This window comes from Vibrio celticus, assembly GCF_024347335.1.
Classification (GTDB): Bacteria; Pseudomonadota; Gammaproteobacteria; order Enterobacterales; family Vibrionaceae; genus Vibrio; species Vibrio celticus.
In genome coordinates this window covers 1,900,458-1,958,128 of the sequence record NZ_AP025463.1, presented here as the reverse complement: position 1 = coordinate 1,958,128, position 57,671 = coordinate 1,900,458, and the positions used below count along the sequence as shown (strand labels likewise).

The 57,671-nt window shown below is 43.1% G+C and carries 45 protein-coding genes, 8 pseudogenes and 1 riboswitch (2 of these 54 cut by a window edge); of the genes and pseudogenes, 27 read left to right on the top strand and 26 right to left on the bottom strand.

What is annotated here, in order from left to right:
- The 10 genes from OCV19_RS09100 to OCV19_RS09055 form a co-directional block, all read left to right on the top strand.
- Positions 1-1,072, top strand: the 3' portion of a protein-coding gene (locus OCV19_RS09100) for an SLC13 family permease (RefSeq protein ID WP_065677533.1). 347 nt of this gene lie to the left of the window's left edge; the window shows 1,072 of its 1,419 coding nt (coding positions 348-1,419); its start codon lies off the left edge, out of view; it ends in the stop codon at positions 1,070-1,072.
- Between the two features lie 6 nt (positions 1,073-1,078).
- On the top strand, positions 1,079-2,434 hold the full coding sequence (locus OCV19_RS09095) for an ATP-binding protein (protein ID WP_065677534.1): 1,356 nt from the start codon (positions 1,079-1,081) through the stop codon (positions 2,432-2,434).
- Positions 2,421-2,894, top strand: a complete 474-nt coding sequence (locus OCV19_RS09090) for a response regulator (protein WP_017070648.1) — start codon at positions 2,421-2,423, stop codon at positions 2,892-2,894. Before OCV19_RS09095 ends, OCV19_RS09090 begins: the two co-directional genes overlap by 14 nt.
- A gap of 431 nt (positions 2,895-3,325) precedes the next feature.
- A complete protein-coding gene (locus OCV19_RS09085; protein ID WP_065677535.1) occupies positions 3,326-3,826 on the top strand; it encodes an opioid growth factor receptor-related protein in 501 nt (166 codons plus the stop codon).
- A gap of 199 nt (positions 3,827-4,025) precedes the next feature.
- On the top strand, positions 4,026-4,466 hold the full coding sequence (locus tag OCV19_RS09080) for a hypothetical protein (protein ID WP_065677536.1): 441 nt from the start codon (positions 4,026-4,028) through the stop codon (positions 4,464-4,466).
- 61 nt (positions 4,467-4,527) lie between these two features.
- Positions 4,528-5,028, top strand: coding sequence for a hypothetical protein (locus OCV19_RS09075; protein WP_065677537.1), 501 nt, complete (start codon positions 4,528-4,530; stop codon positions 5,026-5,028).
- Positions 5,029-5,095: 67 nt separating this feature from the next.
- Entirely contained in the window at positions 5,096-5,545 is a 450-nt protein-coding gene (locus OCV19_RS09070) for a GNAT family N-acetyltransferase (RefSeq protein ID WP_065677538.1), read from the top strand.
- Positions 5,538-5,930 carry a hypothetical protein gene (locus tag OCV19_RS09065; protein WP_065677539.1) on the top strand — a complete coding sequence of 131 codons (393 nt, stop codon included), beginning with the start codon at positions 5,538-5,540 and terminating at the stop codon, positions 5,928-5,930. The genes OCV19_RS09070 and OCV19_RS09065 overlap by 8 nt, the downstream gene beginning before the upstream one ends.
- Before the next feature lie 89 nt (positions 5,931-6,019).
- A complete protein-coding gene (gene cyaB / locus OCV19_RS09060) occupies positions 6,020-6,571 on the top strand; it encodes a class IV adenylate cyclase (RefSeq protein ID WP_065677540.1) in 552 nt (183 codons plus the stop codon).
- Between the two features lie 27 nt (positions 6,572-6,598).
- Positions 6,599-7,081: a tetratricopeptide repeat protein gene (locus OCV19_RS09055; RefSeq protein WP_054542164.1), complete on the top strand. Its 483-nt coding sequence runs from the start codon at positions 6,599-6,601 to the stop codon at positions 7,079-7,081.
- 97 nt (positions 7,082-7,178) lie between these two features.
- Here the strand turns inward: OCV19_RS09055 and OCV19_RS09050 are convergent, their stop codons facing one another.
- Positions 7,179-8,207 carry a methionine synthase gene (locus tag OCV19_RS09050; RefSeq protein ID WP_086738407.1) on the bottom strand — a complete coding sequence of 343 codons (1,029 nt, stop codon included), beginning with the start codon at positions 8,205-8,207 and terminating at the stop codon, positions 7,179-7,181.
- Between the two features lie 45 nt (positions 8,208-8,252).
- Complete coding sequence (locus OCV19_RS09045; protein WP_065677542.1) at positions 8,253-9,230, bottom strand: DUF1852 domain-containing protein; 978 nt, start codon at positions 9,228-9,230, stop codon at positions 8,253-8,255.
- 344 nt (positions 9,231-9,574) lie between these two features.
- On the opposite strand from OCV19_RS09045, the gene OCV19_RS09040 reads away from it, so the two are divergent.
- The 3 genes from OCV19_RS09040 (at position 9,575) to OCV19_RS09030 (ending at position 13,443) form a co-directional block, all read left to right on the top strand.
- The gene (locus tag OCV19_RS09040; RefSeq protein ID WP_065677546.1) at positions 9,575-10,384 is read left to right on the top strand and encodes a sulfite exporter TauE/SafE family protein; all 810 of its coding nucleotides are present in this window, start codon (positions 9,575-9,577) and stop codon (positions 10,382-10,384) included.
- Between the two features lie 226 nt (positions 10,385-10,610).
- The gene (locus OCV19_RS09035; RefSeq protein ID WP_065677543.1) at positions 10,611-11,615 is read left to right on the top strand and encodes a metal-dependent hydrolase; all 1,005 of its coding nucleotides are present in this window, start codon (positions 10,611-10,613) and stop codon (positions 11,613-11,615) included.
- Positions 11,616-11,826: 211 nt separating this feature from the next.
- Positions 11,827-13,443: an endonuclease gene (locus OCV19_RS09030; RefSeq protein ID WP_065677544.1), complete on the top strand. Its 1,617-nt coding sequence runs from the start codon at positions 11,827-11,829 to the stop codon at positions 13,441-13,443.
- 483 nt (positions 13,444-13,926) lie between these two features.
- Here the strand turns inward: OCV19_RS09030 and OCV19_RS24895 are convergent.
- From OCV19_RS24895 to OCV19_RS09010, 3 genes and pseudogenes are all read right to left on the bottom strand, one after another.
- Positions 13,927-14,956: pseudogene (locus OCV19_RS24895) on the bottom strand (IS110 family RNA-guided transposase).
- Between the two features lie 225 nt (positions 14,957-15,181).
- Positions 15,182-15,268 (bottom strand): annotated as a pseudogene (locus tag OCV19_RS09015) (transposase); the annotation flags it as partial.
- Positions 15,269-15,370: 102 nt separating this feature from the next.
- The gene (locus OCV19_RS09010) at positions 15,371-17,722 is read right to left on the bottom strand and encodes a hypothetical protein (protein ID WP_065677397.1); all 2,352 of its coding nucleotides are present in this window, start codon (positions 17,720-17,722) and stop codon (positions 15,371-15,373) included.
- A 348-nt stretch (positions 17,723-18,070) separates the two neighbouring features.
- Here OCV19_RS09010 and OCV19_RS09005 point away from each other — a divergent pair.
- The 3 genes and pseudogenes from OCV19_RS09005 (at position 18,071) to OCV19_RS08995 (ending at position 20,695) form a co-directional block, all read left to right on the top strand.
- Positions 18,071-18,970 (top strand): annotated as a pseudogene (locus OCV19_RS09005) (IS5 family transposase).
- Positions 18,971-19,317: 347 nt separating this feature from the next.
- On the top strand, positions 19,318-20,010 hold the full coding sequence (locus OCV19_RS09000) for a hypothetical protein (protein WP_065677398.1): 693 nt from the start codon (positions 19,318-19,320) through the stop codon (positions 20,008-20,010).
- A gap of 160 nt (positions 20,011-20,170) precedes the next feature.
- On the top strand, positions 20,171-20,695 hold the full coding sequence (locus tag OCV19_RS08995) for a hypothetical protein (RefSeq protein ID WP_065677399.1): 525 nt from the start codon (positions 20,171-20,173) through the stop codon (positions 20,693-20,695).
- Between the two features lie 997 nt (positions 20,696-21,692).
- On the opposite strand, the gene OCV19_RS08990 is transcribed toward OCV19_RS08995, so the two are convergent.
- Complete coding sequence (locus OCV19_RS08990; RefSeq protein WP_261875661.1) at positions 21,693-22,715, bottom strand: DUF4113 domain-containing protein; 1,023 nt, start codon at positions 22,713-22,715, stop codon at positions 21,693-21,695.
- 245 nt (positions 22,716-22,960) lie between these two features.
- Between OCV19_RS08990 and istA the strand changes: the two genes are divergently transcribed.
- The gene (gene istA / locus OCV19_RS08985; protein WP_261875660.1) at positions 22,961-24,472 is read left to right on the top strand and encodes an IS21 family transposase; all 1,512 of its coding nucleotides are present in this window, start codon (positions 22,961-22,963) and stop codon (positions 24,470-24,472) included.
- Positions 24,473-24,482: 10 nt separating this feature from the next.
- A complete protein-coding gene (istB, locus tag OCV19_RS08980; RefSeq protein ID WP_017102174.1) occupies positions 24,483-25,223 on the top strand; it encodes an IS21-like element ISVch3 family helper ATPase IstB in 741 nt (246 codons plus the stop codon).
- Positions 25,224-25,301: 78 nt separating this feature from the next.
- On the opposite strand, the pseudogene OCV19_RS08975 reads toward istB, so the two are convergent.
- The 6 genes and pseudogenes from OCV19_RS08975 to OCV19_RS08955 all read right to left on the bottom strand — a co-directional run.
- Positions 25,302-25,547: pseudogene (locus tag OCV19_RS08975) on the bottom strand (Y-family DNA polymerase); the annotation flags it as partial.
- On the bottom strand, positions 25,547-25,957 hold the full coding sequence (locus OCV19_RS08970; protein ID WP_065677401.1) for a LexA family protein: 411 nt from the start codon (positions 25,955-25,957) through the stop codon (positions 25,547-25,549). The gene OCV19_RS08970 and the pseudogene OCV19_RS08975, both read right to left, overlap by 1 nt.
- A 456-nt stretch (positions 25,958-26,413) precedes the next feature.
- On the bottom strand, positions 26,414-26,731 hold the full coding sequence (locus OCV19_RS08965; RefSeq protein ID WP_065677402.1) for a hypothetical protein: 318 nt from the start codon (positions 26,729-26,731) through the stop codon (positions 26,414-26,416).
- A 704-nt stretch (positions 26,732-27,435) separates the two neighbouring features.
- Positions 27,436-28,083, bottom strand: a complete 648-nt coding sequence (locus OCV19_RS08960; protein WP_083994381.1) for a HEPN domain-containing protein — start codon at positions 28,081-28,083, stop codon at positions 27,436-27,438.
- 655 nt (positions 28,084-28,738) lie between these two features.
- Positions 28,739-29,023, bottom strand: a pseudogene (locus OCV19_RS24890) (carboxypeptidase M32); the annotation flags it as partial.
- A gap of 174 nt (positions 29,024-29,197) precedes the next feature.
- Positions 29,198-30,415: pseudogene (locus OCV19_RS08955) on the bottom strand (carboxypeptidase M32); the annotation flags it as partial.
- Positions 30,416-30,710: 295 nt separating this feature from the next.
- On the opposite strand from OCV19_RS08955, the gene OCV19_RS08950 reads away from it, so the two are divergent.
- Positions 30,711-31,346, top strand: a complete 636-nt coding sequence (locus tag OCV19_RS08950; protein WP_050650625.1) for a LysE family translocator — start codon at positions 30,711-30,713, stop codon at positions 31,344-31,346.
- 145 nt (positions 31,347-31,491) lie between these two features.
- Here OCV19_RS08950 and OCV19_RS08945 read toward each other — a convergent pair whose 3' ends face one another.
- The 5 genes and pseudogenes from OCV19_RS08945 to OCV19_RS08925 all read right to left on the bottom strand — a co-directional run bounded on the left by OCV19_RS08945 (position 31,492) and on the right by OCV19_RS08925 (position 37,888).
- Positions 31,492-32,970: an aerolysin family beta-barrel pore-forming toxin gene (locus OCV19_RS08945; protein WP_065677404.1), complete on the bottom strand. Its 1,479-nt coding sequence runs from the start codon at positions 32,968-32,970 to the stop codon at positions 31,492-31,494.
- A gap of 550 nt (positions 32,971-33,520) precedes the next feature.
- Positions 33,521-33,982, bottom strand: a complete 462-nt coding sequence (locus OCV19_RS08940; RefSeq protein ID WP_048669389.1) for a hypothetical protein — start codon at positions 33,980-33,982, stop codon at positions 33,521-33,523.
- Positions 33,979-34,730 (bottom strand): annotated as a pseudogene (locus OCV19_RS08935) (winged helix-turn-helix domain-containing protein). Before OCV19_RS08935 ends, OCV19_RS08940 begins: the two are co-directional and overlap by 4 nt.
- A gap of 462 nt (positions 34,731-35,192) precedes the next feature.
- Positions 35,193-36,456: pseudogene (locus tag OCV19_RS08930) on the bottom strand (IS4 family transposase).
- Positions 36,457-36,559: 103 nt separating this feature from the next.
- Positions 36,560-37,888, bottom strand: a complete 1,329-nt coding sequence (locus tag OCV19_RS08925; RefSeq protein WP_065677040.1) for an alanine/glycine:cation symporter family protein — start codon at positions 37,886-37,888, stop codon at positions 36,560-36,562.
- Positions 37,889-38,016: 128 nt separating this feature from the next.
- Positions 38,017-38,136, bottom strand: a riboswitch (glycine riboswitch).
- A gap of 608 nt (positions 38,137-38,744) precedes the next feature.
- Here OCV19_RS08925 and OCV19_RS08920 point away from each other — a divergent pair.
- Both OCV19_RS08920 and OCV19_RS08915 read left to right on the top strand, forming a co-directional pair.
- Positions 38,745-39,479: a chromosome partitioning protein ParA gene (locus tag OCV19_RS08920; RefSeq protein ID WP_065677039.1), complete on the top strand. Its 735-nt coding sequence runs from the start codon at positions 38,745-38,747 to the stop codon at positions 39,477-39,479.
- A 325-nt stretch (positions 39,480-39,804) separates the two neighbouring features.
- Positions 39,805-39,981, top strand: a complete 177-nt coding sequence (locus tag OCV19_RS08915; RefSeq protein WP_165886700.1) for a hypothetical protein — start codon at positions 39,805-39,807, stop codon at positions 39,979-39,981.
- 116 nt (positions 39,982-40,097) lie between these two features.
- Here the strand turns inward: OCV19_RS08915 and OCV19_RS08910 are convergent, their stop codons facing one another.
- The 6 genes from OCV19_RS08910 to OCV19_RS08885 all read right to left on the bottom strand — a co-directional run bounded on the left by OCV19_RS08910 (position 40,098) and on the right by OCV19_RS08885 (position 47,564).
- On the bottom strand, positions 40,098-41,639 hold the full coding sequence (locus tag OCV19_RS08910; RefSeq protein ID WP_065677038.1) for an alanine/glycine:cation symporter family protein: 1,542 nt from the start codon (positions 41,637-41,639) through the stop codon (positions 40,098-40,100).
- Between the two features lie 571 nt (positions 41,640-42,210).
- Positions 42,211-43,383 (bottom strand): ABC transporter permease, encoded by a 1,173-nt coding sequence (locus tag OCV19_RS08905; protein WP_065677037.1) that lies wholly within the window; start codon positions 43,381-43,383, stop codon positions 42,211-42,213.
- Positions 43,380-44,699, bottom strand: a complete 1,320-nt coding sequence (locus OCV19_RS08900) for an ABC transporter permease (RefSeq protein ID WP_065677036.1) — start codon at positions 44,697-44,699, stop codon at positions 43,380-43,382. The genes OCV19_RS08905 and OCV19_RS08900 overlap by 4 nt, the downstream gene beginning before the upstream one ends.
- A gap of 7 nt (positions 44,700-44,706) precedes the next feature.
- A complete protein-coding gene (locus OCV19_RS08895; protein ID WP_050633437.1) occupies positions 44,707-45,681 on the bottom strand; it encodes an HlyD family secretion protein in 975 nt (324 codons plus the stop codon).
- A gap of 3 nt (positions 45,682-45,684) precedes the next feature.
- Entirely contained in the window at positions 45,685-47,121 is a 1,437-nt protein-coding gene (locus tag OCV19_RS08890; protein WP_065677035.1) for a TolC family protein, read from the bottom strand.
- 215 nt (positions 47,122-47,336) lie between these two features.
- Positions 47,337-47,564, bottom strand: coding sequence for a hypothetical protein (locus tag OCV19_RS08885; RefSeq protein ID WP_017099084.1), 228 nt, complete (start codon positions 47,562-47,564; stop codon positions 47,337-47,339).
- A gap of 619 nt (positions 47,565-48,183) precedes the next feature.
- Between OCV19_RS08885 and OCV19_RS08880 the strand changes: the two genes are divergently transcribed.
- The 5 genes from OCV19_RS08880 to gnd all read left to right on the top strand — a co-directional run bounded on the left by OCV19_RS08880 (position 48,184) and on the right by gnd (position 54,755).
- Complete coding sequence (locus OCV19_RS08880; protein ID WP_065677034.1) at positions 48,184-49,836, top strand: ATP-binding protein; 1,653 nt, start codon at positions 48,184-48,186, stop codon at positions 49,834-49,836.
- 69 nt (positions 49,837-49,905) lie between these two features.
- Positions 49,906-50,601 (top strand): response regulator, encoded by a 696-nt coding sequence (locus OCV19_RS08875; RefSeq protein ID WP_065677033.1) that lies wholly within the window; start codon positions 49,906-49,908, stop codon positions 50,599-50,601.
- A gap of 442 nt (positions 50,602-51,043) precedes the next feature.
- Positions 51,044-52,546 carry a glucose-6-phosphate dehydrogenase gene (zwf, locus tag OCV19_RS08870; protein WP_017059714.1) on the top strand — a complete coding sequence of 501 codons (1,503 nt, stop codon included), beginning with the start codon at positions 51,044-51,046 and terminating at the stop codon, positions 52,544-52,546.
- Positions 52,543-53,277 carry a 6-phosphogluconolactonase gene (gene pgl, locus OCV19_RS08865; protein ID WP_065677032.1) on the top strand — a complete coding sequence of 245 codons (735 nt, stop codon included), beginning with the start codon at positions 52,543-52,545 and terminating at the stop codon, positions 53,275-53,277. The genes zwf and pgl overlap by 4 nt, the downstream gene beginning before the upstream one ends.
- 29 nt (positions 53,278-53,306) lie before the next feature.
- A complete protein-coding gene (gene gnd, locus OCV19_RS08860; protein ID WP_017059712.1) occupies positions 53,307-54,755 on the top strand; it encodes a decarboxylating NADP(+)-dependent phosphogluconate dehydrogenase in 1,449 nt (482 codons plus the stop codon).
- Between the two features lie 132 nt (positions 54,756-54,887).
- Here gnd and OCV19_RS08855 read toward each other — a convergent pair whose 3' ends face one another.
- Positions 54,888-56,048, bottom strand: coding sequence for an HD-GYP domain-containing protein (locus OCV19_RS08855; RefSeq protein WP_065677031.1), 1,161 nt, complete (start codon positions 56,046-56,048; stop codon positions 54,888-54,890).
- 428 nt (positions 56,049-56,476) lie between these two features.
- Here OCV19_RS08855 and OCV19_RS08850 point away from each other — a divergent pair, with 428 nt between their 5' ends.
- Positions 56,477-56,890, top strand: coding sequence for a VF530 family protein (locus tag OCV19_RS08850; RefSeq protein WP_010438513.1), 414 nt, complete (start codon positions 56,477-56,479; stop codon positions 56,888-56,890).
- 103 nt (positions 56,891-56,993) lie between these two features.
- Here the strand turns inward: OCV19_RS08850 and OCV19_RS08845 are convergent, their stop codons facing one another.
- Both OCV19_RS08845 and OCV19_RS08840 read right to left on the bottom strand, forming a co-directional pair.
- The gene (locus OCV19_RS08845) at positions 56,994-57,185 is read right to left on the bottom strand and encodes a hypothetical protein (protein ID WP_017059711.1); all 192 of its coding nucleotides are present in this window, start codon (positions 57,183-57,185) and stop codon (positions 56,994-56,996) included.
- Between the two features lie 226 nt (positions 57,186-57,411).
- On the bottom strand, positions 57,412-57,671 hold the 3' end of the coding sequence (locus tag OCV19_RS08840) for a sulfite exporter TauE/SafE family protein (RefSeq protein ID WP_065677030.1). It continues 499 nt past the right edge of the window; 260 of the gene's 759 nt are visible here — the last part of the coding sequence; its start codon lies off the right edge, out of view — the gene reads right to left on this strand; the stop codon is at positions 57,412-57,414.

Here is a 57,671-nt window from a genome sequence, read left to right as displayed (position 1 = left end):
GGCCGCCACTAAGTATCGATTAGACGTAAACTTAGCTCGCGTGTTGTTGAAGCCATTTGGACAAGATCCAAAGTTTGTGATGCTCGGCTTAATGTTGATCACTGGTATCTTTTCGATGTTTATGTCTAACACGGCAACAACGGCAATGATGCTCTCTATTTTAACGCCGGTATTGGCTGTGTTTGGTCCGAAAGACCCCGGTCGTGTAGCGTTTGCGCTTTGTATCCCTGTTGCAGCTAACATCGGTGGCATTGGTACCCCGATCGGCACCCCCCCGAACGCTATCGCACTTAAATATTTAGTTGGCGATAACCTCATCACGTTTGGCGAATGGATGGCATTTGGTGTGCCGTTTGTCGTTATTATGATGGCGTTAGCGTGGTTTTTAATCGGCTTTATGTACAAAGCTGACCAAAAGAAAATCGAGCTAAGTATTAAAGGTAAATTCCTTAAAACGCCTAAAGCCATTGCGGTGTACGTCACTTTTGCGCTGACTATCATTCTTTGGTTAATGGGCTCAAGCCATGGCATGAACTCTTATACCGTCGCTCTGATTCCTGTCGCTGTGTTCTCACTCACAGGGATCATCAATAAAGAAGACCTGAAAAAGATTTCTTGGGACGTACTGTGGCTTGTATCAGGTGGTATTGCGCTTGGTTTAGCTCTCGATAAAACTGGCTTAGCAAGGCTCGTGGTACACAGCATTCCGTTTGATGCTTACTCACCATATGTGGTGTTGTTCGGAGCGGCGTTCTTGTGTTTGCTAATGGCAAACTTTATGTCTCATACCGCAACGGCCAACTTGTTAATGCCAATTATGGCTGCATTAGGTTCGTCTATGGTTTCACTCACGCCACTAGGCGGTGAGATAACGTTAATTCTGGTTGTGACCTTTGCCGCTTCATTAGGTATGTCGCTGCCAATCAGTACACCACCGAATGCGTTGGCTCATGCCACGGGTCATGTGCAAAGTAATCAAATGGCCAGAATCGGTATTATTTTGGGTGTGGTTGGTGTGCTACTGAGTTTTGTTATGGTGTGGCTGCTACATTCAATTGGTCACATAGGATAACGATACGTGTATCAACATAAGTTAGAAGCACTTATCGAGCGCTATTTTAACCAAACAGAACGCCGGGTGACGTGCCGTGCCGGTAACACCATTATTGAACAATCAGCGTTAAACACACGTTTATATTATGTGTTTAGTGGAGAACTGGAAGGGTTTTATACCGATGCGAATACACCGCAAGTGCGAGTATTTAGCGCGGGTAGTGGGGCTTTTATAGGCGTTCATAGCTTCTTTTCAGGTAATTGGACTGCATCTTCAACGGTTGTTGCTAAAACCGATGTTGAGTTAGCGTGGATCGATAAAGACACGCCAGCAGAAGATGAACGTAAGTTTGGTCCTCTTACCGCACAGTTCACACCTGTGATTGTCAATGAGTTGTCGCGTCGTCAACGCCGAGCAACACAGGAAGCGATCGCGAAACAAAAAGCGCTAGAGAAGTTACATACTGCTGAGCAAATGACGACCTTGGGTCAATTAGCTGCAGGGATTGCTCATGAACTTAACAACGCTATTGGTGTGGTAAATAGTAAATCTGGTCGACTTGAAACGGTCATCATGGATCTGCTTGAAGAAGTGCATCCAGAAGCCAGTCAATTTTTCGATTTTGGGTTAATACATGGTCAGAAAACGTCGTCGTTAGAAGCACGAACACGTGGGCGACAATTTGAAAGAAAATATGGTTTAGACAAAAACATTGCTCGCTCTCTTGCAAAGGCGATTCCAATTGACGCTTTATCTGCAACAGACGTTATTTCAAAGCACTGGCTGAAAAACCCAGAAGAAGCGATTCGTTTTTGGCAGATGGGCTGTGATTTACATGATTTACGTTTGGCATCTAGACACACTGTCGGCATCGTAAAATCGGTTAAGCAACTTGGCAGAACGGATATCGACACCGAAGAAGCGGTTGATATTAACGACTCCATTAACCATGCCTTATCGTTGTTACAAAGTGAGTTACGTCGAATGTCTGTGCGATTGAGCCCTGCGGATTTACCGTCTTTTAAAGGCTCGAAAACAGAGCTCGTTCAGATTTGGGTCAACATTGTAAAGAATGCTTGTGATGCAATGTCGAATTCAGACGATGCCACAATAGAAATTCAAACCAGATTAAGTAAGAAAAGAATATTAGTTACGATCACGAATAACGGCCCTGAGATAGACGAGGGGACTCGTAGAAAGATATTTCAGCCCAACTTCACCACTAAAAAAGGTGGTTTATCGTTTGGATTGGGCTTGGGTTTATCAGTAGTTAAGCGGATTGTGGCGGGTTATGGCGGAAGTATCATTGTGAAAAGTGATGCTTCTAAAACTGTATTTAGAATCAAGTTACCAATAGAGGGTGAACATGGAGAAGCTTAATTTAATCTGTGTCGATGACCAGAGAGAAGTACTGAGCGCAGTGATACAAGATTTAGAGCCGCTGGCGAGTTGGCTGAATATTGAAGATTGTGAATCAGCGCAAGAAGTGCTTGATCTCATTGATGAACTTGACGCAGAAGGTGAACACATTACCGTCATCGTGTCTGATCATGTGATGCCAGGGAAAACGGGTGTGGAGTTACTCACTGAAGTGTTTCATGACAGCCGCTTTCCGAATACAAAGAAAATTCTTCTTACGGGGCAGGCCACTCATACTGATACCATCAATGCGATTAATGCAGCAGGCATCGACCGTTACTTTGAAAAGCCTTGGCAAGCAAGCACATTGGTTGAGTGCATTCGTACCCTTGTCACTGAGTACATATTTGATCAAGGGCTTGATTACACAGATTATCAGAATGAGCTCGATCAGCAGGTTGTGTTGAGACGCTTACGCTAGTCTCTTGCGTTAGTCGCTTGAATCTATATGCACCGGAGGACGCTTTCTGAAGGGTTTTTCCTTTGAAAGATGTAATCTTTCGGTGCCTATATTACCTATCTCTTTTAGTCGTTCAGGTTTTAGTACTCAGTTATTAACACACTGGTTGCTGGCTTAAGTCTAAAACTCATACGCTACGCCAACGAATGCATTGTGTTTTCTTCACGAACGATTCCCTAAACATGCAGCAGAGCTAAAATGTGTCGCAGAGTATCAGTGTCGATTGTTGGAAAAATAAGTCGAAATTATTCAAAAGTGATTCCTAACGCGTGGGGTGTGGAGTTCTAAGTCAGATCGGTACTTACAACGTAAAGGACTAGGCTTTTCAAGGCTTACTGGGTAATAATGCATTCGCCCACAAGTGAGGGGGGTATAGTCAGTAGGATTTTAAAATGAGTGAGATTGCTCGCTTTATATCTGGTGAAGCGCCAGATAAATTTGGTCGAAATATAGAACAGTTATTGGCTTACAATCATTTTTGGTTGGAGCATGACCATAAGTACATTCAAGTATTTTTCCCAACAGATGAGGGGACTAAGTTTAATCAACATGCCCCGTTGGTTACTCAAGAAGATAAGGTGCTTTTTGCTGACTCAGAAGCGCTTCGCACAGCTCATCTACAAGTGCTTGACCTGATGCTTGAGTTTTGGGGCATGCAGCGCAACGGGAATGAAATATCTTCGTCGTTACCACTTAGCCCGGCGAATCACGTATGGCTAAAGAATCATGACCATAACCAGTTAAGGCTAACGCGAGCCATTCGCAGTTTATACTTGTTAGGTAATGAAGAGGTCGCAACTCGGTTATGTGACTTCTTAGTATCAGCGACGACCGAGACAGGCTCGGTGTCGGAGAAAACCGTTCAGTATTGGCGCAATGCCCTAGAAGGTTAGGTTTTTCTGTGCAGATCTTTCGGCACTGCCCATAATTGATTCTCAATGCGCGGCATTTTCTTACGATGCCGCTTTCTCTATATTCAACATTTGAATGCAATTTGTGGAATATATCAAAATTAATTAAATTGATAGTAAGTTATTACTTTTCATTATGTTAGGGTTCTTTTCTTAAGGTCAGCTGATTAGGAAGAGGCTAATGAAAAAGGGATTTGTGATAGCGATATCAATCGGCTTTGTTGTCTTCTTCCTTGTTGGTCGTGAGCTCCAATGGTTCGGGTCCAGTAATTCCGAGTCCTTTCCTAAACTTCCTGATAGTCCCCAATTTGTTCCTTCTACCGATTTCGACGGTGAGTGGCTAGGCCGTCGCATTAACACCACTGGCAATAATATGTGTGAACGCACAACTATTACCGGAACTATTCGTGAGGGCAAAGTTACCCTAAGGCTTACCTACAATGGAACACCGTTAGAGGGTTGGGTGACGGAAAGCGGCGACTTACGTTTATATGCTAAACATCGCCAATGGGATTATCGTTTTTCCGCACATGGCAGTGGCAATAGATTTGACGGCCGATGGCACTTAACCAATGGACCGTGCCAAGGAAGTTGGTTTATAGAAAAAGCCAATGACATGTAGGGCTGTTACTACAAGACGCCGTTTAAAATTGACCAGCATAAGGTTCTTTTAGGAGAGATAAGTGATCAGATTAATCGCCGTGTTCATTGTGGCTTTCGGGCTAGGCGCATATGCGAGCTTACATGTTTTGACAGACTATGTTGTGAGTATTAAAGACAGTCATAAAGCTGCGGTGCGGCAAGGTTTTGAAACCTATAAATATGCAAATACAAAAGACCTTGCCCCATTAATTAAAACATCGAACTTGTTAGCTCGTTATAGTGCTTGTGAATTAGAGAGAGATGAAGGCGATGCGATCGCATTAGCCCTGTCTATTAACGCTATTTCCTTTGGGATGTTATCGAAGCAAGCTTCTGACCTCGATCAAGACACCTTTAGGACTGGTTTGATGATGTACGGAAAACTCAAAGACAACGAGAAAGCGTCTGCTCAGTTAACTGAAATACTTACTGCGTACTGTAAAGATAGTCTTCGCTATCTATACGACTGTGAAAAACTTTCTAATTTGTTAGGCGAAGAATGGGATAAACAATGGGAGGAAGTGAAACCAGAATGTACCTAAAAGTGATTCAACATATGCGGCATTTTGCTATGCCGTATTCAGATGTGATTTGAAAAATGGACACAATATGGAAGTAAGGTTGGTCAAAGGTTCAGACCCTAAGTTCGCTGAATCGATCACCAAAACGAATATGGCGAGTTACTACGATGCGCGTGGCATCGCTTGGGGTCATAGCCAGTTTTTACGTAGCTGGGATGAACTGGATAACTATGAAATTTATGTGGGGGATAGCCGTATTGGTGTTGTTCGCTTCAGTTACGCCAGTGGTACAACGTTTCTTAGGGACTTGCAGATATTAGCTGACTATCAAGGTCGAGGTTTTGGCTCTAAGTGTCTCGATTTGGCTATTGAACATGCGAACAATCAAGCATCGGCTCAGTTAGTGTTGCGGGTGTTCAGTGAAAATCCCGCCATTAAGCTTTATCAATCAAAAGGTTTTACTCAGTTGTCTGAAGTGAAAGGGCTCGTTGAAATGGAGCTGCCTTTAGAATCATCATTGAGAGGGTGTCATGGATAACCGTATCCAATTAAATTTTGTTAAATACTTATTTTCAGAGTTACTGTTTATTGTTATTGCACTAGGTCTTGTCTATTGGATATCAGACGGTGACCGTTCATCGCTGCTAACCATAGGGTTGATAATTTGTGTTCCTCCACTAATTAAAATTCTAATGTTGTGGTGGAAGCTTCGCGATAGCTCATTTGAAATCACGAACGGTCATGTGCGTTTAAATGGCGTTGCTTGCGATGTGACTTTACAGCGCAGCTTTCTTCCGTTTGACATTGGATCATTCATCAAGCTTTCATACACGAAAGATGCAATGCAGAAACACAATATTTACCTTTCTAAAGGCGCTATGAGCCAAGAAGAATGGCAGCGTGTGTTAGCGTGTCGAACATAGTTCCACTGCTTTAGTTTGTGTTGTGCGTCAGTTTGTATTTCGGATGCGGTTCGTGTGCTAGTATCGCCTTTTTTGCACTGAGCTATCTTATGACCAACGACCATTTCAAAGGCAAATATGAGGTTGAGCTGAAGTATCGACTTAGCTCTAAGTCTGAGTTCTTGAAAACTTTGAACCTAATTCCTCATGAAGTAATGCTGCAAGACAATCAGGAATGTGATTGGTATTTCGATAGCCCTGATAGAAGCTTACAGGCTCAGAATAAAAGCTTGTGTATTCGCACTATGGAGCCGTCGGGCATCAAACTATGGATCGTAAAAGGCCCTGAGTCTGATAGATGTGAAGCGACAAACATCACCGATGCGTCGAATGCCAAGAGCATGCTAGAAAACCTGGGATACGAAGTGATTCTTGAAGCGCAAAAAACTCGCAGTATCTATTTTGTTGGAGAGTTCCATATCACGGTCGATTCTCTTGCAGGTATTGGTGATTTTGCCGAATTTGCTATCATGACGGACGATGAGTCTAAGTTGTTTGTGTATAAAAGTGAGCTTGAGTTGTTAGCCAGTAAGTTCGGGTTGACTCAATCGGCACTACAAACTCAGTCTTATAAACAGATGTTCGAGAAAATGAACGCATAGTACAGCGCTTAAGCGTCAGGGAGACTTATGGACACCATTATCAAACAAGCAATCGAATTGCGAAAGGAAGAGAAGTACCAAGCGTCGCGTGATTTACTGGCAACGCTACTCACTGATGAAAACTATGCGGCGAAAGCTCATTTACAGATTGCGTGGTCTTACGACAACCAAGGCAAAGAGCAACAGGCGATTGATCACTATGTGCTGTCTTTGTCTGGCGTGCTTTCTTCAGTAGAGCGTTTTGATGCGCTGTTCGGTTTGGCGAGTACTTATCGAAGCCTTGGTCTCTATGCAGAGGCTTTAAGCTATTTCGAACAGACTATGGCTGAGTATCCTGACTCGATAGAAGTGAAACCTTTCTACGCAATGTGCTTGTACAATTTAGGTCGCCATAAAGAGGCGACATCGCTGTTACTTGAGCTTTTAGTTTCCACGACGAATAGCGAAGCGATCAAAGAGTACCAACGAGCGATCTCTTTATATGCTCAAGACTTAGATAAAACCTGGTAAGCAGCCGCGTAAAGCTCATTAACTCACATAACAAAGAGCCTAAGCACTAATATGATACTTAGGCTTAAAGGCATAGTTTTTGTTGTTTAGGAAACCGTTACTCTGAAAGCTCTTTACGAACGATCTCTGCGCCAGCACTGAGCGCATTAAGCTTCGCTGAAGCAATGTCGCGAGGCAGAGGAGCCATGCCGCAATTGGTGCAAGGATAGAGCTTGTCTGCATCAACATACTTAAGTGTTTCTCTAAGAGTGCTAGCCACTTCTTCCGGTGTTTCAATCGAATCGGTTGCAACATCAATCGCACCGACCATTACTTTCTTGCCTCGCACCAGTTCAAGTAGCTCAAGAGGTACATGAGAGTTGTGACACTCTAAAGAGATAATATCGATATTCGATTGCTGCAGCTTAGGAAATACTTCTTCGTATTGACGCCACTCGGTGCCTAGTGTCTTTTTCCAATCCGTATTCGCTTTGATGCCGTAGCCATAGCAAATATGTACTGCGGTTTCGCATTTAAGCCCTTCAATGGCTCTTTCCAAACAAGCGATGCCCCAATCGTTCACTTCATCAAAGAACACATTAAATGCGGGTTCATCGAACTGGATAATATCAACGCCTGCAGCTTCTAGTTCTTTCGCTTCTTCGTTGAGGATCTTCGCAAATTCCCACGCCAGTTTTTCACGGCTTTGGTAATGGGCATCGTAAAGTGTATCAATCATGGTCATAGGCCCTGGCAGAGCCCATTTGATAGGTTGGTCGGTTTGCTGACGTAAGAACTTCGCATCTTCAACAAACACCGACTTCTGACGAGAAACTGGGCCAACCACTGTCGGTACACTTGCATCGTAGCGGTCGCGGATTTTAACGGTTTCACGCTTCTCGAAATCGACACCATTCAGGTGTTCAATGAAGGTCGTCACAAAGTGTTGACGGGTTTGTTCGCCATCACTCACGATATCGATGCCGGCTTGCTGTTGCTCATGAAGCGATACGCGCAGTGCGTCTTGCTTGCCATCCGTTAATTCGTCGCCTTCCAGTTTCCATGGCGACCAAAGCGTCTCTGGTTGTGCAAGCCAAGATGGTTTCGGCAAGCTGCCCGCTGTTGAAGTCGGTAATAGTGTTTTCATAATAATACTGCCTATCCTTGGGTGGTTTGAGAGCGCAATAGACGATTAAAGTGCGTAATTTGCCGACCAGTTCTCTAGAACTGATTGGTATGGCTTAATGAACTTCTCTTCTGCGAATTTACCTTGTTCAACCGCTAGCTGGCTTCGTTCTTCACGGTCGTACACGATTTGAGTCAGCGAGTGATCTAAGTTTTTCAAGTTTGGTTGGTAGCAGTTGCCCGCAACCGCGTTCGCGTTGTAAATCTCAGGTCGGTAGATTTTCTGGAACGTACCCATGGTGCTGATAGTGCTGATAAGCTCTAGGTTAGAGTAATCGTTCAGCAGATCACCAAAGAAATAGAAGGCCAAAGGTGCAACACTGTTTGGCGGCATGAAATAACGAACCTGTAAGCCCATCTTCTTAAAATATTGCTCAGTTAAAGAAGACTCATTCGGTTGGTATTCAAAACCTAATACTGGATGTTGGTTTTCAGTTCGGTAATAGGTTTTATTATCTGACACGCTTAAGCAAATAACAGGTGGCTTATTAAAGTTCTTTTTGTAAGCGTCAGAGTTAACGAAATATTTAAATAGCTTGCCGTGTAAATCACCAAAATCTTCTGGAATGCTGAATTTATCTTGGCCTTTATTATGATCCAATAGACGTACGCTAAAGTCATAATCTCGTACATAAGAAGAGAAGTTATTTCCGATAATGCCTTCAATACGCTCGTTAGTTTTACGGTCTATAATATTGGTTTTCAGCACTTCAATTGAAGGGAATGCTTCGCCGTTGCTTTCAATATCCATATCAACAGAAATGATTTCAAGCTCAACAGAGTAGCGGTCGCCCTTCGGGTTGTCCCAGTGTGCTAACGCGTTGAAACTGTTATCGATCATTTGTAGCGCATTACGCAAGTTCGCTTGGCGGCTGTCACCGCGAGCCAGGTTAGCAAAGTTGGTTGTGATGCGCGTGCTGTCTGCAGGCTGGTAGTTTTCGTCGAGGCTAATGCTCTTAATCGTAAAATTAAATTCTTTATTCATGCTGATTTGGTATCCCAATTTGTTTTCTGATTCTCTCGGTCTTTAGTATCAAAACGGCTTTTATTTTTTTGCTTGTGACCGGATTAAGAATCGAAGGCTATGCTGTCTGAAATTAATGCTTAGTAGAATTAATGTCGTATAAAGTTAATCGCTTAAGGTTTTTATACGTGGATAGGTTGACCATTAACAATGGTATTACTTCACATTCAACATGAGGAATATTCATGATCTATTCTGTTTGAATATTTAAGTCGGTGTCAGTTATATTAATTAGCTTGATGGAAATATAGCCACATTAATAGTGTGTTATTTAAGACGATTAATTTAATTAAGAGATGGATGAAATGAGTGAATTGCTGTTGTTGATTTTCTACTGCGCGTTACTGGGCAGTGGTGTTGGGTTTCTAGCCGGCTTGTTAGGTATTGGCGGAGGGCTGATCATTGTTCCTGTGTTAAGCAGCATTTTACTGTATTTAGAAGTTCTACCGTCTGACCAAGTTGTTGTCGCGGCGATCGCTACCTCGTTGGCATCAATACTTTTCACCTCTACGTCTTCTGCACTTGCTCACCACAAGAATGGTAATGTACCTTGGGATCTGGCGCCTTGGATCATGCTCGGTGTTGCTCTGGGTGCACTGGTTAGCGGCTTTATGGCGGCTCTGTTGCCAGAAAAAGTCGTTCGTATTGTGTTTGCCGTGAGTGTGGTTCTGATTGCGATCAAGACGTTCTTAAGCAGCAAAAATGATGCCCCTAAGGAACGAAAACTGCCGAACAAAGGCGTGCTCACTGTGCTGACAACCATTACGGGTGGCTTGTCTGCCATGATAGGGATTGGTGGCGGAGCATTGTTGGTTCCGCTATTAACGTTCTTCTCTGTCGATATGAAAAAGGCCATCGGTTGTGCTTCTGCGTGTGGCATTGTGATCGCGTTGTTTGGCTCGATAGGCTACATCAGTTCGGGCAGCAGCCACTTTGCTCTATCAGACGGTTTTGCTGGCTTTGTTTATCTGCCTGCGCTGTTGGGTATTGTGTGCACGTCTTGGTTCACGGCTCCGTTGGGCGCAAAAGCCACCAACCATTTACCGGTTCCAACGATTAAGAAAATCTTCTCAATACTGCTGGTGGTTATCGCAGCAAGCATGGTGGCGCGTTAATTAAAGATCGTTCAAGTGTGAATATATAGAACAAAAACGAATAAATTGATCAACCACCAATAATTAGAAAAGGGCAGTTTCATAACTGCTCTTTTTTGTTTATCGGTCTATGCTTATACAGCTATGTACATGAGTATATTGATAAAATCGTTTAGTTATGAACAATTCACTGCTATAGCTAAATGTATCTTGTTTGATTCAACGGAATGCTATCAATGAGTGGTTTATGGATCCTTTAACGCAGGGCGTGTTAGGCGCTTCTTTGTCACAATCGGCAAGCAAAAAACAACATTTGGTTGTTGCTGGGGTATTAGGGCTGCTCTCCGGGTTGGCACCAGATTTAGATGCACTGATTAAGTCTCAAAATGACCCTTTGTTGGCTTTGGAGTTTCATCGACAATTTACCCATTCACTCTTCTTTATCCCCATTGGCAGTTTGATCTGTGCCTTAGTTCTACACCACCTGATTGCAAAAAGGCGTGGGCTTTCTTTCAAACAAAGTTGGTTGTTTTGCGCTCTGGGTTATGGCACTCATGCACTGTTAGACGCTTGTACCACTTATGGTACGCAGTTACTTTGGCCTTTAACCAACGCACGCTTTGCTTGGAATACCATATCAATCATCGACCCTGTTTATACGCTTCCCATCTTAATTTTACTTGTGTTTGCAACGTTGAAACGAGCGCCTTGGCTAGCACGAGTTGCGTTTGCTTGGGCTCTAATTTATCCAACATTAGGGATGATACAAAGAGATAGGGCAGAGGCGATTGGGTGGCAATTAGCGGAACAAAGACAACACACGCCGATTCGATTAGAGGCAAAACCGAGCTTTGCTAATATCTTGGTTTGGAAAGTGGTGTACGAAACAGGGGCTCATTATCATGTAGACGCAGTGCGGGTTGGTACATCGGTAAACGTATATCCGGGAGAGTCGGTCGCTAAGCTGAACGTTAGCAGGGACTTACCTTGGCTTGACCCGGACTCTCAACAAGCCAAAGACATTGAACGTTTCCGCTGGTTCTCGAATGGTTATACTGCTCAGGACCCAACGGACGAGTTACGTATTATCGATGTCCGATATTCAATTGTACCGAATCAAATGAAAGCACTTTGGAGCATCAAGTTATCAAAAGCAGTTGATGCAAACACACATGTAAAATACGAAACTCATCGAGACAATACACCAGAATCGAGACAGATCTTCTTCGGTATGCTTACTGGCGATAAATGATCTAGTCCTAAACAGTAAAAAGGCTGAGTCAGATAATCTGCTCAGCCTTTTCTATTCCTTTATTTAACAGGTCGATGTTGCATTGCTTTACATCACATATATTAATAAAAGTGATAATGCTTACATTTATAAATGTGATGTGTATCTCCATTCATTTTTTGATTGCTTTCTAAGCTTAGTTAGTTTTTTATCTGATTAAACAGAAGGTTATATGATAAATAGAATAATAACACTAAGTGGCGTTGCATTACTTTGTTCAGCGAGTGCGCATGCGCAAATGCAAAATGGAAGTTTCGAAAGTTGGGAAGGAAACGTACCATCTGGATGGAGTGTGATTGACTCCGGCATTGCACTTTCGCTCTCTACCGATCCTGTAAATAACGGCAGTTTCTCTGCGCAAGTAACAGTGAATACAGGCACTCAAAGTAATACCGATTTTCTTCAAACGATACGTGTTGAACAAGGGAAAACTTATGATTTCTCTGTCGATGTTTACCACACGGAAGGCAACGTGAAAGCTCGCCTTTTTGTTGATGGCTATTTAGGTTACTCGAATAATGGTTTAACGAATCAGTGGCAAGCATTGACTCACTCGTACAGCGCTACGAGCACTAAAGATATCGTTGTGGGCGTACGATTTTATGATGATGCAGGTTTTGATGGTTCGGAAGTGGTGTATTTAGATAACTTTCAGCCGACGGAGACTCCACCCACACAAAGCTGCAATGATACAAGTGCCGCACTCACGCTAGTGACGGATAACTATGGTTCTGAAACCAGTTGGTCTCTCAAAAACTCAGTTTCTCAAACTCTTTATTCTGGTTCAGACTATAAAAATAACACCACCAATGAAGTGGAAATGTGTTTAGCTGATGGTAGCTATATCCTAGAAGTCTCAGACTCTTATGGAGATGGAATGTGCTGTAGTGTTGGGAATGGTTCATACAGTTTCTCGGTAAACGGAACCGTTGTGGCGTCTGGTGGTGATTTCCAAGCAAGTCAGAGTACAGAATTTACAATTGGTGGTTCAACTACACCACCAACTGAACCACCAGTTTTAGGTGAGTATTATAAAGACGCTGAAGGCAAAGTGGGCTTTGCGTTAAAAACGGCTTTATATCAAATTATTGATAATCATAGTAGTCAGGGTTACACCGCTATTTGGAGGTTAGTGTCTGAGGCTGACCTAGACGCATACTATGACACTGATGGGTCGATTCTCGATATGTATTCGGAGAAACCTTCAGGCTCAGATTCAATCCAATTTACTAAGGTGGCCGATCAATGTGGTCAATACAGCAAAGAAGGTGATTGCTACAACCGTGAGCACTCATTCCCGAAAAGCTGGTTTGGTGGGAAAGTCGAGCCAATGAACTCTGACGGTCACCATTTATTTGCCACTGATGGCTACGTTAATTCGAAACGTAGTAATTGGCCATTTGGTGAGGTGAGTAGCGCGACATACACATCAAGCAATGGTTCTAAGTTAGGCAGTGCAGCGAACTCTCTTGGTTATGTCGGTACGGTGTTTGAGCCAATTGATGAGTTTAAAGGTGATTTCGCAAGAGCATATTTCTACATGGCAACACGCTATGAAAATGAAATCGCTAATTGGGAAGGAAACTCTACAAGCTCGGATGCCGTTCTGGATGGAACCAATACAACCGTTTTTGAACCTTGGCTACTTACTATGCTAAAGCGTTGGCATTCTGAAGATCCAGTAAGCCAAAAAGAAATCGACCGAAATAAGGCGGTACATGATTTCCAAGGGAATCGTAATCCGTTTATTGACCATCCAGAGTTTGTAAGCCAAATCTGGGGAAATTAATCGGAATATAACCACCATGACAATGGCTTGATGATTATTGAATTGAGCCCAACCCTTTGTTTGGGTTCTTTTATTGAGAGGCATTATAGAGCATGCTTTTAAATATTTGAAAAAGCATATTGTCATGAAGGTCACGTATACTTTTCAGTGGTCTGCACCATCAATACAGGGCGCTACGTTAAGCGACTTTCCATACCTTTAGTTATCTCTGAATTGTTAATTTAGGGGAAACTGTAGCTCATTTCTGCCCCGAAACGTATATGGAATCCACGTATTTACAAAGCGACGAACCATAAAAGTTAAGATGCGGTCGTATATTCGGTTTCTGTTGGGGGAGCTACCCCCTAACCTTTGATGTTTGCGCACCTACTGACCTATTCAGTTAGGCAGTTTTAGAAAACATTACACTTCGGTCAGGTTCTCAGTAGGTTGGTCTTACCTATTATGCATCATCATTTTGTAAAATTTGGTACTGCGTTAAACTTAAACTGTTGCTGGTATTGATTGATATTTTGTCTCATAGCGAAGCATTGCCCACGCGGTTCTAACCGTCTTATTTGCTAATGCAATACAGGCTCGTTTAAAGCCAATCCTCTTGACCAGTTCAATTAACCAAGCCTGTTTCTGGGTAGTAGGAATTTCAGGAAGTCTAGCAAGATAGGACATCGCACCTAAGTAGAGTAATGAGCGTAGATCTTTTACTCCACCAGTTTTGTTAATCCCAAGCATTATAGTTTTACCACCAGAGCTATGTTGTTTTGGAGTTAAGCCAACGAACGCTGAGGCTTGCCGACCATTTTTAAACTGATCGCCATTGCCTAATGTGACATACAGCATTGACGCTGTTGTTTCAGCTATCCCTTCTAACTCCATTAACCTACGACATGGTTCAATCTGTCGAGTAAGAGCGTTTTGGTTTTTCTAACTTCTTCAACTCTGATTTTAGATTGAGGTATTGTTGCCACATCATTGTAATCGTTGTAGCCAATGGTGCTGGCATTTCGGCCTGTCCATCAAGGACTGAGGTAACTGATTTTTTTAGACCGATTTCTCCTTTAGCATTAACAACACCATACTCAAGAATGACCGCACGAATATGCTGGCCTATGGAAACCATAGAACGAGTTAATAACTGACGACTTGTTTCAAGAGAATGAAGTCCTTGCTGGTCAATTGTTTTGGGCTTACTGTACTTAAGACCAATTTGTAGTGCGGCATTCGCTACAGCTAACGCATCATTCGCGTCAGTTTTATGACCTTCAAGATAGCCTTTGACTTTCTTTGGGTTAATGATTCGTACATCGTGACTAAACCGTTCAGCGAAACGTCCCCAATAATGGCAGCTAGCACATCCTTCAACAGCCACAATAGAAGGCTTAGCCGTTGCCAAAAATTCTTTTAGTTTTTGCCTGCTCATAGCTTTGTTACTCAGTAGTTCTCCATGGATACTGATATGACAAACTTGAAAGACATTTTTCGCTAGGTCTATACCGATCACGTTACTATTTAGCATGCTGGAAGCCTCATTATTAAACACCTTGGCTAAAGTGTAGTTAGCCGCGGAGAGAGTGGATTCCATACATCAGTTAAGCCCACTTCCTTGACTATAAGGTTAAATTATGGGCTTAGTTACCTTGGCAATTGTGAGACAAGCTGTTTCACAATTCTTCACCAGGCTGTTGGACAAACTCCTAGCCACCAATTTTGCAAGAGCCTCTTACAAAAATCACTATAAAGCGGAAACTTCGGCCACACTGTGACCTTTTTCAGTTACTTGCCTAACGGCTTCAATTTTAAATTCTTCAGGATATCTTTTACTGTTCATAAGCATACTAGCGAGAATTTGAACAGGTTTTCCTTATACTCTTGCAAAAAAGGTCTTGCGCACATACGCAAGACCTTAATTTTTTTCGATTAGTCCATATTATTAACTTATCGGCTTATCAAGCAACCTTTCTCGGTAACTCGCGCAGGCAACTAATGAACCAATCACTGCCAATGGTAGCGCGTAAAGAGAAAAACCTACTAACTTAACCAGCATGTTCCAAGCAAACACTAACCACGAAATTAGACCAGTACTACTGTTTGCTGCTAACGACTCTCCATTAATAGAGTGAAATAAGCCCTCTAAGCTAAGAACATCTGGCGCGACCGACATGTTAGCGAAATTCATCATAAAATCTAATGAGCCAAACAAGTAACTCATCATTTCCATGGTGCTTGCGATAACTAATAATGGTGCTATAAATAGATAACCAACTATCGTACTCCCTCCTGCACCAGCGAAGAGTTCCATCACGTACTTCGCCGTATCTGTAAAGAGCGAAACAGATAAGACGATAGCCACCAAGCCACCTCCTATAGCCATCTTTATTTTCCTTTCTCTTTCTACAGAACTAGTAACAAAAGAGCCAAAGTAATCCTTAGTGATCATCCAGACTAAGTTAAACACGTTAACACTAATCAATAGAAGGGATATGACCAACGCGAGAGTCGGCGCAAGCAGCCCTCTAAACTTATCTTCAATATCATCCTCTGGATATCTAACTTGATACTCTGCCACTGACGCCGCTTGATTTTGAAGGTTCATATGTCTACCACCAGAATAGCGTAACGCACTTTTGCGCGCCGAGTCAAAATACCAACCTTTCGTTATCTGCATTAACAAATCTTGTACTTCTTTCTCTTGCAATGGATTCGAGGTAGTTGGAATCACAACACCTTTACCAAATGCACGAACAGTCCTGAATGCAGACGACCTTAGATCGGATTCTACCTTTTCAAAAATCGCCTCTCTTACGACCGTAAGCTGATCATGATTCCAATCCGAGGGAAGATATATTCTTTGACGCGCAAGCGCACTTCTAAGCCTTTTATTTCTTCGGCCATCCGAAGCGGTAGAATAGCCCCTTAATTCTTCACGATAGCCATCTCGATAAGCTTTATAAGCCTTCTCTTGCTCCTTTCTTATGGCTGATGCAGATAAGCTACCATATGCATCCCCTAGAATCTTACTTTGTAAGTAAGACATATCAAGGCGCGACATGTTGTAAACTTTACGATTGTCACCATCGTGCTTTGGGAGCGCCCGAGGCGCAAAGCCTCGGTCTTGGTAGTATTTCTCATTAGTACTAAACATCTCTTTATTTACAGCCGTTAATTGCTTAATCCTTTCTTCATCGGTTAACTTATTGATTGCTGACTGGTAATTAGTCATACCTGTCACCGCCATAAATGGAATAAGTGCCTTCTGGATCGTTTGTGTATAGTCACCATCACCGTCCATGCCCTCATTCTCCGTCAAGTGATGGTATCGAGCATAAAGGAAGTTCTCTACTACATTAACTTTTACCTGCTTTGGTACCGCCGAGACAACTAAATCTACAACCAACCCTTGAACTAAAAACACCCCAGCAATAACAAAAGTAAATACTGGCGCTAGAAGAAGTGTCATACGAAAACTAAAAACACCGTCCTCTTTTAACCTTTTTGAATACTTAATCATCCGAACTAGAATCAAAGACACACCAATACCAGACAGAAGTCGGCCTATAGTGTCGAGGTTTGAATAGAAATGAATACTATCAGTAGCGATATAGCGCATCAAATTTAGATTAAATGAAATTTCAAAGACTAAGTAAAGCATTGTGCCGACGACAAACAGCGCCGTTGTAGGTCGAATGAATCCTGCGTAGCGCTTTTTCCCATGCTTATTTTGCACTTGGAAATGCCAGTTTGGCTTGGCCGTCTCAGAAATGTATTTTTTAACACTCCACAATATTGCGAGCACTAAAGTTATGACAAAAACAAATGGTGACGCTGTTTGTTTGAATGGTTGGCCGTACAATAAGTGGTCTGCTTCAAAAAGAACCGCATAAAGAACGGCGGACAAGAAGCAGGCCATTAAACTACCACAACCAATAAGAAACGGCAAAAAGGTGAATTTAATGATTGCAACAATAAATAAATTATTTCTTTCCGCTGCCTTTGAACACTCCTCATGAAGACATTGAAAGGCGACCATTATCTGCTTTTTGAACTGCCTTAAAGCTCCCCATAAAATCAGCCCAACAAGAGCGAAGAAAGCTATTGCATATAGCAACTCTGAAGTTTCCGTCGGTAAAGCACTTAAAAACTGCATCCCATAATCTTCACGAACGCGTTGTAACCTGACCTCCAAGGTACCGCTTACAATCACTACAAAATAGAATGCGGTTATAGGTATAGCAATAAAAATGACAGCTGCCAGATAACAGAATGACGTCAGTAGTCCACTCACTTTTGAATCCCTGAAATTAACTATAAATTTTAGGTTTCATTATGCATTCGTAACAGATTTAGTCATCACACTAGACACATTTTGAAACTTATAACACTGAGAAAACCATAAACATCATACCTTTCAATCGTAAGCAACGGTATGGACACAACCTCACTCACTAACAATGCTACATTTTAAATTGTTGTCTATTACTTGGATGAGAGGCAAAAGTGGCAAAAATTATTAGGGCATGTTGATCTTTCTTTAATATTTTTTGAACAGCAAGGGACTTTGTTGCGTAATTCAATGGAACTAAATCCAGAACCTACGATCTGCTCTGCTTTGTCCACTATATCTCGTAGACTCATGCCTAAACCACGTTACAAAACAACCAATCACTTATTAACCGTGGCTCTTTGACTTTTTGGATTGATGAAGAGGCGATAAGCGGGTGGGCGCAAAGCAAACAGAATAAGCGCGGGAGGCCACGTCGGTTCAGTGATTTCACCATCACGACAGCACCAATTGTGAAACGAGTTTTTTCTATGCCGCTGAGAGCGCTGCAAGGATTTATCGACACGATATTTAGGTTAGCCCATGTACCGTTAAGTTTCCGAATTACACCTGCATCAGCCGTAAAGCCAAACAAGGTGAGGTCTCATTTAAGACTAAAACGAGAGGAGTGATACAGCACCTAGCCATTGATGCAACTGACCTTAAGGTTTATGGCGAAGGTGGATGGAAAGTCGAAAAACACGGGACGGATGGTAGGCGCAGAATCTGGCGAAAGCTGTATATTGCCGTCGACACAAGCACTCATGAAATTATTGCAGCCGAGCTAAGTTTATCGACGTTTACGGATGGGGAAGTTATCCCGAACTTACTGAAACAAACACGGCGCAGTATCTTTGAGTTATCTAGTGATGGGGCTTACGACACGAGAGCGTGTCACGCTGCTATTAAGATTAAGGGAGCTATTGCGCTTATTCCCCAAGAGAGGGGGCAGCCTTCTGGGAGCGTGGTCACCCTCGCAATCGCGCCATGGGTTGTCTGAAGTTATGCGGCTCGAATAAGTATTGGAAAAAGCGGTATGGATACCATAAACGTTCATTACCAGAAACAGCGATGTATCGAGTTAAACAGTTGCTAGGAGGACGGCCGAGCTTAAGAAATTACAATGCACAAGTGGGTGAAACTTACGCGATGATAAAAGCGTTGAATAAGCTCACTAGGTTAGGTATGCCTGAAACTTGCCGTATTGATTGAAAAACATGCAAAACGGGCGGCTCTGTCTCTAAACTGAATTACGCAACAAAGCCCAAATAATGCTAGGTGTGTCGGATCAATATGGGGAGGTGAGTAAGGGATCGAAAGGTTTTCGGTGAACGGAAAATTAGTAGGGAAGGGTGGCGTGGTTTATCGTTCATCACTTTAGGTTGAGTATTAACCGATGGTTTAACTGTCGACTTTCTTGTATGTGTTTCGTTTCTTTATTTTCTGTAAGTAATTGTTTTTCATCGTATTAAGGTGATCTTGTTTCATATAAAATTGCCCATACTTAAGTAATCTGTTTTGGATTATATTTTAGAGGCAATTTGCCATAAGAGAGTCGTATGTTCGAACTAACACCTTACCCATGCTCTTACAGGGGGCGTGATATTAAAGTCGCCTCTATCACAGGGCGCTTAGAAGCTATTACAATAGATTCGATGACGGAAACAACTACTCGTAATGATGGGTCATCGAGTCAAAGGACAAGTTGTATTACTGAACTCGATATTTTGTCCGATAGTGGAAAGCGCTATGGCTTTACGCTCGCTGGCGAGCACTCATTTAAGAAAAATGACCTTTTCACCATTCATTATGTCTATTGTAAGCGAGATGATTGCTATTACGGTCAGTATATTACCATCCATAACCAGAAGCTTACACGCGGACGAAGCGGCATGTTAGTAGGTGGAGATATTGCACTTGGATACGGCAAGATTCGAAAAGCTTGGGGTGGGTTCGTGGACTTCGTTGGTTTGATGTTGAGTTTTGTGTGTTCCGTGCTCGCGACTAGTTATGTTGATTTAACCACAGAATGGGGCAGTATGTGGCTCTGGCCATTGTTTTTCGCCCCTATGGCTTTTGCTGGCATGTGGGTTACCTCATTCTTAGGCGGTTGTGTGAAAAAAGGTGATGCTGTATCAAAAGCGATTTATTTAAGGGCGAAAGAGCGTGGCCTTGAGATCATCGAGGGTAAGCGTACCGAAGCTTTAGAAAACGACAGGCCAGAAATGACTACACTCCAAACGCAAGATTAATTTGCTCAACCATCTAGTTAAACACATAGATTATAAACCATAGAATTCACCAATGGCGTACACGAGCTTGCTTCTGTGTGCGCTTTTTTTTGTTCTTATTACCTAATTGTGCGCTGATGGTTGTATAGAGTATAATTAATGAACAGATATCTGGAAGTTTATGATCATTAATCAACCTGAATTCACTCAAGCTCTGAAAGCTGAGTTACCTGGATTAAAAACACGTTTTGAAGATGGTCAAGAAGGTGTTGAATTTTTTGAATTTGATAATTGCAATCTTGAAGTGTCTAGCGCTATCACTGAAAACAGTACTTTTGATGATTTGTGTTCACTTTTGAAAGTCATGAGCGCTGACCTAAAGCCCATCAAAGCGCCCTTTAATTGTCAGCAATCCATTGTGCTTTATATGCCCGTCCACTCTGAAAATACCTTCAATACACCTTTCGGTATTGAATCCATGGGAAGCAAACCTGATCACGTGATTAATGAACAGATTAAAGCACTGAAGTACATTGGTGGAGCCAGGAATATAGCAGAAAACACCAAGGCAGCGGAACGGGTTCAAAGTGCAGCTGTTTCTAAACATCAGGCGTCTGAAATGATTCGTGTAGGTAGAATTATTCACGAGAAGTTGAATGAAAACTGCCTATCGATAAGTCGTAGAATTGGCGGTTTTAAGGCATAAGAGCCAAGCGTTCTACAATCTATTTCGAGCTTGCTCGTTAAGTCTCAAGAGAGCCTAAGCCTTCCTCAGAACGCTCATTACCGTGATATACCTTCGGTTGAAAACATCAGTGTATTTGAAACGCGCTCTATTGGCTTTTCGGAGTTGAAGATTGATAGAAAAAGTCCTGCGTTGGCAAAGTAAATTAGCTTTGTGCAAAGCCTTTATTTTTGTTGTATTAAGTTAAGGCACGCTCCAACCAGAGCTGAATTTGAACTTGAAAATTTAGACTTTCCATAATGCCTCAATTGCGAGTAGGTTTATAGGTACGGCCAAATGTTGGCACGCTCCCAAAGTGTAGTGGATGAGTAAATTTGTCCAGCCACATGTAAGCTGGTTGCTATACTTGGAGTAATCCGAAAAGTCAGAATCGTCTATGGTTCGAAACTCGGAAATGTCCAAAAGCTTCATAAATCCAGTATATGTAGCTTGTGATCACCAAGGGATTCTGTCGTACCTTAATTACCAGTTTTATCTCTTGCTAGGTCACACCTCTTTCATGTTGCTTCTTCCGTGGAGGTAGTAACGACATATTGAATTCGGATTCAATTGATGTATGCTTTAAAAGGCGATTTGATTCTGAAGGAATGACTCATGATTGACTTTATCAACAGTAACTTTGCACTCTTAACTGGAGTTGGGTTAGGGATGTTCACAGGGATTATTGGTACGTTGATATACGTAACAAAAAAAGCGATGTCGAATAAGAGAGAGCGAAAAATTTAGCTTTTCTATAGCTAAAAGTCTTTCTCAGTACTCAATGCCTACACAACATTTCTGCTTGATGCTAGTAGGTCGAATTTGTTCAACTCATCTTCAAATCACTGAGCTTTAGTTGATTTAGCTAGCAGCTTAGGTGCTTTCGATATCAGCTCTAAACCTTGCATATTCTTCTCAAAAATGTGGTTCGTAAATGCTCGAATGTGATCCAAAGGCAGGTTTGGATGCTATGGAGTGTTTATTCACAAAGCACTCGGGGTAGGTCTTTTAATCTCGTAGTGTATTGAGGCGATAAAAAATTACGTTTCATTGCCCATTCATGCGTAGTTCCTTGAGCCGCAAGAAATATGGCGTCTCTTCCCAATTTATTATTTAGCTTATCTAAAGCTTGCATTAGTGCAGGGTTTTCAGGCTCAGAGAATAAGTCATGTTGACGCTGCCTATCCGAGACTAAGTTCAGTGCTCCTACGCCAATTTTGTAATAATTGACCCCAGGTTTGTACAACCTCGTTGCCATCAATGTAACGGCCTTAGTCAGCTTAGCAGCGTCGTTGGTTGGGTATTCGAATGTATAAGTCTCTTTAAAGCTTTGTGGAACATCGTCGAAAGGGGAGCTGTTAGCAAAAGCCATTAGTACCGCACAAGAACTTGCTTGACTGCGTGCTTTTCTTGCAACGGTGGCGGCGTGAAAAGCTAGAGCTTGTTTTAGTTCTTCAAGTTCCGTTATTCGGTTACCGACACTACGAGTACTAAATATCTGTTGTTTATCCGCTCTGCATTCGTCCCAGACTTTACAGGGCTGACCATTTAACTCACGGACTGTCCGTTCAATGTCTACATTGAAAGAGCATCTTGCTTTTTCAGGGCTTAAGTTCGCTAAATCCAGAGCTGTTTCAATACCCATCAACTTCATACGTTGTGTCAATCGCCTTCCAACGCCCCAAACTTCTGATACAGGCTGGGATGCTAGGTATTGTTGGCGCTTTTCTTCAGAATCAATAATACAAACACCATTCAGGTATCTATCAACTTTCGCTACTCTGTTTGCTATTTTTGACAGCGTTAATGTATCACCTGCGCCAAAGCAAACAGGAAGCCGACACTCTTTCCAAACCGTTTGTCTGACTCGTTGACCGAATGAGTTTAAGTCTGGCTCAATATGGGATAAACGACTGATATCTAGAAAGCACTCGTCTATTGAGTAAATATGACTTTTTGGTGCGAAAGCAGTAATTGTTGCCATCATTTTAGCTGAGTGCATATTTCGGAGTATTCCGATCAGTCATTTCGGGATTATCCGATCACCCATTTCGGTTTAAACCGATCACTGATTCCGCGATTATCCGATCACTTTTAGTCTAACTCCGAAATCGGTGATCGGAATAGCGAAAACCGCGATCGTAATGGCCGAAACCCTTCCTTTTTCTCTTTTAAATCAATAGCTCGCTATTCTTTACTTCTTAAACAAGAAGGAAAGGAAGCGACAATGGCCAAAAGAGAACTCCAATGAACAAAATCAAAGAGGTATTACGCCTTAAATACGACTGCGGTCTCTCAAATCGTGGTATCGCTTCTTGCCTTAAACTCGGCCCATCCACCGTATCAGAACTCCTTACTCGCTTTAAACAAAGCCAACTTGGTTGGCCTCTACCCGACAGTTGCAGCGATGCAGATCTCACACAGGCGCTGTATCACGGCAAGAAAGCCAGTCGAGATAAAGTTATGCCAGACTTCACTCAATACGCAGTCGAACTCAGGCGTAAAGGTATGACAAAGATGCTGCTCTGGCAGGAGTATCATGAGCAATATCAAGAGCAAGCTTACGCTTACACTCAGTTCTGCGAGCACTTCACTCGTTGGTTCAAAACCCAAAAACGCAGCATGCGCCAGCTTCATGTCGCAGGTGATAAACTGTTTATCGATTACTGTGGGCCTCGGCTTCAGGTGGTCAACCCTGACACAGGGGAAGTGCGCGAAGCGGAGGTGTTCGTCGCGACTTTAGGCGCGTCCAATTACACCTATGTTGAAGCCTTCCCCAGCCAAGGGAAGCCTTACTGGTTAGAGGCGCATGCAAATGCGTTCGAGCACTTCGGTGGCGTACCACAACTCTTAGTTCCCGATAACCTACGCAGCGCTGTCACTAAAGCGAATCGTTATGAGCCGAGGCTGAACGACAGCTATCAAAAACTGGCTAATCACTATCAAACCGCTGTGATGCCAGCTCGCCCCTACAAACCGAAAGACAAAGCCAAGGCAGAGAATGCCGTGCTCTTAGTAGAGCGCTGGATCATGATGCGGCTGAGACACCAAACCTTCCATACCTTCAAAGAGTTGAATCTCGCCATCCGCGAACTCATGAATGAGTTAAATCAGCGTAAGATGAAACAGTATGGCGCTAGCCGCCAAGCGTTGTTCGATAAACTCGACAAACCTGCATTAAGGCCATTGCCTAAGCAGCGTTACCTGTATACCGAAACTAAACGAGCCAAAGTTGGCCCTGACTATCACATCGAATATCGCCGTCATTACTACTCAGTTCCCCATCAACTTGTCGGTCATCATGTCGAACTAGAAGCCTCTAATCGTCTGGTGCAGATCTACCATAAAGGTAACGTGGTCGCCCAGCATCCACGTAGCCAAAGAGATCGCGGAAACAGCACCCAACCAGAGCACATGCCAAGCAACCATCAACATCAGAAGTGGTCACCAGAGCGCTTGCTTAGTTGGGGGGCCAATATCGGCGCAGCCACACGAGAAGTCGTCAATAAAATGCTGAACTCCAAGCCTCATCCAGAGCAGTCTTATCGTTCCTGTCTTGGCTTGCTCAGTCTGAGTAAAACCTATGGCGAACCGCGCCTTGAACAAGCCTGTAAAGATGCGCTGATGCTGACAAAATCCAATTACACCTTCATCAGTAATTTGCTGAAAAACAATCGTGAAGGACAGCTGAGCAAAGACAACACGAGCACGCCGAACCTTGTTCATAGCAATGTTCGTGGCCCGAACAGTTATCACTAGGAGAAAGGATATGAATACACTGAACGACCAACTCAAAACCCTACGCTTGAGCCATGTAGCGAAAGCATTAGAGCAGCAACAAGAGCAACTGACTACTTACGCAGAGTTGGACTTCGAGGAACGGTTAAGTTTACTTCTGGAAAGCGAGATCTTGAATCGCAATCAGACCAAAATCCAACGCTTAAAACGACAAGCCAAGCTAAGAGTGGATGCACAGCCGAGCCAACTCATCTACAAAGAGGGACGAAACCTCAATCGCAAACAGATGAGCGAACTTCTGACTGGCAGTTATCTATATAAACACCAAAACATCTTGATCACAGGCCCAACGGGCGCAGGCAAAACATATCTTGGCTGCGCACTGGCCACCAGTGCCTGTGACCAACAACAAACGGTTAGGTACTACCGATTAACTCGCTTGCTTGACGACCTGACCGCTGGTCGTATGGATGGCAGCTATCAAAAGCAACTCCAATCACTGGCTAAGAAAGCCTTACTGATCCTCGACGACTGGGGGATGGAAAAACTGACACAAGAGCATGCGGGTCACTTATTAGAAGTGCTTGAAGATCGTTATCAAAACAGCAGTACAATCGTCATCAGTCAGTTACCTGTAAAGGAGTGGTACAACATGATCGGCAACGCGACCGTTGCCGACGCGCTAATGGATCGGCTAGTACACAATAGTCATCGACTAGAACTGGGAGGTGAGTCAATGAGAAAACTGGCGCAATCCGATCACTTAGAGTAAAAATAAGAAGAGAGAAAAACGGTAGGATCAGGCGATCGGAATAAACCGAAACAGCCGATCGCAATCACCGAAATACGCAGCTGAGAGATCAGCGTATAACGCATAGTTTGATGAGAACACGTTTATATCACGCTGTTCGATGAGTCGTTTTTGCTTGAAATAAGGCTCAAACTTCTTAATCCCAGCTTCTTTTGCAAGTCGATTGGCTGCCACCACTGCACCATCATTGTTTGAGAGCACTATGCAGGGTAGGAGACGTAAATCTGGTCGAAAGACTTGTTCACAAGCTACATACATGGCATTGCAATCTATGAGAGCGAACATTATATGAAATCAGGTAAGGGTTTATGTAAACGAATGGAACGTATCACAACTCCCTCAATCGCAAAGGCATCCTCAGGATGAATATCAATAGGTTGGTGATTAGGATTTGCTGACAACAAAAGTCTGCTGTGTACATCAAGAATTTTACACATGAACGCACCATTCAAGCTGACGATTACGGTATCTAAGTGCTGTGCTTGCGGTTTTCTGTCGATGACCAATAAGTCGCCATTGAAGATACCAATTTTTTCCATTGAATCTCCGTTCGCATACGCAAGATACGTGGCGTTGGGGTTATTGACTAAGATGGAATCTAATGACACTCCAAGCTCAACATACTCCGCAGCAGGCGATTCCCATGAAGTGAGTGAGCAAGAAATACTGGATGGAGAAAGCGGTAGGATGTTCATCTTTGACGACCTTATAATTACTACTGTATAAATATACAGTTTTGATTTATGGTTCGTCAATGTTTGTAAAACTAAGTGCGGATTAATTAGCCTTTAGGCAAAGTTACCAACGATTGCCAAATTTGAGGAGTAGTGTCCTTTTCGAGAGCAGTTAATTTGAGTTGCGGCAGGTCAAATATGTACTCTTGGCCATGGAAGAGTGCTTTACTTTTTTGATGGATAATTTGTCTGAATTCGATGTGCTGCTGATAGATGTTTTATTCGACTCAGTCGGTGTTTAACCACTAAATATGATGATCCCATTAGGGCTGTAGTTGGTTGAAGTGTAGGTCCGAAATAGGTAGTGATTCTGCTTAGCTGAATCACTATTGTCTAATATGTGGTAGAGCGTTCGTTATTTGCTTGATATTACTGTTTTCATGGGTTTGTATTGCTGTAGATTAGAGCGAGTGGTTATCAAGCATATTCTTCTACTAATTCACCAATCAATGTATGCTGTAAATCCCTCACGTCATCAATAAAGCTCGTATCTACAATATCAAAGTCATCTAGTTTGTTTACCTTTATAAATTCAGCAAATACTTCCTTACAAACATCATCCCCAAAAACACACTGCTCAAAAAATCCCTCGACACTGCCTTCTTGTTCAATCATGAACTTTTTGTCCCAACCACCTGAGACTAGTTCGTGCTTTTGCTTACGAAGCCTATTCTCCATTTGAGTTAAAAGATGCGTTGTGTTTTTCTCAATTGTTGCTTCAGCGAAATGTTCCATATGTATAAATTACCATTCTAATTATAATCTTGAAATAATGTTAACAAAGACGTGGCGACTGGTCAAAAATTCTTTTATAACAATGATTTAAGTTGATTGTTTTTGTTTGTGATGTATAACAAAAAAGAAGAGTTTAGAAAGAGTTGCTCAATGTTCGATATCATACTTATTTCAACCGAACACTGTGGTTATAATTTCCTTCAAAGCTAACATTACTAATTTTCGCGCTTATCAAATTTTGTTTAGCTTGGGCTGAGCGTTCAGTTTCAACAAATAATGCTAGGTGTGTCGGAGCAATATGAGGAGGTGAGTAAGGGATCGAAAGGTTTTGGGGGAACGGAAAATCAGTAGGTAAGGGTGGTGTATAAAAAGTACCTACATTATTTGTGGGTAACATTCAGTAAATCGCTTACTTCATTAGCTTATGTCATTGCAAGGAATATCTAATTGGTGAATGTAGTCAGTAAGGAATCAAAGAATGGAACTAACTTGGTTCTACTTGCACAGCAAGTTCTGCAAGCAGAACACTTCAATTTAGTTGGAGTTTAACCAATCTGAAGGTAGCGATTTCGCAAATGGTCTTGGAAATACTTTGCATTTATGGTTTCTCCACTGGCCTGCCGATTGTAAAGCCTGAGGCTGGTGTTTTATGTGAAAAGAGATCAATGCAGTACGAAATTCAACAGTCATAACTAGCCGTGGTGTTAGCACGTAACTAATGGATAAAAAGCATCCCCCCAAATCTCATTCTTTCCGTCCATCATGATCCCGATAATAACTGGAACAAGACTATTCAGTAAAACTGTACAATCCCTAATTTGGTCTCTGTTTGCTGAGCTATCATAAGTTGCCCCGCCGTGCATAAGCTGGTTTCGTAGTGTATAGAGTCGAGAAAAAATGATGCTCAATATTGTAGCTGTATCGTTATCGGACAGCGCTTTGTTAGATGCTGCTTTTGCCGTAGCTCGTTCTTTTTGCCATTCTTCTTGACTGATAGAACCCGATTGATGCTTCCAGAATGATTGAAGAATATATTCATTATTGAGAATGAGCCTGATTGAGCTTGTGTACTCAGACCAAACAATCTCTGATAACTGTTCTTTTTTGTCTAGTTTGACTATTTTGCTTAAGAACTCTTGATATATCCCGCGCTCACCGTATTCAACCTTGTAGGTAAAATCTTGAGCGTATGCGGCGTTAAAAGCGATCCATAGGAATATAAATTTGGAATCATTGTCCTCGCTCATTTCTGCCTTTTTTAGCCAGCTCAGTGCTCGATGGACACGTAAAGATAGTGCTTGAGGGAATGAATTACGCTCTCGGCGTTGCCTGTCTTTCAAGTTCTTATACATAATCCTTATGCTCCTGTTCGACTTCACTATCAATCACGTTTTATGTAATCAAGCTAACAATTTCTGCTTTGGTCACAGCCCCTAGCATAGATGCCGTTATTGTATAGAGGTCAGCTTGACATCCAATATTTAATTGTATCAAAACAGACACATAAAGCAGGGAGTCATTTTAAAAATATTGAGGGATGACACGGAATTGTCGCTATTCAATCTGCTGCCAATAGCTATTCAGCTTAGCCAACTTCCGAACACCAAAATGACCAACATAAACGCTTCTAAAAGATTTGGTTAGATTTCTAATGACGTAATTTTTATCAAGCGATGTGAGGGTACTTTGTGATCGACAGTGTTTTTGTTAACTCAAAATCAGTAGGTAAGGGTGGTGTATAAAAAGTATCCACATTATTTGTGGGTAACATTCAGTAAATCGCTTGCTTCATTAGCTTATCTCATTGCAAGCAATATCTGATTAGTAATGCAGCAATAAGGTATCAAGGAATGGAACTAATTATGCCTTTGGCATTTTGAGCTTTTGCATCAGGGCGTTGTGTTTCTAAGGGGAGAAATACTTCTACTCAGCGACCTCTCACCTTGGTTCTACTTGCATAGCAAGTTCTGCAAGCAGAACACTTCAATTTGGGTGACGTCTACCAGTCTATAGATAACGATTTCTCAAATGGTCTTGGAAAAATTGTGCGTTTAAAGTTTCTCCTGTGGCCTGACTAACTAGTTCATCAGTAGTTAATAAACTACCTTTACTCCAGATGTTTTCTGATAACCAGAAGAAAATTGGAGAGAGGTCACCGCTTAGAATTACTGAATCTACATCAACGGTTTTCTTCATTGCAGCCATAAATTGAGCCGCATACATGGCTCCCAGCGTATAGCTAGGGAAATATCCGAAACTCCCATCACACCAATGAATGTCTTGAAGACAACCATTTTTGTAATCATATTTTCTATTTATATCAGATACGTAATGTGTAGGTGACTTTGTTCGCTGTTGCTCACACCAATGAATGTCCTGCATACATCCATATTTATAGTTGTGTTTTTTAAGTCTTTTTTCTGATTTTGAAGAGTTTGAGAAATTAGTGTTCAGTGTTCGCTCAGGGTCTGTCCAGTGGATGTCTTGCATACAGCCGTTAGTGAAGTTGCCTTGAGTGCTTAAACCAAGGTAAGACTGCATCTTATTGTTCCAAAGTTCAGGGACATCGGTGTGTTTGATCTTGCCGTTGATCAAATCACGCTCAATTTCGTATCGTAAGATAACGTGTGCAGGGTAGGTCAGCTCATCGGCATCAACACGGATGAAGTCTTTCTTCACGCGCGTGTAGATCTTCTGGAAGTTCTCTTTTTCAAACTCTGAGCCTGAGAATTGCTGACCAGCTAAGTTTGCTAAGTGTCCAATGAACGGGTCGCTGCGGCCGACTTGCATCTCAAAGAACAAAGATTGAGACTCATGGATACCCATAGAGCGCGCTTCACCCGCCGGTTGTCCTGCTAGGTGCTTTGGTAAGCCCTGTTCGTAACGCGCGTGTCCTGTTTCATGCACAATACCCATTAAGCTTTGAACGAATTCCGCTTCGTCATAGCGTGTTGTGATACGCACGTCTGAAGGGACGCCACCACAGAATGGGTGAATACTTTCATCTAGTCGGCCGTGTTCAAAATCGAACTGAAGCAGCTTCATGACTTCTAAACCCAGTGCTTTCTGTTTCTCGGTCGAATAGATACCTGATGGTGCGTTAAATTGCTCGCTCGATTGTTTTTCGATCACTTCATCAATTAAACCTGGAAGCCAAGTTTTAACGTCTGCAAATAGGGTATCAAGTGAAGCAGAGCTGGTGCCCGGTTCATAAATATCCAGCATCGCATCATAAGGGGTTAGATTGGCTGCGTCTGCGCGAATCTGCGCTTCTTCACGAGAAAGCTCAACCACTTCACGCCAGTTCTTTTCGAACCCAACCCAGTCGTTGTTACCGCGTTGGCTACGCCACGCATGTTCACATTTTGAACCCGCTAGAGATTTCGCTTCAACCAGTTTTTCTGGAAGTAGGTTTGCTTGTTGCCACTGGCGTTTTATTTCACGAAGTGACGATTGTTGCTCAGTGTTCAGCGCTTCATTTTCAGCGTCTGCAATCCAATCGCCAAGCTGTGGTTGAGTCATTAAGCCGTGAATATGAACAGAAAGCTCGGCCATCGCTTCACTACGAGCTTGGTTGCCACCTGCTGGCATCATGGAAGCTTGGTCCCAACCACAAATAGAAGCTAGGTGTTGAAAGCGTGAACATTTTTGAGAGTGTTCGACTAGTTTTTTGAATGCGCTCATTTGACTACTCTTAATTTGGTTTCTTTAAATGATCCTTAGGGCTGCGTCAGCGTTAAGGTTCATCTCGTGTACTTTGATTATGGCTTTGCTTTTAATGACGCCGACCTTCGCAGTCGAAGATATAGCGAGAAAAGCATGAGGCGGTACGATGCCTTGAATTTACTATTTCTTAACAAATCAAACTGTTCTATTGTGCACAAAATCAGTGAGTTGTATAGCTGGTGGCAATTGTTGCTTGCGAATTGTTCTGATACACGGTATTGATGATAGATCGCTGAACAAGAATGACAATGATATGGATATTTTGAACTTTGAGGCATTTCTAATTGCCATCACTATTTTAACGCTAACGCCGGGCTTAGATACGGCTTTGGTGATTCGTAATACCAGCCGCTCTGGCTTAGCTGACGGTTGTATGACGAGCTTTGGTATTTGTAGCGGCTTGTATGTGCACGCGTTTTTCTCTGCTGTGGGTATTTCTGCAATTCTCGCCCAGTCTGCTGAACTCTTCCAAGCCGTTAAGATGGTGGGTGCGGTTTACCTAATCTGGCTTGGCTTAAGTAGTTTGCGAGCTTTGATGAAAAACGGTGGTGGTTTGAAGGTCGGTGAACAAGCTCAGCAGGCTTACAGTGCTAAGCGTTCTTTGCGTGAAGGCTTTCTGTCTAATGTTCTTAACCCAAAAACGGCGGTTTTCTATTTGGCTTTTCTGCCTCAATTTGTAAACCCTGAAGGCTCGCCTTTATTGCAATCTATGTTGATGGCTTCAGTCCACTTTGTGATTGCGATGGTGTGGCAATGTGGTTTAGCTGGTGCTCTTAATTCCGCTAAAAATTTGCTCAAGAACGCGAGTTTTATGAAGTGGATGGAAGGCGTGACGGGCATGGTGCTGGTTGGGCTAGGTGTTAAGCTTTTGATGGAAGAGCCTGTGTAGTTCACCGTTTTTTAATAGAACATATGAAAGCCCACGACGTGTCGTGGGCTTTTGCGTTTTATTGCTTGTAGATTTGTGCCGCGCTTATTAAACAACGAAGTTCTTCACAGCGTAGTTATTTGCAGCCTAATTATTGACGGTGTAGCTATTCCACGACACTGATGTTCATCTCAGCACCTTCGAAACCTAAGTCACTCAACTCATCAGCATTGAAGTTGGTAGTGACTTCAATATCGCCAATGCGCTCAGTCGTTTCGTTGACGGAATCAGTGCTTCTTTTGCTGCGTAGATTGTTGGCAATCGGTGTTGCTTGGCCAATCTCAATGGTGCCTGCAAATTGAGAGTCTGCGTAGAAATCACCCGATACGTAAGAGTGGAAGGGACGTAAGCTTCCGCCTGTTGCGTATTGCATGCTAGATAAGCCCGCTTCTTTAATTGCCCAGCCCCAGTCCCACCATTTGGTTTCACCTGGAATGTATCGGTGATCCCATTGGTAGCGAATGTCAGCAGATTTATCACTGCCGCGACCCATAGTGAAGGTGTGGGTTTTGTAAGGGCGATTGTCTGGATGTGTATGCCATGCGTTGCCACCCCAACGTAGGAAGCCGTTAAACTCAACATCGTAGCTAATGTCGGCGTTGAATCGATACGGGTAGGAGATGCTTGAACGATACAGCTCGACTCGAATCGGAAGCTCTGAGTTTGCTGGAACCATTGGGCGCGCTTGAAGTGTTACTTGCTCGCTAGTGGAGCCACCGTTGGATTTAGAGAAGCTTTGGTTGGCTTCGAACTTAATGGTGAGCTTAGTTTCGCCAACAAGAGGCCACTTAAACGTATTCTCTGTTTGAACACTTTGTGAGAATCCGTAGCTGTTCGTTTTCGACCAGTTTGTTGATTCATCTACTTTCAGGTCGACAACCACTTGTTGCGCGATATTACTGTTGTTTCTTGCTGTCGCGTAAACGGTCTTCACTAGTTCACGGTCAGATTCAACAACATCGCCATGCCAAAAATTGTCGTCGTTAACGGTGTAGGCAAAGTTGTTGACGGTGATTTTGGTTTTCTCCCCACAGCGATAACCACTACAAGAACCACCATTGTTTCCTTGTATCACCCAGCTGTCGCCAGAGCGGTTGATCGTCATGTCTTCACCCACGTACTGACTATTATTGCCGCCAACCCATGCGTAACCAAGGTTGTGAGCTAAATAGCTTAACGGACGAACAAAGTCGTTACGGTTATTGACCAACTCGTATTGAACATCCAACTCGCTGCCTTCTGGAACCGATTTAGCAGAGTAGTTTGGAATTTCAGACTGGTCATTGTTCGGATAGCAGAACGTTGTGCCGTTGGTTGTGTCTTGTTTAATAAGGCCGTTGTATCCCGGGCCCATTATCACCCAGTTTCCTTTTAAGCCTGTGATCTGCCAAGTGCCCATTCTAGCCAGTAAAGCACTCTTTTGCTCTTCCGCTTCAAAACGGTCTAACGGGCGATAGCCAGAGCGACATACATCGTCACCAAGTTGGTCATGGACTATTTGGTCTGGGTAAATTTTTGCGTTTACGCCAGTAGATAGAACAGACAACACTGCGGTTGCTAAGAGACTTCTGTTTATTCGGATCATTAACAATTCCCTCATTTGTAGTTTTTCTATTTTGATAATGTTTTTTGTGCCGTGCAGTTAACAAGACAAGTTCACTTTTTCATGTTGATAAATAGATAGATACTGAAAAGGGTTGAATTAAATTACCCTTTTAATTCAATGGTTTGTATTGTCTCAATTGTTTGTTCGGTGAAAGAGGCTGTAACTAAAAAGAAAATGTTTGATAGGGCTCAAACCGTTTTTAGAAAAATGAGGCGTTATGACTGACACATTAACGTCAAATAGTTTTTGACGTGGTCAATCGCGAGCGAAATGAATGGTTAAGTACGAGAGGCGATATATTATTCACATCGTTTTTATTTGATGTAAATGTCAACAGTAAAGCGATAAATGAGACTTGGATGTTTAAATTTAATCCAGTGTTTTAAACGTTCGATTAATTGAATGCTCAAAATGCAAGAGATGTTTACTGATGCAGTAATAAATATAACCATTCGTTTTTTATGTGTAATATTCAGAACGGTGTTAATTAAAATGGAATGAATTCAGCTGGTGGCCAAACGGCGATAAATTATCGTTTAGCCAAAAGTTGAGTTCTTCCTGTATTACATGTTCGAATGATGGCAAATAGATCATTTGAACTTAATATATCAACCTTCAATGTTAAAGGGTCATTGTTGATAAGTAGGTAGGGCGACAATAAGTTGTCATTCATCGTTTTATTTATTTTTTGCACGGAGACTAAGTCGATAGTGCCAGCTATTGAAAAGAATAGGGATTGAGAAGGGCCAGCCTCACCTCTGAATCGTAGAACAATCGGGTCGGGCATGTTGTCATCTTGGACGGACATTAGGTGCAGAACTTTGTTATCACTTATTTTGGTGAGCCCATCGGTTCGTAATACATTTCCATCTAATACAAGATCTACCACGCTATGTTGATAACGGTGCTCTTCTTGGGGCGGAGAAGAAGGGATACTCCATATGCCAATCAATAACGCTAGCGAGGAAAACAGAGCTACAAATGGCATCATAATTGGCCTCTCTTTAGGAATAATTTTATCTCTTCACTCGCTCGATCTAACTGCGTGGCTGTGTAAAAGATATTGATGGACTGACGTGTTGTCTTGTTGAGCATGGAGAGTTCTGAATAGCCTCGAGTTCTGGGCTCAAGGACATCTCTGTTTCTTGAAAAACTTGTACCTGCCCAACCCATTGTTCATTAAGTCGGTTAAAGGGGGCGATATCACCAAGGCTTTTATCGTGAACTTTAGCAAAAGCCAACAGTGCCGAGGACAACAGCAAACAGCCCGTTATGAAGTAACACAGTCTGTTTTTGTATAAGCTGACCTGAGAATAGGCAAGTGAAGTCGATTTGGATTCAGGTGTATCGTTGCTCGCAATAGAGGCTGCAATACTACTATGACCGAGTGGAACTTTGTCACTCACAGGAGTGAGAGGAACAGTGGTTTCGCTTTGTGGTTGCGAGTCAATAAAGACGCATTCATCAATTAGGCGGTAACCGACCTTTGGCACCGTGACGATGGGTGTTTCTCTGATACCAAGCTTAACGAACCCTTGGCGAAGTAAGCTGATACACTTCGCAAGTGACGTATCCCCAATGAACTCGCTTCCCCATGCGAAGCTAATAATATCTTGTTTGTTCACAATCTCAGGTGAGTTTTTGAGTAATAACTCTAAAACGAGAGTCTCACGATATCCTATCTTAATAGAACGTTCGTCGTTATAAATACGGTTTTTAATCGGGTCGAATCTGATCATATAGCCAACGTTTTATTTTTATTATAATTCTCTCAACAATTTAGATGACTATAAACTGACTATTATATGAATTAAAGTCACATGTTTTATTCTGGTGTGTTTTTGAGTGGTCATAACAAAAGCGTTCTTTATTTGTTTATGAAAGAAACTCTGCCATTTAGTCACAATCTGTTAAATATAAGTAACATCTAATTAAGTGTTGATTTTATTAGCGAGCTTTTAATTAGAGAGTTTTGGTTCAATCTTTACCAATAAATTAATTAGAACACTGGTCTAATTAAAATCTTATTTTATTTGTGGATATACGATAGTAATAATTCAATCAGTTTAAGTATCGAAGGGACATAAAAAAGCCCGCATTTGAATGCGGGCTTTGGTTCAATCAATTCTGATTATGCTTTAACAGCTTCACAATCTTTTGAAGACGTTAAAGGTTTGAAGAACAGCTTCATAGACTGAACCTTAAGCATTAAGACCAGCATAAATCCCGTCTAACGTGATGTTTTTCTTTGACTTCCTCTGGGCGGACTTTTGTGCGTTCTTAAATATATAGCTAGAGGCCCATTCCAGTTTATTGCCTATTTCTGACCATGCCTTGTGGCTGATACATTCAAATATGGGCAACAGCCACACATCCACATTTTTTGCCGCCTTAAACAGCGAGACCGATGGCATTATCTGAAGCGCAGTACTGCGCCTGATGATCAGCGAGAGTAAACTGGCCCAGATAAGCCCATCAACGATGGCCTTTTGTGCGGTGACAAATCGTTGCCAGTTTGTGTGAGATTTTAATTCTTTAAAAAGCAACTCCACCTGCCATCGACAGCGGTAGATCGCCATTATGTCATCAGCAGTATAGGTACCTGAAGGCAAGTTAGTTAACCAAATACAGAATCGCTTTTCTTCTGCAAACCAACGTCTTACCACTCTAAATTCTTGCTTACCACTACGAACTTTAAGGTCGAGTACCTGTGAGCGATTAGTACCTCGAGTGATGTCTTTGAGCTTCTTTCCTTCTAGTTTAGATAAATGCCGGCCCTGACCGTTTCGCTTCTATAACATGAGGATTCAGGGACTTTGCTCCTCGAAAATATAGAAACCACCATACAGTTCAAGCTCAGTAAAGAATTGGAAGTCAGGGTACCCTGCGTCAGCCAACAACAATTTGTTACTCATTGTTTTGGGGCGGGCAAAAGTCTCTTTCTGATGCTGTATCAGCGCTGATGCTCATTGCGACTGGAGAAAAGCTTTTTAAAGACATTGTCATATGGCATTCAACTGCGGCTGGATTGCGTTTAAATCGGCTCGGGTAAACGTTCGAAAGGTCACGATGAATGTGGAAAGAGCTACCATCTTGAAGCAGCACATCATCAAAGGTGGCGAGTTTATCTGGTAGGTTGGCACTCTGCTGGCGAGCAAACTGAGCTATCGCTCGCATGGCCAATTGGCGCATGAATATCGGAAATTCTTCTTTTCTTAACTGGTTATGGTAGGGCTTATAAGCCACAGTATCTTTAGCGCTTAAGCACATCCCATTGAATTGCCTTAGTAAATCGGCAATAGATGAGCAGTTTCCTTTGCTCAAAGCGGCCACTAGGCTTACTACTAGCTGGTCGGGTAAGATAGCCCGACATCGCTTCATAAGTCCTGTACTTTTCGCCATTTTTTGAAGGCTATCAGCATTAAAGAATTGCTTAAACTGCTTTTGTAGGGAGATAATCGTCATCGGCTTCACGGTTGATATGGGTGGTTTGTTTGGCGACGATTATCTGATCATAAATGAAGCCTTTTTTCTATCTAAATAAATAGCTTAGAGCTTAAGATCCTGTCTATGAGAACAGCTTAGTTTCTTCGATAACAACATGGCGTAGTAAGATAAGGCCGATTAGGTTTGGAATTGCCATCAGGCCGTTGACGATATCTGCCAATATCCAGATCATGTCGAGCTTCAAGAATGCACCAGAAGCCACCAACGCAATGAAGATGATCTTGTAAGGTAAGACTGCTTTAGTACCCAGCAAGAAAACAACACAGCGCTCGCCGTAGTAGTTCCAGCCTAGAATCGTAGTAAACGCAAAGAAGATTAGGCCAACTGAAACCAGCATAGGGCCAAGCGTGTCTGCATTCAGACCAACAGCAAATGCATGAGTGGTCATCGCAGCACCAGAAAGGTCAGTCTGCCAAGCGCCTGTTAAGATAAGTGCCAAACCTGTCATCGTACAAATGATGATGGTATCGAAGAAGGTACCAGTCATAGAGACAAGGCCTTGTTTCACGCATGAATCTGTTTTTGCAGCCGCCGCAGCCATTGGTGCGCTACCTAAACCAGATTCATTAGAGAATACACCACGAGCAATACCAGACTGGATAGCAAGCATGATGCTCGCACCAAAGAAACCGCCTGTTGCCGCAGTATTTGTAAACGCAGAGGTAACAACAAGGGTAATGGCATTCAGTAGTTGGTCTGCATTTGAAATCAGAACGCTTAAACACGCGACGACGTACATCACCGCCATAGTAGGAACAACTTTCCCTGCTACTTTAGCGATAGATTGGATACCACCAAGGGTTACCACCGCCACCAATATCGTAAGCACGACAGCAGACATCTCACGAGAAGCGCCAAATGAGATTTCAGTCGCGTCTAAGATAGCGTTAACTTGTGGGAAGGTACCAATACCGAAGCAGGCAACACCCAAAGCGAACACAGCGAACATCACCGCCAATATTCTTGAGCCAACACCGTATTGAAGATAGTACATAGGGCCGCCAACCATTTCGCCATTGCTATCGGTTCTGCGGTATTTAACAGCAAGTAGACATTCTGCGTATTTGGTCGCCATACCAAATACAGCGGCAAGCCACATCCAGAATAGGGCACCAGGGCCACCAATCTTGATTGCGGTCGCTACACCAACGATGTTACCTGTACCAATGGTTGCTGAAAGTGCAGTACACAAAGCCGCGAAACTCGATACGTCACCCGTACCAGATTTGTCTTTGCTGAACACCATTTTCAGTGCCGTTGGGAGGTGTCTAAACTGGAGTAAGCCTAAGCGAAAAGTAAAGTAGATACCTGTACCCACTAGCAGAATAAGCAGTGGTGGTCCCCAAACGAATTGGTTGATGGTTTGTAGTGTAGCTTGTAGGTGGTTCATAAATTCCCCTTAATAAATTAAAAATTTAAGGAGAAGAGGGAAGGCAGTGCAGATCACAGGGATCGGGAGCACTACTTAATACATACGGATTTCTAGATAGAATTCTTTTGTTAATTAAGGCTGTTGCTTTCCACTCCTCTGTCCTTTTGCCTGAGAGTTTCACTTAGCGAATCACTTATAGATAAGTAACGGGCACTAAGCTTGCTCCTTCGGCGACCGATCTAACGGTTCTCTCCAGAGGTTCCTCCAACGACAGTCCTCACTTTTCTGGATTTCTCCAGCATAAAGCACCTGAAAGATTTACTTCTTCGGCGGGTCAATCTAACTAAATGTTAATATTTAGTTAAAAACCACTCTCCTGCAGTCTTCTTCGGAACAATTACCTAAATAATTAGGTAATCTGTAGACGTATCCTAGATCATATAAAATGTGATGTCAGCTACAAAATATCTGTTTGCACAAATGTTGTTCAACTAAATGATCAAACAACGAGTCTCTGACGTAACTTGCTTATTTAAATGGTATAAAATAGAGAAACAAGGAGGAGTTATGACTCGACTAATAGCGATTGTTTTTTTATTGGCTTTGGCATTTGTACTATTTCGTTACCGGACAAACGAAAAACTGCAAAAATGGGTAGTGATAGTTATCGTTAGCAGCTTCCTTTTGTATACTGCCAGCTTGATGATTTCGGAGTTAACTCGTTAAACCTGCCTGTGCACAGGTGGGATGAATGTGTTAGTAAAGCTTAAGTGCTTCTGGCTTGAGCGATAGGTTTAACTGAGCCTACACATCAGTATTGGCATTCGTGTCAGTGACCGCGTAACGTTAAACAAATTTTTGGGAGTACCCGCTAGTGAACCAGCAATCTGGACAAAGCGAACAAGATGAAGTGGTTGTTATTGAAGAACGCGATAAGCGCAGTCAGCTCTATATCGGTATTGCTGCGGTTATAGGTTTAGCTCTGGGTGGCTTAATCGGTTCTACAGTCACGGCTTCGAAGTGGGAGTCCACTTATCAGGTACTCGAAGCTCGTTATCAAGAACTGCGTGATAGCAAAACACAATTGATGACATCCGTTGAAGCGAAAGTGGCTAAAGTCGATACTGAAATCGATGCGAAAGTAGAGGCCGCTCTAGTAAAACAAACAGAAGAACATCAAAAAGAACTCCAAGAATTAGCGAAACAGTCTTCGGTTTTAGAGAAGGCGAATTACTCGTTAGAGCAACAGCTAAACGAACAGAAGCAGACGTTAGAGCAAACTCAGCAAGACAATCAGAAACTTAATCGTCAGGCTGACATGCAATCGACCTTGTTTGAGCGTTCGCGTGAAGTTTTCCGAAAAGAATTACAGATTTCTCAAGAACTTGAAAAGCTTGAGAAAGAAAGAGGCGAGCTTGAACAAAACCTTGGTTCGCTTAAGAAAGCGTGTGATGTGTTCTTAGATGGCACTTCATGGGATGCAAAATCTGACGCGTGTGAGAAGCAAGACAACGCAAATTCTCGCCTAAGTGACATCAGACAAATGATTGAAGTTCACACCATGGATCTTAAGCAAATTAAAACGCTAACCGAAGAGATGGGTTTATAGACTCAAACTTTTAACTCATTCGTCTTTAGCTATAGCTATTCAAACGCCCACATCATGCAAATGGTGTGGGCGTTTTTCGTTCCAAATGGCTTATTTATGCTGTTAATCTGTTCCGTAGCTTAGTGCATAACCGTTTTCACACTATTACTAAGCTATCCGTGATTAGAGCCGTAAAATAGTTTTAATATGTGATCAATTGAATACTTGGTGACTTTGCACGCATATTTATAAGGTTGAGAAACAGCATAATAGCGGTGTTCTAGGATGAACACGTGGTCTGTTGTAGTTCTGTGATTAGACCATCTCAATGGACAGGGATTAAACCATGAATGAATATCTGTGTGAGAACTGCACCGTAGCCTACTGTTTTGATGATTGTAACTCGCCATTAGCGCAACGAGATATGATTGAAGTAGAAGAGGCGGTAGATCGTAAAAAAGTAAGCCAAGCTCCTGAACGGCTTGAGCAAGAAAATTCAGATACAAAAATCCCTACGAGCTAAACAATAAGCCAGTAGGGATTTCAGATTAATTGCAGTACTGTTCTCGCTTTCTCAAGCAAAGGGTATTACAAAAATTTTTAGAACAGTGTTATTTGACGATAAGCACTGAAGAGAAGTTATTTCTCATAAGTTTTGATTTCGCCAGATTTCACGCGAGCAACAAATGATTGCAGTTCTTTCTTCACAATTGGCATCAAGAAGTACAGACCAAGAATGTTGAAGATAGACATCGCAAAGATAGCCGCATCAGAGAAGTCGATTACCGCACCAAATTGAATCGTGGCACCAATAACAACGAACACACAGAACATGACTTTAAAAATCAGCTCCGTTGTTTTGCCTTCACCAAATAGGTAAGTCCAAGCTTTAAGACCGTAGTACGACCAAGAGATCATGGTAGAAAACGCAAACATGATTACCGCGAGAGCGAGTGTGTATTTGAATACTTCTGCCGTTTCAGTAAACGATGCAGCAGTCAGCGTTACACCTGTTAAACCAGAACCATCGAATGGACCTACGTTTAAGCCAGCGATAGTGATAACCAATGCTGTCATTGTACAAATGATTACTGTATCAACGAACGGTTCTAATAGTGATACTAGACCTTCAGTGATTGGTTCTTTTGTTTTAACCGCTGAGTGAGCGATAGCTGCTGAACCTACACCTGCTTCGTTCGAGAACGTTGCACGCTTCAAGCCTTGAATTAACGCACCAATAAATCCACCAACAACACCTTCACCAGTAAATGCACCTGTAAAGATTGCGCTGAACGCAGGGCCAACTTGATCAAGGTTAGAACCGATAACAATCAGAGCCATACCGATATACAGAGCAGCCATCCAAGGAACAACTTTTTCCGTTACCGATGCGATAGAAGGCATACCACCAACAATCACAGAGAAAACTAAAGAGGCAAGTACAAGGCCAGTGATCACACCGTATTCACTTGGTACATCAAATGCGTAAGTCAACATGGCGTGTGCTTGGTTAGCTTGGAACATGTTACCGCCGCCCAATGCGCCTAAAATACACATTAATGCGAAACCAATAGCGAGCACTTTGCCTAGTCCACCTAAACCTCTTTCACCAAGACCTTGGCTTAGGTAGTACATTGGACCACCCGAAACAACACCTGAAGGTAGGATAGTTCGGTATTTCACACCTAAGGTACACTCACAGAACTTAGAAGCCATACCCAGAAGGCCACACAAGATCATCCAGAATGTCGCGCCAGGACCACCAATCGCAAGTGCAGCACCCACACCGGCAATGTTACCAAGCCCGACAGTACCAGAAAGCGCCGTTGTTAACGCTTGAAAGTGAGAAACCTCGCCGTCCTCTTTAGAGTTAGGATCGGTATACTTACCTTTGATAATGTCTATCGCCATGCCGACACGTTTAAATTGAACAAAGCCAAAGTAAACAGTGAAGATGATCGCAGCGAGCAACAGCCAGCCAACAATCACTGGGAAGTTAGCTTCACCAATCGGTACACTTTTAAATATCAGCCCAACGAACCAACCTGTGTATTCGTTGAAAAACCCATCAACACTTTGACTTAAGTTGCTGATAGCTTGGTTAAATGATCCTTCTTCTGCAAATGCACTGGAACTAAACAATAATATAAACCCAAAAAATAATTCACGTATGTTTTTCATGGTTTTCCCTGTCTTTTTAATAAATTATGTTTGTTGCTGTTGTGTTTGTTTTCTATTTGATTTGTATATTTCAGCGGTATATCTACTTCATTCGACGGCAACATAAACGGCTGTAGCTAGGTCGAAAAACGAAATAAATATAAGTACTGATCTTGCTTTGTATGGATATCCTTTTGGTATGTGCACCAATAAGACTATGGCATTCGGACTACCAAGTCCTACTGATAATCCTATACATAAAAATAATGCCAACAAAGAAATTTTTACAATAAATTTACAATTGTTCGGGTTTTGTCATCATTTGGGAATAAGTCGATGCTTTTTGGGCAGAGAAAAGCATATGCAGTAGCTGTTATAGAGGCGAATGAAGGAGAATTCAGAGTGATGGGTTATAGGGACATAGGGGGGACATAGAGGGCGCGCAGGGGAGTTCGAGTATTCGATATGTTTTGGCGGTGTTTAAACATTCGAAGGCTGAAGGTGTATTCGGATCTTAGGATATTAAAAAAGCCCTTTATAAGAGCTCTTTTGATGAGCGGAAAGCATGACTACTTTCCGCTAGCACATAAAACTAAACGACTCGATGACTATTGCTATTGCCAACTGTGCCCTTGCTGGATTTGTGGTAGAGCTTAAGTGCCAATAACGAACCCCACAATAAAACCTGTCCCCATAGTAATGTCCATTGAGACGCCACCTCTTGCCAAGATGCACCCATCTGATTAAGTGCTAAGAAACCTTGGATCGCCGGTGTGCTTGGGAACAGCTGTGATAATAGAACTAACCATTCAGGCATCATTTCAACTGGCCAGATAAAACCTGAAGAGAAGATCAGTGGCATTGAACTGATTAACACTACAACCGTGACTAGCTCTCTTCGTGGTACTAACTCACCAATAAAAATCCCGATCAAACAGCTGGCCAGTAAGAAGGGCAGAAGTAAGGTTAAGATCTGTGTTGTTGAGGCGAGCTGGTTTATCCCATACATCGAAAAGCTAGCGCCGAAATAGTACATCGACAACAAGTAATAAATGCCGACTAAGGTAAAACAGCGAGCAAGCATCAGTTTCGCTGGAGAGGTTTTGCTCCAGTAACCAAATGTCGATTGAGCGTTTTGGGTTGCGCCCACTAAACCTGAAGCCATGGCCAAGGTTTGTTGCAGGATCAACACAAAGACGGCTGGAACTACGTAATCGATGTATCCCATGCGACTATTAAACGTTGGTTTCAGGTTCAAGCTGAATGCACTGTAGCCTTTGGCTGCCGATTCTAAAGGCACACCTTCGACTAACAAATGGCTGACCTTAACTTGCGCAGCTAACGTACCACCGGCCTTGGCAAGCCCTTCAACAATGGTTCCGTAGACCAAGAAGTAAGAAGCATCACCAGCGTAAGAAAGTGTCGGGCTCTTACCGAGCAGCAAGTCTTTATAGAAGTCTTCTGGAATGACAAGGAACCCGCCAATCTTTTGGTTAAGCACAGCTTGTTTCGCATCGGCGATGGTGGAGTCTCGACGGACCAATTCGATCTGAGAGGTGGCATCCACCATTCGCTCTAATTGGTAGCTGCTTTGACTCTTATCCAAGTTCACGACCGATGCTTTCAGTTGTTGGGGAATTTGGTTCGCGTAAGGCAATGGATACAAGAATGAATAGAAGACCACACCACCAAATACCGTAAGAAGCACGACAGGATTGCGCAATACCGCTAAGAGTTCTTGTTTGAGTAGTTGAGTAAAGCTCATCGTTTTACTCCTTGTTGTGCTGATGCTTCTGGCTGTGTTGACGGCGTTGTTTTTGTAGATAAAGCTGCTTTTGCTGATAGACCTGTTTGTGTAGATAGATCTGCTTGTGCAGTTAGAGCTGATTGCGCCAAGTGTTTCTTAATTAACAACATCACCACCAAAGCAGGAACCGCGTACCACAACATAGAAGAGAGGCTGATCAAAGACTGTGCCGCGTTCACACCATAACTAGACTGCGCCGTTTGCACTTCGATGTAATGACTCACGGGCAATAAGCTTCTCCAAATTTGAGCTGCCGTGTTCATGTCTGTTACTGGAAAGGTAATGCCCATGAATGCAAAACTTGGTGCCGTAAATGCACCAGCGAAACTCATCGCCCTTGCGGGATCAAGTGTTAAGAAGAAAAACAAACAACCCATGATGATACAGCTGATGACGGTAAGTAGTTGGGCAATGGTCAATGCCACAAAGCTGCCGTTAAATGGCCAGTCTAAGAGCACATAAAACCAAAAGCTAAACGCGATACCAAACATCAAAAACAAGACAAGGTAGGGCGTTAATGTTGATGCGAGTGACTTCATAGGGGCGTTGGATAACCAAGCGTGAAGCCCACGAGCTCTAACGTTCGCCGTCAAAACCAATATCGTGCCCACCACAATCATGATCTGCCACAGTGCAGGAATAACCGCAGACACCAAGAACTGTGCATAACTGGTGTTCTTGTTGAACAGCGGCGTGATCTGGCTTTGTACCGTTACTGCTTGGCCTAATGCGGATTGCACCGTGGTATCACCGTGTGACAGCTGCTTAACGACTTCAAGCTGTGCGTTAAAAGTCCCTTGAGCCTGCAGCAAGGCAGAGTTCACTAGCTTACCGATTAAGATAAATTGGCTGTTATAGAATACAGACACTTGCGGATTCAAGCCGAGCAGAAGGTCTCGGTCGAAGTTCTTTGGTATCACAACATAACCATAGATATCGCGTTCGATCATCGCTTTCGCCGCATCACTCGCAGAGCTGTATTTCTGAGTGACTTGCAGCGTTGGTGATGCATCAACAAGGCGTGTGAACTTTTGCGAGATTTGACTGTGTTCCAAGTCAACAACTGCAACCGGTAAGTCACGAGCGACCCCTTGTGAAAAAATCAGCCAGATACTGGCAGCAAGCAGCAAAGGAATCCAAGTTAGGCAAGACAACAACCATTTGTCTTTGCGGACAATCGCCCACTGCCTAAGCAAGGTATTCTTCGCTCTATGATGCTCAGTTGATTGCGAGCCTCTAGATTGCGATCCAGTATATTGAGAGTTAGCAGACATAAGTCACCTAAAGCTCAACCACTAGGCTCATGCCCATACGCAGCGTTTCGCTCGTATCGACAGGGTGCGCTTCTACTTCAAAAGTACGTAAGTCGAATCCTTGTGCAGCGTCTGTTGAGCGCCAAGTTGCGAAATCACCCATTACGGCAATGTGTGTCACTTGGAAAGTTAATGATTTATCCAGAGCCGGTAGGTACGCCTCAAACTGGCTGCCTTTCTCGAAATGCTTAAGCATGTCTTCACGCACATTGAGCACAGCCCAAGCATCCTTGGTGTCGATAACAGTCACAACAGGGAAGCCTTGTGGTGCGAGTTCACCGCTGCTTAATAGAACCTGAGAGACTTCGCCATCAAACCAACTGTGGATCTGTGTGTCTTTTGCGTAAGCTTCAACTTCCGCTACCGCACCCGCTGCCATTAACGCTTTTTGAGCGGCGGCCACTTTGGTTTCGTCACGAGCACCTTCTTGCGCTAATTGATACATTTGGAACGCAGCGCTTTCGGTGTACTTCGCCGCTTGCCACTGTGTTTTGGCTTCATCACGCTTCTGTTCGGCAACCACACCATCGTTGTAAAGGTTGTTTACACGTTGGTAGGTTTTGTCCATCAAATCGGCAGCTGCTTTGGCTTTTAACCACTGGTCTTTAGCGGCTTGGATCTGTTGAGTACGCGCGCCATTCTCGGCTTCTTGTGCTAATGCACCAGCGGCTTTCTGACCAGCTTTTGCTTGCTCTAGCTTCGCATCAATCTCAGGGCTAAGAAGAGAAAAGATCAATTCGCCTTTTTCAACTGAGTCACCTTTACGCACGAATATTTCATCAATTCTGCCAGGTACTTTCGATGAGATACTGTATTGCTGCGCATCGATTTGACCTTGAAGCTTAACAGGCTGTGGTTGATAAGCTTGGTAGAAACTGTATCCGACCCAGCCAATAACGCCGATACCAACTAAAGATAGAAGAAGGGGCTTAATAGGTTTCATGAATTATCCTTTTGACTGGCTATCGGTGTCTGTTTTTGAGTCGAAATCAGACGGAACAGAAGAGGTTAAGTAACTTGAGTAAGCATTCATTTCGCTGGTTAGCGCTAACAGCTTGTTGAGAGAGATTAGGTATTTGAATCGCGCAGCAGATTGCTGGGTTTTAATGCTCGCAAGATAAAGCTCGGCATCAACCACTTCTAATGAGTTAGATAACCCTTGTGTGAAGGCTTTTTTACGAAGTAATAGGTTTTCCTGAGCTAAAGACAAGCTCGAGTTTAGGCCTTGAACCTCTTCAATCGCTTGGTTTGCTTCAAGGTAAGTCTTTTGTACCAACACGGTTAAGTCTTGCTTGGCTTGTGACTTAAGGAATTGAACCTGTGATACGGCACTGTGAGCGGCGGCGACTTTGTCGGAACGGCCTGAAGTGTCAAGCAGTGGTACATTCACACCGATGCCAACCAGCCAATCGGGTTTCATTTCACTGGCTAGAGAGTCATCTTCATACAGGCTGTAATCACCATAAAGATAAACTTCTGGGTAGTATTTGCCTTTCTCGGCCTTAATTAAGCTGCTTGCTTGTTTTTCTTTTGCATCAAGAATCTTAAGGCCGGGATAGGTCATGAGTGTTTGGTCAATGAACACGTCCATATGAGGCAGGTTCTTATTGATAAACAGTTGTTCAGAGGGTTCTACACTTTCACTTTGACCAAGGATCTGAGTCAGCGCCAATTGAGCAATTTTAAGATCGTTCTGAGCTTTCGCGCGTTCAACAATGGCTTTATCTAAGGAAGCATCGGCTTGTAGGCGTTCTACTCGGGCGATTTGTCCTTGCTGTTCAAGCTTGATGGCGAAATCTCGATGTTGAGTTAAGCCTGCTTCAACGGCTTGACGCGTTCTCACGACGTCTTCCGCTAAGATCACCGAGAAGTAATACTTACTTAAGTCTTCGTAGCGAGCTTGCTTCTCCATTAAGAGTTGGCTTTGCGCTTCTTCGCTTTTACCTTCAGCTGCTGTTTGTGCTGCGGTAATTCGACCACCTGTAAAAATGGGCCACACTGCGCGAATAGAAGAGCTGAAGATATCTTGCTCGGTAATCGTTGAGGTAACACCACCTAACTGAGCTAAGAAGGGAGCAAATGCTGGATCTACGCCGCTTAAGCTGTCGCCGAACTGTTCACCATTAATCGTCACATCACTATCAAGGTGCGTGTAGTTAGCCCCTAAGGTAATAGAAGGTAGATTAAGGCTACTTGTTGAGTTCTGAAGGTGTTGATAACGTTCAACGTTGGCTTGTTGAGCCGCAAGCGAGTTGTTGTTTTCTTGTAATATTTGCCACGCTTCAGAAAAAGTGAGCGGGGCAGCATAGCCTGGCGAAGTCATGGTGCCGAGAAGCATACTGGCGATCGCAAGGTATCGGAATTTTGGTTTGGTCATCTGCATTAAATACCAATTAGAGTATTAACTCTAATGTTAACAGGGCGATAGTCATTTGTCTTGAATAGATTGTCTCATATGAATAGAAATTCTCATAACTCGTCAATCAAGTGTAAATAAGATTGAATGACGTGAATATCAAAGATAAATGAAACTTAAAAAGCACGCAGAAGCGTGCTCTTTAAGTTCAGTATAGAAGTGTTTTTACAAAATGAAGTGGCTTATTTAAAGCTAGGACAATGGTGATCGGCGCGCCATACCAATTGTCTCGAACCTTGCATTGTTTGTAATAAATCTCTACCTGACATTTGCGGGAATGCTAACAATACCTTGAGATCGGGAGGGGAGGTGCCATCTTTCTCATAGGCTCTTACGTGAGTAAAAGTCGATTGTAAGTGTTTGAACAGCATAGTCTTAGTAAGACAAATTCCAAAGTTATCGCGTTTCATTGCCTGGTTTCCTTTTCAACAATGTTTATACGTTATGTTTTTTTATCCTGTTTCTATTGGACGTTGCCACTGATCGATACTTCCTGCTCATCAATGTTTTATTATTGGGCGCTGATTTGATCAGGCGCCTCTTGATTGTCATGCTGGCCAGTAATATAAATAAGGATGTGTGAATGAGGTTAGAGAGATAACCTGTTTGTTCAGCAACCGTAGCGGCGAGCGTGCAACTTTTAGTTATAGATACGTCCAGCGAACGAAGTGTTGTTGCTATTTTGTTAATCGAGGTTTCGATTTAAAGCGCGGTCTGAAAATCATGACCTATGGCTTAGCAACAACAAACTTCTTCATATGCAACCATTATAATTGTATTTATTTTAAACAACCTAAAAAACACCTAAAAGCTTAGTGATCTAGCTCAATATTTACTCGTTTATTTTGGTTTTTAAGCTAATTCGATCTAAAAACGAACGATTAATCGAAATGAACAACGTAAAGGATTATCAATTAACAATCTGCTCTATTATTTAGTTGAGTAGCAGTCACAAATTCACGTCCCTAGAAAGGTCATGCGATTAACTTGGTGTTAACATTGATCTTCTAACACGAGGGACGGTGGAATATGAAATGGAGCAGTATCAGTTTCCGTAAAAGGTTACTGATTATCATGACGGTCACTGGCCTCGTTGAACTTTTGATTCTTGCAGCGGCTGGTTTTTATTACATCAAACAATCTCAAGAGCAAGAGATGGGTTTGAAAGCGTTAGGTGTTGCTGAATTTCTATCTGAATCGCCACTTGTCACCAGCATTATTCAAGAAAACGGAACGTTGGACCCTAATGGCGTTCCCTACGTTCTGTCTGAAGAAACCCAAGTTAAATTTCGTAACCTTACTCAGCTCATTGGCGCGGCGTTCATCGTTGTGGGAGATGATAAAGGTATCCGCCTGATTCACCCTTATGATGACAGGCTCGGTAAACCCATGCGTGGTGGTGATAACCAAAAAGCATTGGCATTGGGAGAATCTTATGTGTCGACGGCCAAAGGGTCGCTTGGTTTCTCAGTTCGTGGTAAATCCGCGGTAAAAGACACCCGAGGTAACGTTATTGGTGTCGTGTCAGTTGGTTACTTATTGGATTCTTTGCAAGACCGAATCGAACCTTACTTAGCCTTTTTGATTGTGATGGCGTTGCTGGTGGTTGCGGTCAACGCTTTGATTTCGAGTTATGTATCTCGCCGTTTTCAACGCGCTATTTTGGGCTTTGAGCCTGAAGAGATAGGCCGGTTGTATGTTGAGCTAGATGTAACCATGAGTACCGTGAAAGAGGGCATTCTGAGCATCGATAAGCACGGCATTTTGCGTTCAATTAATAAAAGTGCCTGTGATATTTTATCGATAGACAGGGATAAAGCACTCAATCAACAGCGCCTTTCTGATGTATTGCCAGGTAGTGATTTAGAGCAACTGTTATCAACCGGTGACACCGACCACGATGTTGAGTTGTATTTGAACAATAAGCGAATCATTGCTAACCGAAGCCCAATTATAGTGGCAGGTGAGGTGGTCGGGGCGGTATCGAGTTTCCGATTACGCGATGAAATCAACGATTTAACAGACCAGCTCTCACAAACCAAAGAATATGCTGATCTACTGCGTTCACAAACCCATGAGCATCAAAACAAGCTCAACACTATCAGTGGCTTGATTCAGATGGGCGAGTTGGATTCAGTCCAGCAGTTGATTGGCCAAGAAACCGCGCACTATCAAAGCTTGATCGAGTTCTTGCGTGAAACCGTTAAAGACCCGCTCATCGCAGGTATGCTCCTTGGGAAAACGGAACGCGCGAGAGAAATTGGTTTAGAGCTTAAAGTGGAAGAAGGCTCAAGGCTTGAAGCATTGCCTAGCTGTTTAAACGCGGATGACGTTGTCACAATTCTTGGCAACCTGATTGATAACGCCTTTGATGCCACCATGACGGCGATTAAGCAAGAGGGTCAAATTTCACCAGCGCGTCGGGTTATTGAAGTTTCAATCAGTGATTTTGGTAATGAAATTATCGTAGAAGTAGAAGACAAAGGGTGCGGTTTGCCGAAAGAGTTGGCAACCAAAGCACTTACCGAAAAAGGCGTATCGAGCAAAGCGAAGCAAAATCGTGGTGTGGGTTTGTATCTGATAAAGCAGCTGGCAGACCGATATCAAGGGCAGCTTGAAATGGTCGACAACCACGATTTTGGCACGCGAATGACGGTTTATCTGCCAAAAGAAGAACAATAATAATTAAGCACGAATCGATCTTGTGAAGATCATCGTGACGGAAAAAGCATGGTTAAAGGAAGAACATAAATGAACGCAATCACGAGAGTCATGGTCATTGAGGATGATATTGCGATTGCAGAGCTACACCATCGTTATTTAGAACAGATGGGTGGCTTTGACGTGGTCGGCATTGCCACAACACAGTCTGAAGCGCTCATGCAACTGGACATCTTAAAACCGGATTTGGTGTTATTGGATGTGTATCTGCCGGACGGATGTGGGCTCGATATTCTTAATCACGTAAGAGGGAGCAATCAAGGCTGCGACGTTATCTTGATTACTGCTGCTCGGGATGTGGATACGCTGCAGCAGGCAATGCGCGGTGGAGTGGTCGATTATCTATTGAAACCAGTAATGTTCCCTCGTTTGGAAGCGGCGCTGAAAAAGTATCAATCTCAACAGCAAGAGTTTGAAAGTGTGTCGGATTTGAATCAAGGTTTGGTTGATAAGATGCTGCAAGCCAATGCCAAAGCGGACTCTGGAAAAGTATCCACCTTACCCAAAGGCATTGATGGCGTAACGTTGGATAAGATCAGAGCCATTTTTCAACAAGCTGATGCCGTTAATATTACCGCCGATGAAGCCGGAGAACGAATTGGTGCTAGCCGAACCACCGCTAGACGCTATTTAGAATTTTTGATTACCACTGGTGAGTTAGTCGCAGACTTAAATTACGGTACCGTAGGTCGCCCGGAGCGCTGCTACAACAAAGCGAAAAGATAGGGCAGTATGAGAAGCTCTCTTCATCCGAAGATGCCTTTAGATTCCAAATAAACTGTAAAACCAGTTGAATAAGCTGGTTTTAGTTTCGGTTTTAACATCCACAAGTCACTCCACAGACCAGATGCCATTCTTACTTGACTACACTGTTTGAGAATGCCGATTTGCTGCGATTTCTACCTTTGTTAACTTGGCTATCGATTAGAATTTGTTCGAAATGAGTCAATATTTAATCGATTGCTTTCACAGTGGTTGATGTAAATCAAATAGTCATAGACAATACTGTCCCGAATAGAGGTGATAGCTTTCACCCTCGTTTACCAAACGCATTCTCAAATTTAATAGGCGCTTACTATTGATGTAATAGTTAAGACCTATTATCTATTTTCGTATGTCGCTGATACCTTTGGCGAATACTAAAAACCTTGTTTTTATAGGAAAGATGATGGTAATACCTGAAAACAGCAGCATCGTTATTTTTGGTGCGTCGGGAGATCTAACTTACCGCAAGTTAATTCCTGCTCTATACCACCTGTATGCTAGCAATCAACTACCAGAATCCTTTGCGATTCTTGGAGTGAGCCGTACTGAGTACAGCGATGAGTCTTACCGTGAGAAGCTGAAGAAGTCTCTTCAGGAAATGGAAAAAACTGAACCTGAGACGCTAAATGCATTCATTGAACATCTGCATTACCAAGCGATCAACACTTCAGATGTAGACGACTACGCTCGTTTAGCACAACGTCTAGACAAGCTTGAGCAAGACTACCAATTCGAAAACCATAACACACTGTTCTACTTGGCAACCCCGCCAAGCCTATACGGTGTGATTCCAGCAAACCTCGCTGCGCATGGCCTTAACGATGAATCGAACGGCTGGCGTCGTCTGATCATCGAAAAACCATTTGGTTACGACTTAGCATCAGCTCAAGCGTTGGATGAAGAGATCCATCATCACTTCCAAGAACACCAGATCTACCGTATCGACCATTACCTTGGTAAAGAGACGGTTCAAAACCTTCTAGTGCTTCGTTTCTCAAACGCGATGTTTGAACCACTGTGGAACCGTAACTTCATTGAATACGTTGAAATCACAGGTGCTGAGTTCCTTGGCGTTGAAGAGCGTGGCGGATACTACGACGGTTCTGGCGCAGTTCGCGACATGTTCCAAAACCACCTGCTACAAGTGCTAGCAATGGTGGGTATGGAGCCGCCTGCACAAATTAACGCTGATTCTATTCGTGATGAAGTGGTTAAAGTGCTTCAGTGTCTGAAACCATTAGAAGAAGATGATCTGCGTAAAGACTTAGTATTAGGTCAGTACACAGCATCAGATGTTCGTGGTCAGCACTTACTAGGTTACCGTGAAGAGCATGGTGTAGCGGATGATTCTCGTACCGAGACTTACATCGGCTTGAAAGCTCACATCAATAACTGGCGTTGGAATGGTGTTCCTTTCTACGTACGTACAGGTAAACGCTTACCTACACGTGTGACTGAAATCGTGATTCACTTTAAGAACACACCGCACCCAGTATTTGGTCAAGATGCACCAGAGAACAAGCTTATTATCCGTATCCAACCGGATGAAGGTATTCAGATGAGCTTTGGTTTGAAAGAGCCAGGCGCAGGCTTCAAAGCAAAAGAAGTGAAAATGAACTTCTCTTACTCTGACTTGCCTGAAACTCAGATGCTGACGGCTTATGAGCGTCTTCTTCTTGATGCACTGAACGGTGATGCGACTCTGTTTGCACGTACCGATGCGGTAGAAGCATGTTGGAAGTACGTTCAACCAATCTTAGACTTCAAGCAAGATCCTCAAGCACTGTTTGGCTATGCTTGTGGTACTTGGGGCCCACAGGAAGCAGATGAACTTCTGCAACGTGATGGCCGCGCATGGCGTTTCCCATGCAAAAACTTAACAGACACGGATTACTGCGAACTATGATCAATCACAAGATCTTTGCAACGCCTGAACTGGTTGTTGAAAACCTAGCAAATGAAATGAAAGCATACAGCGAGCAGGGCAAACCTGTTCACATTTCACTGTCTGGTGGCAGCACGCCAAAAATGCTTTTCAAGCTTTTAGCACAGGCGCCTTACGCTGAAGGTATTCAATGGAATAACCTTCACTTCTGGTGGGGCGACGAACGTTGCGTTGCACCAGACGATGCTGAAAGCAATTTCGGTGAAGCAAACGCGCTCTTATTTTCAAAACTAAAAGAGTTGACTCAAGTAAACCTTCCTGCTGAAAACATCCACCGCATCCGTGGTGAAGATGAACCTAAAGCAGAAGCAGAGCGTTTCGCAAAAGAGATGGCAGACGTAATCCCAACAGAAAATGGCACGCCAGTTTTCGATTGGATTCTGCTAGGTGTTGGCGCAGATGGCCACACAGCTTCACTATTCCCGGATGCAACCAACTACCAAGATGAGAACCTGTCGGTACTGGCTTCTCATCCTGAGTCTGGTCAAATCCGTGTTTCTAAAACAGCGAAAGTTTTAGAAGCAGCAAAACGAATCAGCTACCTAGTACTAGGTGCAGGTAAAGTTGAGATCGTTAAAGAAATTCATACAACTCCTGCTTCAGAGCTGCCTTACCCGGCAGCGAAAATCCAGTCTAAAACTGGCGAAACAGAGTGGTTCCTAGATTCAAATGCAGCAAGTGCTATCGCATAAGTGCGACTAGCCGCAAGGAGATATAAATAATGAAAGGTGATATCGGTGTAATTGGCCTAGCAGTAATGGGTCAGAACCTTATCCTAAACATGAACGACCACGGCTTCAAAGTTGTGGCTCATAACCGTACTGCTGCTAAAGTAGACGAGTTCCTAGAAGGCCCAGCTAAAGGTACTAACATCGTTGGTGCTTACTCTCTAGAAGAGTTAGTTGAGAAGCTAGAAGCACCACGTAAAGTGATGCTTATGGTTCGTGCTGGTGACGTTGTAGATACGTTCATCGAAAACCTAATCCCACTTCTAGACGAAGGCGACATCATCATTGATGGTGGTAACACTAACTACCCAGACACTAACCGTCGTGTAGCGCATTGTCGTGAGAAAGGCATCCACTTCATCGGTACTGGTGTATCTGGTGGTGAAGAAGGTGCTCGTTTCGGTCCTTCAATCATGCCAGGTGGCGCGGCTGAAGCTTGGGAAGCGGTTAAGCCAATCTTCCAAGGTATCTCTGCAAAAACTGACGCTGGTGAGCCTTGTTGTGACTGGGTTGGTAACGACGGTGCTGGTCACTTCGTTAAGATGGTACACAACGGCATCGAATACGGTGACATGCAGCTTATCACTGAAGCATACCAGTTCATGAAAGATGGCCTAGGTATGTCTGCTGACGAGATGCAAGCAGTATTCGCTGACTGGAACAAGACTGAACTAGACAGCTACCTAGTTGAAATCACTGCTGACATCCTTGGCTACAAAGATGAAGACGGTGAAGCGCTAGTTGAGAAGATCCTAGACACTGCAGGCCAAAAAGGTACTGGTAAGTGGACTGGTATTAACGCACTAGACCTAGGTATCCCACTAACTCTAATCTCTGAGTCTGTATTCTCTCGTTGCCTGTCTGCGCTTAAAGACCAACGTGTTGAAGCTGAAGCTTTGTTTGAGAAGACAATCACTCCAGTTGAAGGCGACAAGCAAGAGTGGGTTGATGCACTACGTCAAGCTCTACTGGCTTCTAAGATCATCTCTTACGCTCAAGGTTTCATGCTAATGCGTGAAGCGTCGAACGAAAATGGCTGGGACCTAAACTACGGTAACGTAGCGCTAATGTGGCGTGGTGGTTGTATCATCCGTTCTGCATTCCTAGGCAACATCCGTGATGCGTACGAAGCAAACCCAGACATCGCGTTCCTAGGTTCTGACGAGTACTTCAAAAACATCCTACAAGGCAGCCTAGTGGCATGGCGTAAAGTAGCAGCGAAATCTCTAGAGTCTGGTATCCCAATGCCATGTACGATTTCTGCGCTATCTTTCCTAGACGGTTACACAACTGCACGTCTACCAGCGAACCTGCTTCAAGCTCAACGTGACTACTTCGGTGCTCACACTTACGAGCGTACTGACCGTCCACGTGGTGAATTTTTCCACACAAACTGGACTGGTACAGGCGGCGACACTGCTTCTACAACTTACGACGTATAATCGTTAGTTAGAATCAGTTAAGAACCTTGTTGTTCTTATCAGCTGTAAACTAGAAAACAAAAGGATGCCGATTGGCATCCTTTTTTGTAGGTTCTGAAAGAGAGTCACGTACAGCAAATTTAATACAACCCGTTAAGCGAGTGCAGCTTGTGGACTTTGCATATCACTGTATTGCTCTCGTATCGACATGAAGTAATCCAGGTTTTGCTTCAGCGCAGACACACACTCTGGATCAAACATCAGCCCAGTATGCGCTTCAATGTAGTCCATTACCTTAGATGCTGACCATGCGTGTTTATAAGCTCGTTTACTCAGTAAAGCATCGAATACATCTGCTAGCGTTACAATTCTTGCCTCCAGTGGGATCGCTTCTCCAATGAGCGCATCTGGTAATCCCGAGCCATCAAACCGTTCATGATGGTGACGTACAATATTCTTGATGAACTGAACTTCTTCGCTACACATTGAGTTGTGGTGGGAAAGGGCAACCACGTCATCAATCATTTCTTCACCATATATCGTGTGATTGTTCATGATGTTTCTTTCTTCTTCCGAAAAACGCTCAGTACTGAAGAGCACTTTGTCTGGAATTCGGTACTTACCTATGTCGTGAAACGGGGCATACAAGCGAATGCGGTGAACGAATTGGTGGGTAATCTCATTGTTACTGTGCGAAAGCGTACGTGCCAGCTGCTCGCTGTATTTTCCCATGCGAATCAGATGCTCTTTGGTTTCAGGATCACGTGCGTGTCCCATGTTTAGGGCGATTGCTAATGAGGACTGAAAATGTCTCTGACGTTCGAAGAGTTGCACAAACAGGTTCGAAATCGCTTGAGTGAGGTAGGCGATGTCACTTTGTATTGTCTGCTTAGCAAAAAAGTCAGTGCATGATGCGTTGATGAAAACGAACCCAAGGTTACTCTCTTGGTAGTGGATTGGAGTGGTATAGCTACTTTGGTGACCAAGCTCGAGTAGATGAGAGATTTGCTTCGTCGGATTCATCAAAGAGAGGTCATCAACAATTCTTGTTTCCAATGATTCAGCCAGACGACTCAACGCAGAGTTGGGTTTGATCTCTTGTTCGATGTAATGATGCTTGGCGTTTTGGCACAGTGAATCTGAAACAAAATAGTTGGATGCTTTATTTTCACTGCACAGCACCACGGATAGTCGAGATAATATGGGGTAGTGTTCGCGAGCTAGCTGGAAGAGATCATCGACTATGGCGACGATGTCCTTGTCTTGGGCTGCTGCTCTACTGAAATGGGAGTAGTCAAACATGTGGCAAGCCAACCTTTACTTATAATTATGTCATTGTTTAATGCGGTCTTTTACCGTTTCGATATTCAATAAAACCATAGCACTGTGTTATTAAGATGTAACACTGCGTACTGAAAAACCTTAATGTCATCACTAAATATATGGTTTTTGCATACGGTTACCGTAGGTTTTGTTAAGTTAAACCAGTTTCATAATCTTTAAGGGGGAGTTTTGTTCACAGAATGTCTTAGTCTGTATAGCGAGCTAAGGTAGGGTGTTAAGTGACCAATTCGAAATTAATTTCAAAGATAAATAGGATAACGAGTATGCTTTATGCCATCATAAAGGCATAAATAAGGGCAATGGATGTAATGCCCAAGTGATTGAGCTAGAAATGGTCAGTGATGACGGTGTTCTAGAGAAAATTCAAGGCCTTTAGTTGCCTTGAAAAAGGTAATGTTATGACTGAAGAAGAAAGAATCGAACTGCAACAAAACAACCCGCTACATGGCTTAAAGCTTGAAACCATGATCACTGAATTAGTGGATCATTATGGTTGGGAAATTTTGGATGCGGCAATGCGTATGAACTGCTTTAACACTAAGCCTACAGTGGCAAGTGCAGTTAAATACCTGAAGAAAACCGAATGGGCTCGTGAAAAGGTTGAAAACTTCTACCTTTACCGTTTCAAGCGCATGCCTAAAGCATCGGACATTGAATACCAGATGCCTCCGCGTTCACGTACATTCCGCCATGGGCTAGAGCCTCGTGAGCCAATGGAACTAACGGTTGAGTCTATCCACGCTTCTCAAGCTAAAGCTGCGTCTGCATTTAAAGAGCGCCGCGGCGGTAACGGTCGTAACTTCCGTCGTTAATAACAAGGCGTCGGCGATTAGTACGCCTAATTAGATAAGCGAAAAACACAAAAGGAGCCTATGAGCTCCTTTTTTTAATTCGTTCGATTTAAACCGTAAATGGCTAAGCTTCGCGGTTCTTTCTTTGATTCTTCCAAAGATCGGTGACATAAACGATCGCACTGACCAGTAAGAATAGCGCTGACACAGAAAACAGAGCGGGCATTTTTAGGATCCACGCGAATGTGGCAGCAAGAAAAGCGACAAAGCAAATGAGTCGACTTGATGACATGACATGACCGAGTTTAGTGTTCATAACGCCTCCTAATGAAGTCTCACTTTCGACAGGAGAATTATCCCACCTTTGGCAAAATAAAGGCTAAAAAACAGTCTAAATTGTTATCAAATTTGCTAATTGAAGGACTCGTCTCACACATTTTGGCTTGGCTATTTTATAAGCAATAAAATAGCGAAATCGATATGATAAGGGTGTAGTCTCTTTGCTTTATCTTTCCAGTTGCAAGTCTTATTAAACCGAACGTCTAATTAGCATAGAAAAAGTAAGCGGTGATCAAAAAGCTCGCGATGATCACTGTGGTTCGAACATATTGTTGAGGGATGCGGCGAGAGATTTTTGCTGAATAATAACCACCAACCAATGTACCCAATAATACAGCCATGCCAGACGGCCAATCAATCGAACCATTGACGATGAAAAACACGATTGCCGCAAGTGATGCACAAGCGGATACAAGCAGTTTGATGCCATTCATCACGTTGATATTGGTGTAACCAGCCAAAG

What these genes read in the sequence shown, in the direction of transcription:
- OCV19_RS08945 (WP_065677404.1), bottom strand. Translation starts at nt 32,970, where the DNA reads ATGATCCGAATAAACAGAAGTCTCTTAGCAACCGCAGTGTTGTCTGTT.
- OCV19_RS09035 (WP_065677543.1), top strand. Translation starts at nt 10,611, where the DNA reads ATGGATCCTTTAACGCAGGGCGTGTTAGGCGCTTCTTTGTCACAATCG.
- OCV19_RS09000 (WP_065677398.1), top strand. Translation starts at nt 19,318, where the DNA reads ATGTTCGAACTAACACCTTACCCATGCTCTTACAGGGGGCGTGATATT.
- OCV19_RS08970 (WP_065677401.1), bottom strand. Translation starts at nt 25,957, where the DNA reads ATGAACATCCTACCGCTTTCTCCATCCAGTATTTCTTGCTCACTCACT.
- OCV19_RS08915 (WP_165886700.1), top strand. Translation starts at nt 39,805, where the DNA reads ATGAATGAATATCTGTGTGAGAACTGCACCGTAGCCTACTGTTTTGAT.
- zwf (WP_017059714.1), top strand. Translation starts at nt 51,044, where the DNA reads ATGGTAATACCTGAAAACAGCAGCATCGTTATTTTTGGTGCGTCGGGA.
- OCV19_RS09090 (WP_017070648.1), top strand. Translation starts at nt 2,421, where the DNA reads ATGGAGAAGCTTAATTTAATCTGTGTCGATGACCAGAGAGAAGTACTG.
- OCV19_RS08850 (WP_010438513.1), top strand. Translation starts at nt 56,477, where the DNA reads ATGACTGAAGAAGAAAGAATCGAACTGCAACAAAACAACCCGCTACAT.
- OCV19_RS08950 (WP_050650625.1), top strand. Translation starts at nt 30,711, where the DNA reads ATGGATATTTTGAACTTTGAGGCATTTCTAATTGCCATCACTATTTTA.
- OCV19_RS08885 (WP_017099084.1), bottom strand. Translation starts at nt 47,564, where the DNA reads ATGAAACGCGATAACTTTGGAATTTGTCTTACTAAGACTATGCTGTTC.
- OCV19_RS08890 (WP_065677035.1), bottom strand. Translation starts at nt 47,121, where the DNA reads ATGCAGATGACCAAACCAAAATTCCGATACCTTGCGATCGCCAGTATG.
- OCV19_RS08940 (WP_048669389.1), bottom strand. Translation starts at nt 33,982, where the DNA reads ATGATGCCATTTGTAGCTCTGTTTTCCTCGCTAGCGTTATTGATTGGC.
- OCV19_RS08845 (WP_017059711.1), bottom strand. Translation starts at nt 57,185, where the DNA reads ATGAACACTAAACTCGGTCATGTCATGTCATCAAGTCGACTCATTTGC.
- OCV19_RS09055 (WP_054542164.1), top strand. Translation starts at nt 6,599, where the DNA reads ATGGACACCATTATCAAACAAGCAATCGAATTGCGAAAGGAAGAGAAG.
- OCV19_RS09070 (WP_065677538.1), top strand. Translation starts at nt 5,096, where the DNA reads ATGGAAGTAAGGTTGGTCAAAGGTTCAGACCCTAAGTTCGCTGAATCG.
- OCV19_RS08905 (WP_065677037.1), bottom strand. Translation starts at nt 43,383, where the DNA reads ATGAGCTTTACTCAACTACTCAAACAAGAACTCTTAGCGGTATTGCGC.
- OCV19_RS08990 (WP_261875661.1), bottom strand. Translation starts at nt 22,715, where the DNA reads ATGCACTCAGCTAAAATGATGGCAACAATTACTGCTTTCGCACCAAAA.
- OCV19_RS08910 (WP_065677038.1), bottom strand. Translation starts at nt 41,639, where the DNA reads ATGAAAAACATACGTGAATTATTTTTTGGGTTTATATTATTGTTTAGT.
- OCV19_RS08965 (WP_065677402.1), bottom strand. Translation starts at nt 26,731, where the DNA reads ATGGAACATTTCGCTGAAGCAACAATTGAGAAAAACACAACGCATCTT.
- OCV19_RS09065 (WP_065677539.1), top strand. Translation starts at nt 5,538, where the DNA reads ATGGATAACCGTATCCAATTAAATTTTGTTAAATACTTATTTTCAGAG.
- OCV19_RS08900 (WP_065677036.1), bottom strand. Translation starts at nt 44,699, where the DNA reads ATGTCTGCTAACTCTCAATATACTGGATCGCAATCTAGAGGCTCGCAA.
- cyaB (WP_065677540.1), top strand. Translation starts at nt 6,020, where the DNA reads ATGACCAACGACCATTTCAAAGGCAAATATGAGGTTGAGCTGAAGTAT.
- OCV19_RS08875 (WP_065677033.1), top strand. Translation starts at nt 49,906, where the DNA reads ATGAACGCAATCACGAGAGTCATGGTCATTGAGGATGATATTGCGATT.
- OCV19_RS09080 (WP_065677536.1), top strand. Translation starts at nt 4,026, where the DNA reads ATGAAAAAGGGATTTGTGATAGCGATATCAATCGGCTTTGTTGTCTTC.
- OCV19_RS09085 (WP_065677535.1), top strand. Translation starts at nt 3,326, where the DNA reads ATGAGTGAGATTGCTCGCTTTATATCTGGTGAAGCGCCAGATAAATTT.
- OCV19_RS08925 (WP_065677040.1), bottom strand. Translation starts at nt 37,888, where the DNA reads ATGAACCACCTACAAGCTACACTACAAACCATCAACCAATTCGTTTGG.
- OCV19_RS08960 (WP_083994381.1), bottom strand. Translation starts at nt 28,083, where the DNA reads ATGTATAAGAACTTGAAAGACAGGCAACGCCGAGAGCGTAATTCATTC.
- gnd (WP_017059712.1), top strand. Translation starts at nt 53,307, where the DNA reads ATGAAAGGTGATATCGGTGTAATTGGCCTAGCAGTAATGGGTCAGAAC.
- OCV19_RS09045 (WP_065677542.1), bottom strand. Translation starts at nt 9,230, where the DNA reads ATGAATAAAGAATTTAATTTTACGATTAAGAGCATTAGCCTCGACGAA.
- istA (WP_261875660.1), top strand. Translation starts at nt 22,961, where the DNA reads ATGAACAAAATCAAAGAGGTATTACGCCTTAAATACGACTGCGGTCTC.
- istB (WP_017102174.1), top strand. Translation starts at nt 24,483, where the DNA reads ATGAATACACTGAACGACCAACTCAAAACCCTACGCTTGAGCCATGTA.
- OCV19_RS08995 (WP_065677399.1), top strand. Translation starts at nt 20,171, where the DNA reads ATGATCATTAATCAACCTGAATTCACTCAAGCTCTGAAAGCTGAGTTA.
- OCV19_RS09050 (WP_086738407.1), bottom strand. Translation starts at nt 8,207, where the DNA reads ATGAAAACACTATTACCGACTTCAACAGCGGGCAGCTTGCCGAAACCA.
- OCV19_RS08880 (WP_065677034.1), top strand. Translation starts at nt 48,184, where the DNA reads ATGAAATGGAGCAGTATCAGTTTCCGTAAAAGGTTACTGATTATCATG.
- OCV19_RS09030 (WP_065677544.1), top strand. Translation starts at nt 11,827, where the DNA reads ATGATAAATAGAATAATAACACTAAGTGGCGTTGCATTACTTTGTTCA.
- OCV19_RS08895 (WP_050633437.1), bottom strand. Translation starts at nt 45,681, where the DNA reads ATGAAACCTATTAAGCCCCTTCTTCTATCTTTAGTTGGTATCGGCGTT.
- pgl (WP_065677032.1), top strand. Translation starts at nt 52,543, where the DNA reads ATGATCAATCACAAGATCTTTGCAACGCCTGAACTGGTTGTTGAAAAC.
- OCV19_RS09040 (WP_065677546.1), top strand. Translation starts at nt 9,575, where the DNA reads ATGAGTGAATTGCTGTTGTTGATTTTCTACTGCGCGTTACTGGGCAGT.